The sequence below is a fragment of the Kribbella sp. NPDC058693 genome (assembly GCF_042715335.1).
GTDB classification, from domain to species: Bacteria; Actinomycetota; Actinomycetes; order Propionibacteriales; family Kribbellaceae; genus Kribbella; species Kribbella jiaozuonensis.
This window is the reverse complement of sequence record NZ_JBHXSQ010000001.1, coordinates 1,308,224-1,361,786: the sequence shown is the minus strand read 5'-3', so window position 1 is coordinate 1,361,786 and position 53,563 is coordinate 1,308,224. Positions and strand designations below refer to the sequence as shown.

The window sequence follows — 53,563 nt, the reverse complement described above, 5'->3', positions numbered from 1 at the left end:
GGCTGAACCAGAGGTCCTCGACCGAGGCGAGGTGTTTGACGATGCCGCCGACGGTCAGTTCCGTCGCCGGGAGCACCCGGGTCGCCGCCTCGGCGTCGGTTACCTCGTCGAGGGTTCGCAGTACGCCGGTGCGGTGGAAGTCGAGGAACTGCTCGAGGGACTGGCGTTCACCGGCGGTGACGTCCGGATAGGCGTTCATGTTCCACAGTCTGACTGTTCATGCGACTAGGTTGCATCTAGGGGGCGAGCGGCGTTTACTGGCGGATCGTGAGGCGGATGGATGTCAGTCGGCGCGAGTGGGGTGCGGTCGGGGGGATGGCGGCGTTCGTGCTGCTGTTGCATCTGGTCGGTTGGGGTGTGCTGGCGCTGATCGTGGCGCCGCGGCATTACCTGCTCGGATCGGCCGGGGTGTTCGGGGTCGGGCTCGGGGTGACGGCGTACACGCTCGGGATGCGGCATGCGTTCGACGCGGACCATATCGCCGCGATCGACAACACGACCCGGAAGCTGATGGCGGACGGGCGGCGGCCGTTGTCGGTCGGGTTCTGGTTCTCGCTCGGGCACTCGACCGTGGTGTTCGTGCTGTGCTTCCTGCTCGGGATCGGCGTCCGTACGCTCGCCGGACAGGTCGCTGACGACTCGTCCCGCCTCCAACAGATCACCGGCGTCGTCGGTACGGCGGTCTCCGGCGTCTTCCTGTACCTGATCGCCGCGCTCAACCTGGCCGTACTGGTCGCCGTCGTCAAGGTGTTCCGCCGGATGCGCACCGGCGAGTACGACGAGGCCTCGCTCGAGCAGCACCTCGACAAGCGCGGCCTGATGAACCGGATCCTGGCCGGCGTCACCAAGGCCGTCACCCGCCCGTGGCAGATGTACCCGATCGGCTTCCTGTTCGGCCTCGGCTTCGACACCGCGACCGAGGTCAGCCTGCTGGTGCTCGCCGGCGGCGCGGCCGCGTTCAGTCTGCCGTGGTACGCCGTACTGACGCTGCCGATCCTCTTCGCGGCCGGGATGAGCCTGCTCGACACCATCGACGGCTGCCTGATGAACTTCGCCTACGGCTGGGCCTTCGCGAAACCGGTCCGCAAGGTCTACTACAACATCACGATCACCGGCCTGTCGGTCGCCGTCGCGCTGGTGATCGGCAGCATCGAGCTGATCTCGATCCTCACCGACAAGCTGCACATCGACCACGGTCCGCTGGCCGCGATCGCCGGCGTCGACCTGAACTACGTCGGCTACGCCATCGTCGGCCTGTTCGTCCTCACCTGGATCACCGCCCAGGCGATCTGGAAGTACGCCCGGATCGAAGAGAAGTGGTCGACCAACTGAAGGTCGCTCCACCCAACCGTTGACAGCCGGTGGGGGTTCGGTGTGTGATCTGCGAAAGCGCTTTCGCCTACTCGTGTAGATCGAAATGAGGCCGCCCAATGCTCGGTTCGTTTCGGAGGCTGACCGCAGTTCTGGCCGCCGGGTTGCTCGCCGCCACTCAACTCGTTGCCCCCGCGCAAGCCGCGGGTGATCCCGGGATCGTCTTCAGCAGTCCGGTCGCCGCCGACGGCATCACCGCCTGGCCCGGCGACGCGGACAAGACGCCGGAGCACGCCGCGTCGTCCCGTCTCGGGGTGCCGTGCTGGCAGACCAGCAACGACCCCAAGGACCAGTACATCTACCTGAACCTCGACGCCGCCCGGATCCCGGCCGGCGCGACCGACGCCGTACTCACGGTCAACTACTTCGACACCCCGGGCCAGCAGTTGACCGCGCAGTACGACAGCGTCAGCGCCGCGTTCACTCCGCTGCCGTGGTTCACGTTCCCCGGCAGCGGCGCGTGGGCGAGCATGCAGTTCCGGATGTCCAACGTCAACTTCCAGAACCGCGCGAACGGCGCCGACATCCGGCTGATGGCGAATGCGCCTGGTGGCGTCATCAGCTCGGTCTGCATCAGCTCGGTGAGCGTCTCGTTCGCGGACACCACGGGCATCACGGTCACCAACCAGAGCCTGGTCTTCCAGCAGGGGACTGGCAGCGTCACGCTCAGCTCGACCGCGCCGTCTGTTGCCTGGAGCATCACCGACGACCAGTACCTACCCGTTGCCTCGGGCAACACCAGCACAGGTTCTATCAGCACAGCATCTCTCGGCGCCGGTTTCTACAACCTCCGTCTGACCGCAGGGGACACCGTGGTCGGTACGACGCTCGCGGTTATCCCACCGCTCCCAGCCGGAACCCAATCCCCACAAGGCAAGTGGGGCGTCAACACCCACATGAACCACTACTACAACCTCAGCAGCGCCCTGATCCGCACCCTCGCTCTCACCGGCTTCTCGCACATCCGGGAGAGCCTCGAGTGGCCGCGGATCGAGTCCGGATCACCGGGCAACTACGCGGTCGATCCGCAGGAGGACGCGGTGATCGCAGACGCCAAGGCGAACGGTCTCACTCCGCTGCTGGGCACCGGCTACCGCAACCCGCTCTACGACGGCGGTCACACGCCGAGCACTCCGGAGGGTCTCGCAGCATACGGCCGCTACCAGAGTTGGTGGCTGAAGCATTTCGCGGGTACGACCAACGATATCGGGACGTACAACGAGTATTACCAGCCCGGCTTCAACGACAGCGCCTGCGGTGTCACCGGCGCGTGCTTCGTCCAGCTGATGAAGGCGGCGTACGAACAGACGCACGCGGACAACCCGAACGCGAACGTCCTCGCCGACGTCGGGCCGAACAAGGGTGACACGTCGTTCCGGGACCAGATCCTGTCGCTGGGCGGGCTGGCCTACGTCGACACGATCGACGCGCACATCTACACGTTCGCCGGCCCGGAAGGCGATCTGGACACCCAGATCCAGAGTCTGCGCACCGCGGCCGACGCGCACGGCGGCGCCGGTAAGCCGATCTGGATCAGCGAGGAGGGCTACCCGACCGCCCCGAGCTTCGGCGGCTCGATGCTCGACCAGGCCCGCAAGTCGATCCGCAACGACGCGATCATGATCGCGAACAACGTCGGCCAGTTCTACTGGTACGACGCCCTCAACGACGGCACGAACCTGGACGACAAGGAGAGCACGTTCGGCCTCCTGCAGGCTCCCGCCGGACCGATCGCCGGCATGGCGCCGAAGCCGGGCCTGGTTGCGAAGGCGACCACGATCCGCGCGCTCACCGGCCTCGCCTACAGCGGCCGCGACACCTTGGCCGCGCCGCTGTACTCGTACCGCTTCGGCTCCGGTACGGCGACCACCCGCGTGCTGTGGTCGACCGGAACCGGCACGTCCTCCGTGCAGCTGAACACCACCAGCCCGCTCGAGGTCACCGATATGTACGGCCACAAGACCACCCTCACGCCGACCGCCGGCGTGGTCACGATGACCGTCGACCAGGACCCGGTCTTCGTGAAGGGCGCGGCCACGAGCGTCGCCGTCACCGCCACACCCCAGGCAACAATCGCCGCCGCCGACCCCTCGAACTCTCAGGAGCCGACCGCGGTCACCGTGACCATCAAGGGTTCCGTGCACAACGCCGGTCCCGCAGCCGTGACGGTCGCGGGCCAGACCAAGCACGCGCTCGTGCTGCCAGGGAAGAAGACCACCGTCACGATCCCGGTCCCGGCGAGCGACACCCTCGGTCTGCGGCACGTTGTCGCGACCGTCTCGCGACTCGGCAAGACCACCGCCCGCCTGGTCGCGTGGACCAGCGTCGAACCGGCAACGAAGATCCGCGTCGTCCCACAGCTCACCGCAACCGCCCCGACCGGTCTGGGCGTCGAGCTGACCAACACGAGAGCAAGCTCGGCCGCCACGATCCAGGACCTCAGCTGGACCATCGCCGGCCAGCACGGTACGGCGGGCGCCGGGCAGTCGATCGCACCGGGGCAGAAGGCAACGATTAGCATCCCGGTCACCGGCCTGGCGCCGTGGAAGGCCTACGCCTACACCGTCGACCTGACCACGTCCGACGGCAACAAGGTCTCCGCCAAAGGCACCACGGCGTTCGACCCGATCGTGCCCTCGGCAACGACTCCGGCAACCTCGATGAATCTCGCCACCGACGCCAGCTGGATCGCCTTCACGCGACCGTGGGGCGGCGCCGCCGACCTGTCCGGTTCGGCCGATTTCCAGTACGACACGACTGGTCTGACCATCAACGCGGCCGTCACCGACGACGTCTTCGCGCAGACCGAAACGGCGCCGAACCTGTGGCGCGGCGACAGCCTGCAGTTCGCGATCAGCAACGGACTGCCCGGCGAGAACGCGACCGCCACCGAGCTCGGCGCCGCGCTGCTGCCGACCGGCCCGACCGTCTACACCTTCGGTACGTCGGACGGCAGCCCGACCGGGACGACACCCGGCGCGACCGCCGCGATCACGCGCGCCGACGGCGTCACGTCGTACCGGGTGAAGGTGCCGTGGGCGGCACTCGGATTCACGAGCCAGCCGGCCGGACCGGTTGCGATCTCCCTCGCCCTGAACGAGAACGACGGGACCGGGCGGGCCGGGGCGATGCAGTGGGCGAGTGGCATCGTCACCGGGAAGACCACGACCTTGTTCCTGCCGGCGACGTTCACCGGCTAGTTGCGGGGCTGAGGGGAGGCCCTTAGAGTTGATATATGAAGAGTTCTGCAGATGTGCAGGGTATCGACGACTGTCGGGTCAGGCTGGTGAATCCTGAGCGCGTGGCCAGCGTCAACGCCAGGATGCCCGGCGAGGACGACATCGTCGACACCGCTGACGTCTTCGGGCTCCTCGGCGACCCGCGGCGGCTGAAGCTGTTGGTCGCCCTGCTCGACGGGGAGCTGTGCGTCTGCGACCTCGCCGCGATCACCGGGCTGAGCGAGTCCGCGACCTCGCATGCCCTCCGCCTGCTCCGCGCGCACCGGGTGGTCTCCGTACGGCGTGACGGCCGGAACGCGTTCTACCGCCTCGACGACGCGCACGTCCGGATGCTCGTCGACCTGGCCGTCGCCCACACCGAGCACACTGACGCGATCCATCCGGAGAGGTCCGAGTCATGAGCGCGGACCACGGGCACGGCCACGGTCACACGGTCAGCGTTCGGGCGGATCGCAAGCTGCTGAGCGGGGCGCTCGCGCTGATCGTCGGCTTCATGATCGCCGAAGTCATCGTCGGGTTCGCGGCCGGTTCGCTGGCCCTGGTCACCGACGCGGCGCACATGCTGACCGACGCCATCGCCCTCGCCCTCGCGCTGCTCGCCATCCGGCTGGCCGCGAAGCCGCCGGCGGGCGGGTTCACGTACGGCTTCAAGCGGGTCGAGATCCTCTCCGCGCAGGCCAACGGCATCACGCTGCTGCTACTCGCGGCGTACTTCGTCTTCGAGGCCGTCAACCGGATGATCCATCCGCCCGAGGTCAAGGGTGCGCTGGTCCTGATCGCCGGCGTGGTCGGCATCGTGGTGAACCTGTTCGCCACCTGGCTGATCAGCAAGGCGAACCGCACCAGCCTGAACGTCGAGGGCGCGTTCCAGCACATCCTCAACGACCTGTTCGCGTTCATCGCGACCGCGATCGCCGGCCTCGTCGTACTGCTGACCGGGTTCGCCCGGGCGGACGCGATCGCCGCGCTCGTGGTCGCCGTACTGATGCTGAAGGCCGGCATATCCCTGGTCCGCGCCTCCGGCCGGATCTTCCTCGAGGCCGCGCCGAGCGCGATCGACCCGCAGGCGCTCGGCGCCGAGCTGTGCGCGATCGAGGGCGTCGTCGAGGTCCACGACCTGCATGTCTGGGAGATCACCTCGGGCGAGCCGGCCGCGTCCGCGCACATCCTGGTTGCCGAGGGCCTCGACTGTCACCAGATCCGGATCCAGATCGAGCAGGTCCTGGCCGAGCGCCACCACCTGACGCATTCCACGCTCCAGGTCGATCACGCCACCGGCGGGACGCATTGCAGCGATGCGCACGGCGCCGTACACCGCTCGTCGATCACAGACGCTGGACGAGCACCTGACCCGGCCAGTCCGGCTCATTGACCCGCGGTACGGCGAACTCCACGTCCCGCGTGAACCCCTGCGCCTCGTAGTACCGGACGAGGGCGCCGTCCCCGCCGGCGAAGCAGTCGACGCGCATGACGTGGGCACCGGCGTCGAGGGCCAGCTTGCGGGCGTGGTCGAGCAGTTCGCCGCCGATGTTCTGCCCGGCGGAGGCACGGTCGGTCACGAGTAGGCGGACGTACAGCTCGGGTTCGGTTGCCGCAGGCACGTACTCCATCGCCGCTCCGACCGCGAGCGCGCCGACGATGCGGCCCTCGGCCTCGCTGACCCACAGCTCGCCGTCGTCCGCGAACCCGGCGATCTGCGCGACCCGGCGCGGGCTCGTCGAGTGCGGCGACGTACCCCATTGCTCGGTCTGCCCCCGCGCGACCAGCCATTCGGTGGCCCCGTCGAGCAGGCCCAGCACCGCCGGTACGTCGTCCGGCCCGGCCCGGCGGATCGTCATCTGCACATTCCCAGAATAGGTTGGCCGTGGACGTCGAAAGCCCGTCCGCAGTCTCTACCCAGTGGTGTAGAGAGGAGCTCATCGTGAGCAAGAAGACCGGAAAGCTGGACAAGACCTTCACCGCGCCGCTGCTCAAGAGCGACGCCAAGGGCGGCTGGACCTACGTGCAGATGCCCGATTCGGCCGAGTACTTCGGCACCCGCGGCCTGGTCAAGGTCCGCGGAACCATGGACGGCCACCCGTTCGAGAGCTCGTTCATGGCCCTCGGCGACGGCACCCACAAACTCCCCGTCAAGGGCGACCTCCGCACCCTCCTCGGCAAGCAGCCGGGCGACGAGATCACGGTCTACCTGGAAGAACGCCTCGGCTGAGAGTGACTTTCATTTGATCTGAGATCACCGTCACAGCCGGTCATGTTCTGAGTAAGGACTCTGTGAAGAATCAGTCCTGACCGGCTGCTCGGGTGGGGATCATCGCGGGCCTGACCGTAAGTTCGATTCTTGGGTGGTCCGTCGAAGTCAGGAGTGATCGAAGTGCTACGGGGCTCACGGGGTGTGCCGTCGGCATGCCCACAACAAGTGGATCCGGTCTGACCGTGATCACGCTGAACAAGATTCTCGGTGCGGCCGGGGTGGTGCTGCTGCTCGTCGGCGGCCTGCTCGGGTTCCGCTCGGTCTCGGCCAGCGGCACCCGCTGCGGCTCGGCGTTCCAGCCCGCCGGCGGGATCACGCCGATGGCCTGCGACAACGCGCTGAACGGCGCGAGCACGCTGGTCACGATCGTGATGAGCGCCGGTGTGCTGTGCCTGATCGCCGCCGTGGCGGTCAAGGTGGTCCGCGACCGTACGCACGCGAAGGTCGCCGCCTGATCGCGGCCGTTCTGTGTGGCAGGGTGCCGGAGTGACGATCGAACCGTTCCGGCTGGATGTGCCGGACAGCGAGCTGGACGACCTGCGCCGGCGCCTCGACCTGGTGCGCTGGCCCGCCGAGCTGCCCGGCGTCGGATGGTCCCGCGGTGTTCCGTTGCCGTACCTCCAAGAGTTGGTTGCCTACTGGCGGTCCTCATACGACTGGCGAGCTGCCGAAGCGCGGTTGAACGAGTGGCCGCAGTACACGACTGTGATCGACGGTGCGCGGGTCCATTTCGCCCATGTTCCGTCGTCGGATCCATCGGCGATCCCGCTGGTCCTCACCCACGGTTGGCCGGGGTCGGTCGTCGAGTTCACCGAGGTCACGAAGCTGCTGAGGGACTTCCATCTGGTGATCCCGACCATTCCGGGGTTCACGCTGTCCGGCCCGGTGAACGAGCCCGGCTGGGAGTTCAAGCGGGTCGCCCGCGCGTGGACCGAGCTGATGACCCGGCTCGGCTACCAGCGGTACGGCGTACAAGGTGGCGACTGGGGTGCGGCGATCTCACGCGAGGTCGGGCGGATCGATCCCGAGCGCGTGATCGGCGTACATCTCAATCTCATCCCCGGTGCGGGTGCGACGTCCGAGCCGACGCCGGAGGAGCTTGCGCCGCTCGATCCGGCCGAGCAGGAACGCACGTGGGCGTCCTGGCGTCGGCAGCAGGAGTTCGCTTCGGAGCAGCAGGGGTACGCCGATCTGCAGTCGACGCGGCCGCAGACGTTGGCGTACGCGCTGACCGACTCACCGGTCGGGCAGCTGGCGTGGATCGCGGAGAAGTTCGCCACCTGGTCGGATCCGGCGTCGCCGATCGATCGCGACGTACTGCTGACCAACGTGATGCTCTACTGGCTCACCCGTACTGCGGGCTCGGCCGGCGCGATCTACTACGAGCGCGCGCATGCGTCGTACTGGGGCCAGCCGGCCGAGCCGTCGCGGACGCCGACGGCGCTGCTAGACCTGGCGCACGAGAACTTCATCCCGCTGCGGCACAAGGTCGCTCGGACGGACAATGTCGTCCGGTGGACCAGTCATCCGCGCGGCGGGCACTTCGCCGCGTTGGAGCAGCCGACCGTGCTGGCCGAGGACATCCGCGCGTTCTTCAGGGCTTGAGAATCAGCTTGCCGGTGGTCCGTCGGGCGAGGAGGTCCTCGTGTGAGCGCCGGGCTTCTTCGAGCGGGTACTCCGCACCGACAAGCGGGCTGAGCTTCTTCGCTGCGGTGAGGGCGAGGAGCTCGGTCAGCGGTTCGACGTACCCGCCGGGGAGGTCCATCGCCGGGACCAGCCAGAAGCCGGCCACCGAAAGGTTGCGTTGGGCAAGTGCGCTCGGATCGAGGGACGGCCGTCCTTCACGGCCGGCGTTGCCGTAGTTGACCAGGCGGCCGAATCCCTTCAGACACCCGAATCCGGCCAGCATCGTTGGTCCGCCCGTCGAATCGAGCACCACGTCGACGCCATCGGTTGCTTCAAGCACCCTCTCGACGTACCCGTCCGGGTTGTTGTCCACAGCAACATCTGCGCCGAGCTCGATGGCCAGCTCCCGCTTGGCCTCGGTCGAGGCGGTCGCGATGACCTGTCCGGCTCCGAAGTACTTCGCGAGCTGAACCGCGAGAGATCCGACCCCGCCTGCCGCCGCGTTGACCAGGACGGTCTCGCCGGGGCTCAGCCGGGCGCTGTTCTTCAGCACATGCCAGGCGGTCAGTCCTTGGATGAGTAGCGCGAGCGCCTGCCCGTCGCTGACCTCGTCCGGTACGTCGACCGCGCGGTGCGCCGGCGCGACGGCGTACTCGGCGTACCCGCCGCCGGTCTCGAAGATGGGGGAGAGGATCCGGCGACCGTTCGTCCGGCCGACGATCTCGACGCCGGGGACGAACGGGAGCTTGACGCCGCCGCGGTACGAACCGTCCGTGCGATGCGTGTCGGCGAAGTTCACCCCGGCCGCACTCACCTCGACCAGGAGCTGGTCCGGTCCGGCGACGGGCGGGTCGAGCTCGGTCGGGACGAGAACCTCGGGACCGCCGAACTGGGTGACCTGGATCGCACGCATGGGGATGTCTGTCCGTTCTGTCGGGCGAACTATCGTTGCCGCATGAGTTTTACCGGGTTTCCGGCTGCGGCGCTGGATTTCTACGACGATCTCGAAATGGACAACACCAAGTCGTTCTGGACGGCGCACAAGGAGGTCTACGAGGAGTCGGTCCGTGTGCCGATGACCGCGCTCCTCGCGGAGCTCGAGGAGGAGTTCGGCACGGCGAAACTGTTCCGCCCGTACCGCGACGTCCGCTTCGCGAAGGACAAGACGCCGTACAAGACCCACCAGGGCGCCTTCATCGACCTGGCTCCGGCGCTGGGCTGGTACGTGCAGGTCTCGGCCCCCGGAGTACGAGTAGCGGCCGGCTTCTACGACGCATCCTCCGACCGCCTGGCCAGGGTCCGCACCGCCATCGCCGAGGACCGCCGCGGCAAACAACTGGAAAAACTCCTCGCCAAGCTGACCCAAGCCGGCTGGTCGATCGGCGGCGACAAACTCAAAACCAGCCCAAGAGGCTACGACGCGGACCACCCCCGCATCGACCTCCTCCGCCACAAGTCCCTGACAGTCTCCAAGTCCTACGGCTTCGAGCCCATCATCCACACCCCCGAACTGGCCACCGCCATCCGCTCCGACTGGCAATCCACCAAACCCCTCCTAACCTGGCTAACCGACAACAGCTGACGCAGCGTCAGGGTGCTTGTACCGTGCGAATCCAACCGGCGATAATGGCGGCGATCTTGAATCCATGAGGTCGGAAACGCGAGGTTGTGGAAAATGCCGAGACCAGCCGGCCCGCCGACCGTCCGGCTGCGCCGCCTCGCGGCCGAGCTGAAAACTCTCCGCGCCGAGGCTCAACTGACCCGCGAACAGGTCCAGGACCAGACCGGCGTCAACCAAGGCACCCTCTGGCGCATCGAGAAGGGCCAGGCCAAACCCCACACCGGCACCCTCGAAACCCTCTTCGACCTCTACGCCGTCCCCGAAGGACGGCGGGCTGAGCTCCTCGAAATGATCCGCGGAGCGCGGCAGCCCGGGTGGCTGCGCCAGTTCAAGGACGTGATTCCTCAGGACTACGCGGCCTACATCAACTTCGAGTCCGAGGCGAAGGTCGCACACAACTACGAGTCGTCGTACATCCCGGGCCTCCTGCAGACCGAGGAGTACGCCCGGGCAACGGTGGCTGACTTCTTGCCGCTGGAGCCCGACGTGATCGAGCGGAACGTGCAGACGCGGATGGAGCGTCAGGTCATCCTGAGCAGGAAGCGGGACGGGCGAGCGCCGCTTGAATTCTGGGCAGTGATCGACGAGGCCGCGCTCCGGCGTGAGGTCGGCGGCCGCGCGGTCATGCGGGCTCAACTCGGCCGGCTGCTCGAGATGAGCGAACGATCGAACGTCACGCTCCAAGTGATCCCCTTCGACCGGGGAGCTCATCCCGGAATGACCGGTGCGTTCGTCCGGCTCGCCTTCGGGTCCGTGGCACCTGACCTCGTGTACGTCGAGAGCCTCGCCGGTGACATCTTCCTGGAAGCCGAGGCTGAAATCGACCGCTACGGCCTGGTGTTCGACCACCTCCGGGCAATGGCGCTCAGTCCGCGTGACTCGACGGCCATGATCGCCACACTGATTGCGCAGTAGTTATCCACAACCTCGCGTTCTGACCGCGTTCAGGTACGACGACTCGCTCGAACGGTGTCGGCCCCGCTCCCAGTAGCCACCATGCCGACCGTTCTCGCGGCCTCGATTCGTATGGTGCCGGTCCTCGCCCGATCCGTACGGTCGTTGCATGGCGATCGCGGAGACGAGTCTGGAGTTCTGGCCCGACAGTTCACCGGGTCCGCGTTCGGGTACTCAGCGCATCCTGTTCTGCTACGCCCACGAGCGCCTCGCCCGGCGACTACGCGATCTGGTCGAGCTTCAGACAGCCGCGTTCCAGGCTGCAGAGCAGCGCGGCTATCGCCTCGGGCCGCTCTACGTCGAAGAAGATGATTCCGGCCAAGCTATGCAGGCGCTCATCGACGCCGCAATGGCCCATGCCGGCGCGGTCGCTGTGGCGGTGCCCCATCGCGGCCATCTGATTCCACTCGGCGCACCGCGCGAGTGGCAGCAGTTCCTGGAGGAACTCGTCGGACATCCACTCGTCTTCACCGGCCACACCTCATGAGCAGCGGGGCGGGCATGCCGGATCCCTGTCGCCCGTGCCCGTCCGCTTTCCAACCTCGCACGATGAAAGGACCGACCATGCCCACGTCGACAGCGCGCCCGTGGGGTTTGACCCGGGCAACTGTGTTCGAGGAGGAGACGGTCGAGACACCGCCGGCCTCGATGTCGATCGATCCGCACACCCAGTTGACGACGTACCGCGATATCGCCGGCCGAGTCCTGCACGCCGGCCCGCCCAAACACGGCACGTCCCGGCAGACCGTGACCAGCCAACCCACCAGCGGCGGCGACGGTCAACACAAGAACTCACCGGATGACGCGCGGGTCGTCACCTATGTGCCGGACTGATGACTATGTCTGATCCCGTTCTTGTTCTTACATGCATCGACGATCCAACCTCGGACGCAGTCATCGAGGAACTGAACTCGCGCGAGGTTCCGGTCGTGCGGTGTGATCCAGCCGATGTGTTGACAGGCCGACTCAACGTCGCAGCCCAGTACGGCTCCGGGCCGAGCACCTTGCGTACGACGAGTCGTGACCTCGACCTGCACACGATCCGTTCGGTCTACTACCGACGCCCTTCGCCGTACCGGGCTCCGGCCGGCCTGACCGATCATGACGGGCGTTTCGCGGCGGATCAGGCCCGCCATGGGATGGGCGGTGTCCTCGCGGGGATCCGCGCCCGTTGGGTCAACCACATCTGGCGTTCCCTGGAAGCCGACTTCAAGCCGGCCCAGCTTGCGGTCGCACACGAGCTCGGCTTCGTCGTACCTCCGACCCTGGTGACCAATGTCCCCGGCGAAGCCCGCACGTTCGCCGATGCGCACGACCAGGTCCTCTACAAGCCGCTCCATGCCAGCGAGCTACACGGCGAGGACGGCTCCTTGTCGGTCATCTGGGTCGATGAGGTCAGCCCTCACGACCTCGACGACAGCATCGGGACCACGTTGCACATGTTCCAGCAACGAGTCGACAAGGTCGCCGACGTACGGACGACGGTGATCGGTGCGAATGTGTTCAGTGTGCGCATCGATTCACCTCATCTCGATTGGCGCCGGGACTACGGGGCGGTCACCTACAGCGTGATCGATACGCCTGATGACGTTGCGAAAGCCTGCCGGCGCTACCTCGAGCGGTTCGGCCTGTTGTTCGGTGCCTTCGACTTCGGCCTCGGAGCGGATGGTCAGTGGAGTTGGTACGAGTGCAACAGCGGAGGCCAATGGCATTGGCTGGAGCTCGAGACGGGCTTACCCATGACCGCGGCCCTTGCTGATCTCCTGGAGCACGTCGATGACTGAAGAGGACACCACCGGTGAGTGGACCTCGCTTGCAAACGCGATGGTGGAGTCGATCAAGCACGCGGGCTACTTGCACAGCACGTCGCTCGAGCTTGCCTTCCGCGAGACTCCGAGGCATTTGTTCGTCCCGGAGTTCTTCCGGCTGAAGAAGGATGAAGAGGGCTTCACAACAGTGGACGGTGTCGTCGACGAGGCCGACCCGGCTTGGCTTCCGACGATCTACACCAACGAGGTCCTGATCACGCAGGTGAAACCGATCGCCGGACACCCCGGGGCAACGGCGTTCACCAGCTCGTCGTCCGCGCCGGCGCTGATGGCGGACATGATCGAGGAGCTCCGAATCGACCGCGGGATGAACGTGCTGGAGGTCGGTACCGGCACCGGCTACAACGCGGCCATCCTCTGCCATCTCCTGGGAGACCGAGCCGTGACAACGATCGAGATCGATCCGGACCTGACCGAGCAGGCACGAGAGCGCCTGGAGACACTCGGCTATCAGCCGTCGTTCGAGCCTGCCGACGATTCCTACGACCGCATTCTCGCCACGCATGCCGTCGCCGAGGTGCCGCCCGAGTGGATCCGCTGGGGCAAACCCGGGGGAGTGATCCTGACAGACCTCCGAGCGCCCGCGAACAGCAACGTCGGGGCATGGCTGAAGTTGATCATCGATCGGGACGGCACGACAGCCACCGGGACGCTCATGGATCCGCGCGGCTACTTCATGAACGCTCGCAAGGTTCCGGAGTTCGCGTACGCCGGTGAGACCGCCCCGGATCTGACCGAGGAGGAACACCGGCACCGCGCGACGCAGACCCAGCAGCGTCGTACTGCGCTTCCCACCGCCGTTCTCGACGCGCCCGATTTTGCTCTGTACCTCTGGTGCTCTGCGCCAGGCATGACATTCGCGAGGACGCTGGACGATTCAGCCTCGCTGAACGGACCTCGTGCAGAGTCCTGGGCGTATGTCGCCGATGGGTACGTGTACTACGGCGGAGCCGAGGATCTCTGGGCGGTCGTCGAGCAGGCCTACAGAGTTTGGGACTGGTGCAGTCGGCCCCCGAAGGAAGCCTGGACGCTCAAGGTGAGCTCGCAGGGGCATACGTCTGTGCATCTGCCCGGCGAGGACGACGGTGCGCTCCCGGTGTGACGGCATCACGGCTGGCCGCCGCGAGGCGGAGTCAGCGTTCGAAGTCCTTGCGGATTTCGGTGAGGATGTCGCGGGTCTTGTTCGGGGGTGGGGCGGCGACGCAGAGGGCTTCCATGGTGGCTGTGTACTGGTCGAGGTCTTCCAGCTTGTCCAGGTACAGGGCGCTGGTGAGGTGCTCGATGTAGACCATGTCCGGCAGGTCCTGCTCCGGGAAACGCAGGATGCTGTAGGCGCCGCCGGTGGCTGCGTGGCCGCCGACGCTGAAGGGCATCACCTGGAGCGTGACGTTGGGCAGCTGCGAATGATCGATCAGGTGGTTGAGCTGCTCGATCATGCTCTTGACGCCGCCGATCGGCCGGCGAAGCACCGCCTCGTCCACTACCGCCCAAACGCGCACCGGCTCCGGGCGCGTCAGCACGCCCTGCCGGTTCGTCCGAAGCGTCACGCGGCGCTCGACTTCCTCGGCCGGGATCATCCCTCGGCCCAGTTGGACGACCGCACGGATGTAGTCGGGTGTCTGCAGCAGACCGGGGATGAACTGCAGCTCATACACACGGATCAGCTGTGCCGCGGCTTCGAGGTCGAGGTACGAGTGGAACCAGCTCGGCAGCACGTCGCCGTACCGGTGCCACCAACCGGGGTTGTTCGCCTCGCGTGCGAGACGCAGCAGCCGCTCGCGCTCTTCCTCGTCGTCAAGCCCGTACAGACTGAGCAGGTCGCCGACGTCGCGTTCCTTCAGGCCGACGCGGCCCAGCTCCATCCGGCTGATCTTGGACTCCGACGACCGGATCTCCCAGCCGGCGTCCGACCGGCTGATACCGGCGGCCGCCCGCATCCGGCGAAGGTGCGCTCCGAGAATGACGCGCAGCGCGGTCGGTCCGCTTTGCGCGCCCGACTCGGTCACCCCAACCTCCCTGCGGCCCCAGCGGTCTTCATCAACAAGCAACCTCACCCGCGAGTGCACATCATCGCACGCCGGGGCGCTGATCTGCCGAAGTTCTTACAAAAGAGCGTCGAATCCGCAGCAGCGATCACGGAGCGTAAGCCTAGCCGATCGACTCCGCGTCTGATTTGTCAGTACATAGTAGCCGACCAGCGCGCCGTCGAACACCGTTCGCGGCCCTTCGATTGAGCCTGTCCCAGGCGGAATGAGGTCCGTTGTGGTCTCGAATTGGAAAACGTGCGGATGCACGTGCATCGGGCGCTTGCATTCGTCGCGTGCCGACGCCATGATTGCTTCATGCACAGAAGGTGAGCTGGATCTCGCGAAAAGTGACATCGCGTGATCCGGCAGGCCGGTCCTTACAGAGCGCCAATGGCCCCCCGTTGGCTTGACTGGTTGGGGAACCCGAGTCGATGAACGACAACGACAGTGAGGTTGTGGAGCAGACCGCTGAGCTTGCCGGCGGCCGCGCGCCCGAGGAGCTGACGGAGCGGGAGATCCAGGAACTGGTTGCGCGTTGCCCCGAGCAACAGCGCTGGGCCTTCGAGGGCTGGTTGCGCGGTGTTCGCCAACTCGACGGCGACCCGATCGTGAGCCTGGCCCCATGACCACCGACAGAGCAGTAGGAGGACGGAAGATGGTGCGGATCTGGCTGGGCGACCACCTGATCGCCGAGTACGTCGCCGAGCCGGACCGCGCGTCGCGGTACCAGCGGGTGATGACGCCGAAGTTCACCGGATTGCGAATCACCGTTGACAATGCGGCCACCGGGAAGGCATCGGAGTTGCCGAGCGAGCAGCTCTGGCCGCTCACCGTCCAGTAGTTCCGTACTCGCCCCTCAGACACGCCAGGGCCGACTCTCGCCGGAGGGTTGGCCCTGGCGTTTCCATGTGCCGAGCTGCTCGTCTCGGCCGGCGCCTCACCGGCCGTCGGCGGCCGCGGACATCGTCGCGTGGGCAAGCGCCGATCGAGCACCGGGCAGGCCCCGGACACAACGAAAGGGCCCCTTCGTCACTCGCCTGGCGAAGGGGCCCTTGCTTCGGTGTTGCCGCTGTGTGTTGTTCAGGCGAGGTAGTCGAACTCGCCGTCGTGAACGCCGCCGAGGAACGCCTCGATCTCAGCCTTCGTGAACACCAGGGCCGGGCCGTCGGTGAAGCGCGAGTTGCGCACCGCCACACCACCGTCCGCCAGCTTTGCTACCTCGACGCAGTTGCCCTGCGGGCCGCTGCGCTGGCTCTTCTTCCAGATCAGCTCACTGTTCGAGTCGCCGGGCATGCCGTTGTAGATCGCAGTCATCAGCTGCACCTTCCATACGTCCTTGGCATATGCACGTGCATTTGGCCTTGCATCTGCATCGTACACACTTTTGGGTCACGTGTCCGCTCCCTTACGTCCTGTGATGGTGTCGGGGTCAAACGCCCGTTAGACGGCGTGTCCGGTCGCGATGAGTGACTGTTTGGGGGTTTGTGCATGAGATGGAGAGAGGTGGGGTACGACTTCTCCTGCAGGCATGACCGTGGTTCAGCGAAGTGCCACGCCGTGACGAGACAGTCGCGAGGTCATACCAATGGTCACGAGCATCATGGAGCGGGTTTCCACCCGCTGCGCCACACCGGCCGATCGGGCCGCACGTGAAGCAGCTACCCGGAAGCTGATGGAACGCCGGGCTGCCAGCACCGCCGAAGGCGAACGGCAGGAACTTCTCGAACAAGTCGTCGAGCTCAACCTGGAAATGGCGCAGGGCATCGCGCGCCGGTTCCGCGGGCGCGGCGCAGAGTCGGACGACCTGGAGCAGGTCGCGTACCTAGGGTTGGTGAAAGCAGCCCATCACTACCGGCTCGAGGCGGACACCCCGTTCATCGGGTTCGCCATTCCGACCATCCGGGGCGAGGTCAAGCGGTACTTCCGCGACTGCGCCTGGACGGTCCGGATCCCGCGCCGGCTGCAGGAGATGCAGGGCACGATCGCATCCAAGCTGCCGGAGCTGGAGCAGCAACTGAACCGCGAACCGACGCCGGCCGAGATCGCCGAGCACCTCGAGGTCGAGGTGACCGAGGTCGAGCAGGCGTTGGCGGCGAAGGGCTGCTTCAACGTGCTGTCGCTGGATCGTCCGGCCGAAGCGGACGCCGAACTGACGCTGGCCGACGTCGTCGCCGACGACGATGACGCGAGCATCGACCAGCTGGAGACGGTCGAGATGCTCGAGCCGGTGCTCGCCGATCTCGGCGAACGCGACCGGCGGATCCTTCAACTGCGCTTCATCGAAGGCTGGACGCAGTCGGAGATCGGTAACGACATCGGCGTCAGCCAGATGCAGGTGTCCCGGGTGCTGCGTCGGATCCTCGACGACCTCCGCGACAAACTCGCACCCACCCAGGCCGCTGCCTAAGAGTTGCCCGCAGCAACTGTGCCTTGCTGGCAATAGAGCCGCCAGGTGCCGCCGGTCCGTCGCCACAGCGAACTGCGACGGACCGGCGCACCACCTGTACGGCGGGACACGTACGTCACCTCGCCGGAGGCCGGCGCGGACTGGTTCGCGGTTCGCACCCTCGTCATCCACAGCGTCAAAACCCTAGACTCGCGGGCCGTTGGATCTCACGGACGGTGGTGGGTGGCGGCACAATGGGGGTGGACGAGGGGATACGTAGTTGCTGTTGGCCTTGCGCATGTTCAAGACCGTGCCCATGGACGCGGTCTCGGTACTGCGCGCCTACCCGCCGATGGTGGTGTGCTTCGCGGCCGCGCTGACCGGCACCGCCGTGGTGTTCGACGTCTTCTATCTGGTCGCGAGCCCCGGTCTCACACTAGCGCTTGTATATACAGTGCCGGTGCTCGCTGGTCTGATCGCGGGACTCGTCGCCGCGGCCGACGATGTCGGGCTCGAGCGTCGGGTACTTCTTTGTACGGTCGGCCTGGCGATCGCCCTCGGCATCACCAACGCGATCGTGGTGGCGATGATCTCCGCGATGGTGCGCACCGACCCGTCGAACTGGTCATCCGGCGGCCAGTCGATCCTGTTCGCCGGCTGCACGGTACTCGCGGTCGCCGTCTCGATCGTTGCCTGCCGCAAACTGATCGATGCACTCGGCATCGAACTGCGTACCCAACTCCCGCATCGCCGCCGGCCGGTCCCGGCTCCGATCGTCTCACTCGTCGCACCGCGCCCGCGGGTGAGCAAGGAGTCGGCCGCACGCGCCCGTCCCGTCCCGCCGCCACCTCCACCGGTGGTCACGCAGGACGAGGAAGAAACCATCCCGGTCTTCGTCCCACCACCCCTCAAAGTCGTCGATCCCGACGAGGCCCGTCCAGTCACGCCAACCGGGGGCGTCACCCCGCACGCCTCGCGCGTGCGCCGCGCCCCCCGCCGCAGCAACAAGCCGGGCCGCCGCCCCGGCACCTAGTCGCGGGGCCGCCGTGGCGGTCCAGGGCGGCGGTCAGGCGCGCGGTGGCTTCGGGCAGCTGCGAGACTGATGCTGTGTGGGATCTGGTGATTGTGGGGGCCGGGCCGGCGGGAGCCGCGGCCGCGCTCGGTGCGTTGGGGGCGGATCCGAGTCTGTCGGTGCTGTTGGTGGACCGGCACGACTTTCCGCGGGACAAGGCATGTGGTGACGGGATCGCGCCGCACGTACTCGATCTGCTCGCCGGCGTCGGCGTCAAGGGCATCCTCGACGACTGGACCCCGGTACGGCGCTTCGTGCTGAATCGCGGGACCGCCGGCGTGGATCGCGAGATGGAGCGCCCGACCTGGGTCGTACCGCGGATGGTGTTCGACCAGCGGCTCGTCGAGGCCGCCCAGGCGGCCGGGGCACACCTGGTACGGCGACGCGTCCGAAGCCTGGCAATCCAGCCGCAGTCCGTCACCATCGACGGCGACCTGCACGGCCGGTTCGTGGTCGGCGCAGACGGCGCCCATTCCGTCGTACGGCAGGAGCTCGGGACGAAGCCTGGCCCGGTCGCGCTCGCGATCCGCGGTTATGCGCCGACGCCGCCCGCGCGGGCGGCGAGCCAGGTGATCGCGTACGGTCCCGGCCGGCAACCGTCGTACGCGTGGTCCTTCGACCGCGGCGACGGCTGGTCGAACGTCGGGTACGGCGAACTCCTCGCCGGCACCCGCCCCACGCGAGCCGACCTGCTCAAGAACCTCGAGACCCTGCTACCGGGCGCGACCGATGGCGGCGAGTCGTGGTGGGGCCATCACCTGCCGCTCGCCGGCTGGTCCTGGCGACCGCGGAGCGGCCCGGTGCTGCTCGCCGGCGATGCGGCCGGCCTGATCAACCCGATGACCGGCGAAGGCATCTACTACGCGGTCGCAACCGGTCTGCTCGCGGGCCGCTCGATCGCAGACGCGCTCAGGGCGGGCAACTCAGACGCCGGTACGCCGTATCGCCGGCGGACGTCACGTCTGCTGTCGAGGCACCTGCGCCACACCGCTCTCGTCGCCCAACTCAGCCGGTCGGACCGGATCCTCGACGCAGGAATCCGCGCGGCCAACGCCGACCAGGGCATCTTCGACGACCTCGTTGAGCTAGGCCTCGCCGACGGCCACCTCACTCGTCGCCTGCTCCGGAAGCTGCTGCCTTGACCGCATAGTCGACCGCATCGGTCACCCGCTCGACCGGCCAATCAAGCCTCCGAGCGAGTTCGTCAGGGTCGAGCAGCCGATCGGCCTTCCAGAGGACGGCGAGAACCGAGAGACAGTCCTGGAAGCCGGCGCCGCCGGTCATGTCCTCGCTGAGTCGCTGGAAGAACTCGGCCATCTGCGTCAGCCGCTCGCCCGCCGGGGTGTCACGACCGACGAGATCAACGCCCTCAGCCGCGGTCTCGGCCCAGTTGAAGTTGGTCCGCGCGCTGATCTCCCACGCCTTCAGCCAGACGTCCTCGGCGATCACGTAGTGCTGGAGCCGCCGCTGCGGATCAGGTTCACGATGAACCATGCCCACCCGCTCGAGGTACCCGATCGCCTTCGAGATCGACGCCGGACTGACCTCCAACTCCCGGACGAGATCGGCCGCGGTGAGCGTGCGCGAGTCGGCGGTATAGAGCAGCGCGAGCACCCGCGACGCCATCCGCGGCAACCCGCCGTCCACCATCATCTCCGCGAACCGCTCGACGTACACCGCCCGCGGATCGCCCAGCCGTCCCGCGCCCCCCACGCTCCCGGCCGTAAGACGAGTTGGCCGTCGTCGAGCCCGGGAAGCAGTCGCGTAGTGGGCATGGTCGGCCCGATACCCGCCGGCGCCGCCGTTGCGCGCGACCTCCCGGCTGATCGTCGACGTCGGCCGGTCCAGCTGCCGCGCGATCTCGGCGTACCCGAATCCTTCGGCCAGCCCGGCCGCGATCTCGAGCCGGTCCTGATGGCTCAGCCTGCCTCCGGGCATCCCGATACCTCCGCGCGTTTACCGTCAGGTCATTGCAACGTATTGCGTTCTCTTCCAGTCTCATTGCACAGAATGCCAGATTTTTAAGGGTTTTGCGAGCAGTAGCCCGCCCAACGTGATTGCCGGTCCAGTGAACGCAACGTAGCTTCGCAGCCATGGTTCTGACAGTGGACAGCTTGCGGATGCGGTACGGCGATACCGAGGTCCTCCACGACGTCTCGTTCGACGCGAGTGCCGGCGAGGTGGTCGCGCTGCTCGGCCCGAACGGCGCCGGCAAGAGCACGACGATCGAGATCCTCGAAGGCTTCCGGCTCCGTTCGGCCGGCCGGGTCGAGGTGCTCGGCGTCGACCCGGCCGCAGGCGATGAACGGTGGCGGTCGCGCGTCGGCATCGTGCTGCAGTCCTGGCGCGACCATGGCAACTGGCGCGTGCGCGAACTCCTGCACCACCTCGGCTCGTACTACGAGCCGTACGCGACACCGTGGCCCGCCGACGAACTGCTCGAGAAGGTCGGTCTCGCCGCGCAGGCCAAGCAGAAGATCAAGACCCTCTCCGGCGGTCAGCGTCGGCGGCTCGACGTCGCGATCGGGATCGTTGGTCGTCCCGACGTACTGTTCCTCGACGAGCCGACGGCCGGCTTCGACCCGGAGGCGCGATACGAGTTCCACGAGCTGGTACGGCGGCTCGCGGTCGAGCACGGCACCACGATCCTGCTCACCACCCACGACCTCGACGAGGCGAGCAAGCTCGCGCATCGCATCCTCGTCCTCGCCGCGGGCCGCATCATCGCGTCCGGTACCGCCACCCAGCTGATCGCGGGCGCGAGCTCGCTCGAAGACGCCTATCTCGCCTTGGTCCGACAGGAGCGCCGATGAAATACCGACCCGGCTGGCAGCGCGGTCTGATCGAGCTGCGGCAGTCCTTCACGAACCCGGCCGAGCTGACCAGCCATTTCCTCTGGCCGGTCCTGATGCTGATCGCGCTGTTCTTCCTCAGGCATCGCGACTTCGGCTCGACCGGCCTGCTGCTCGGCGCGCTCGCACTGCCGAGCATCCTCGGCATGAACGCCGCGATGGGCATGGTCAGCATGAGTCAGCTGCTGACGGCCGACCGGGCCGACGGCACGCTGCTCCGAGCGAAGGCCATACCAAACGGTATGGTCTGCTACCTCATCGGCAAGGTCGTATCCGTCGCGGGCGGGCTGATCGTCGACCTGGCGATCCTGTTGATCCCCGGCCTGATCATCGTCGACGGGATCGCGCTCGGATCGGCGCACTGGTTCACGCTGATGTGGGTACTGCTGCTGGGGCTGGTCGCGACGCTGCCGATCGGCGCGGTCCTCGGCTCACTGTTGACCACCGCACGTTCCCAGGGCCTGATCCAGTTGCCGATGCTCGCACTGATCGCGATCTCCGGCATCTTCTATCCGATCACCGCGCTGCCCGGCTGGCTGCAGTTCATCGGCCAGCTCACCCCGATCTACTGGATGGGCCTCGGCATGCGCTCGGCGCTCCTGCCGTCCGAGGCGGTTGTGGTCGAGGTCGGCGAGTCCTGGCGGCATCTCGAGACCGCGGCGGTCCTCGGCGTCTGGGCGGTCGCCGGTCTCCTGCTGGCCCCCGTCGTACTGCGGCGGATGGCTCGGCGCGAGTCCGGCTCGAAGGTCGCCGAACGCCGCGAGCAAGCCCTCCGCCGCGTCGCGTAAGAGCAGATGATGGACAGATGATGCAGGCGTGGGCAGTCGAACATCCGGGTCCGATCGACACCGGTCCGCTCCGCAAGGTACGCCGGCCCGTGCCGGAAGCCGGGCCAGGTGAGGTCCTCGTCAAGGTCGAGGCGTGCGGGATGTGCCGTACCGACCTGCACCTCAGCGAAGGCGATCTCCCACCGAAACACCCGGGCATCATCCCGGGCCATCAGGCCGTCGGCACCGTGGTCGACCAAGGAACCGGCGACCGGTTCACGACCGGCGATCGCGTCGGGATCGCCTGGCTCCGGGGGACCTGCGGCGTCTGCGAGTTCTGCCGCGCGGGCAACGAGAACCTCTGCCCACGCTCGACGTACACCGGCTGGGACGCCGACGGGGGATTCGCGGAGTACGCCGTGGTGCCGCAGGACTACGCGTACGCCCTGCCGAAGGACCGCCCCGCAGAGGAGCTCGCGCCGTTCCTGTGCGCCGGCATCATCGGCTACCGCTCCCTGCTCCGCGCGAACCTGCCACCCGGCGGCAGGCTCGGCCTCTACGGGTTCGGATCCAGCGCGCACCTCACCGCGCAGCTCGCGACCGCCCAGGGCGCCGAGTTGTTCGTGGTGACCCGTGGCGAGAAGAACCGCGCTCTTGCCCGCGAGCTGGGTGCGGCCTATGTAGGCGACCGGCCGCCGGTGCCGCTGGACTCGGCGATCGTGTTCGCCCCGGCCGGAGACGTCGTCCCGCACGCGCTCGAGGCGCTCAAGCCCGGCGGGACCGTCGCGGTCGCCGGGATCTACCTCTCCGACGTACCGGTGCTGAATTACGAGCGGCATCTCTTCCACGAGCGGGACCTTCGCAGCGTCACTTCGAACACCCGCCGCGACGGCGAGGAGCTGTTCCGCCTGGTCGCCCGTCTGCCGGTCAGAGCGCACACGACAGTGGTCCCGTTCGACAAGGTCGCCGAAGCCCTCGCAGACGTCGCCCACGGCCGTGCGAGCGGGTCTTTGGTTGCTGTCCTCGACGGTTGAACCAGACGGCCTCGCGACACGTTCCAACCTGGTAGGGGAGCGTTAGAACTGGGTGAAGATTCCATCAGCCGGCCGTGCTGAGCTTCAAGGCTGACTGCTAGCTGCGTTAGATTTGATCAAATCTTGCGAGTCAGTCGAAGGCTGTCAGGGAGCGTGAGCGTGGGTATGAGGGATCTGACCAGGCAACAACGGTCGGTCCTTGCTGCTGCGCCGCGAGAGGGTGGCCGGTGCTGAGCAAGGTCCTCGGCGCGGTGGGAGTGCTTCTCCTGGTCGTCGGGGCGGTGTTCGCTGTTCGGCCGGTGCACGCCGGCGGTGACGGCTGCGGCTCGGTCTTCCAGCCCGACAAGGGCATCACGCCGATGCAGTGCGACTCCCGGCTGAGCAGCCGCGGCAACCTGGTCACCGGCTTCGGCGCCGGTGGCGCAGCCCTGGTCGTGGGCGCCGTAGCAGTCGCCGCGATCCGCGAGCGCCGTACCCGCGTCACGTCGTCCTGATCGGAACGTACGCTCGGGCTTGACCTTGACACTGTGTCAAGCCGGAAGGTCGTGGCATGTTCACCATCGGAGACTTCGCCGCGTTCGGGCAAGTATCGGCGCGGATGCTGCGGCACTACGACGCGCTCGGGCTGCTGCGCCCGGCCGTCGTCGACCAGGTGACCGGGTACCGGTTCTACTCGGCCGACCAGTTCCGCCGGCTGAACCGGATCGTCGCGCTCAAGGACCTCGGGTTCACGCTGCAGCAGGTCGGCGAGATCGTCGACGCGAAGCTGTCGGCCGAGGAACTGCGCGGCATGCTGCGGTTGCGGCAGGCCCAGCTCGAGGACGAGCTGGCCCGCAGTACCGCCCGGTTGACCAGCGTCGAGGCGAGGCTCCGACTCATCGAGAGGGAAGGTCACATGCCTACCGACGACGTCGTCCTCAAACACATCGCCCCGACGCGGGTCGCCGAGCTGTCCGCGATCTCACCGAGCTACGACGGTGAGGACATCGGTCCCGTACTGCAACCGCTGTTCGGCCAGCTCTTCGAACGCCTGGGGATGGCCGGCCTCAATCCGTGCGGCTCACCGGTCGCGTACTACGAGAACGCCGACGGCGAGACGGTCCGTGTCCACGCCGCCGTACCCGTCGACACCGGCACCGCCGCGGACGTCGACGTACTCGAGCTGCCCGAGATCCCGCAGGCGGCCACCATCGTCCACAAGGGGGACATGATGGAGGCCGACCGCAGCATGCAGACGCTGGCGCGGTGGATCGAGGACAACGGCTACCGCAGCCAGGGGTACGCGCGTGAGGTCACGCTCCAGTTCGACCCGGACAACCCGGCGAACTGGGTGCACGAGTTCCAGATCGCCGTCACAAAGCCGAATTGACCGTCGCGAACGAATGCGGCGGCAGCGTCACCCGTAGACCGCGGGGCTCCGGTTCCACTCCGAGCGGAGCCGGAGCCACCGCTTCCGGATCACCGACCGTGTTGTACGACTGCGGTTTCGATGCCGTCAGCAACCGCCCGACCGACTCCCGTACCTGAGCACCGCGAAGATCGAGGACGACGTCCACCGGCGCGGTCGGATCGAGATTGCTCACCGACACCAACGCCCGCCCGTCCTTCACCGACGCGGACGCCGACACCAGCTCCATCGATTCGTACGTCGGCTGCTCGACCACATGCACCGGTACGGCGGTCGCGTCGTGATGCCCCTTGTTCATCTCGAACACGTGGTACGTCGGCGTACGCACCAGCCCGCCCTCGTCGTCGGTCAGCAGCATCGCCTGCAACACGTTGACGGTCTGCGCGATGTTCGCCATCACCAACCGCTCCGCGTGCTTGTGGAACACGTCGAAATGCAGGCTCGCCACCAGCGCGTCCCGCATGGCGTTCTGCTGGTACAGGAAGCCCGGGTTCGTCCCCGGCTCGACGTCCCACCACGTGCCCCACTCGTCCAGCACCAGACCGAGCTTGCGCTCCGGGTCGTACGCGTCCATCAGCGCGGAGTGCCCGCGGATGACCCGGTCGACGTCCTGGGCCTTGCGGATCGTCTCGTAGTACTCGTCGAGGCCGAACTCGGTCGCGCTGCCCTTGTGGTCCCACGTCCCGACGAACGTGTAGTAGTGGAACGAGATCGCCTGGAACAGGTTCTTCGGACCGCGCTCGCAACCAAGGCAGCTGACCGCCTTGAGCAACGCCTCGGTCCAGGCCAGGTCGTCGTCGGCAGCGCCGGCGGCGATCCGGTACAGCTTGTTGTCGCCGTGATCCTTCAGGAACGTCGCGTACTGGCGGGCCAGATCGGCGTACGCGTCGGCCCGCATGTTGCCGCCACAGCCCCAGGTCTCGTTGCCGATACCCCAGAACGGCACCTTCCACGGCTCGTCCCGCCCGTTCGCCTTACGCTCCCGGACCATCGGGCTGTCGCCGTTGCGGGTCAGGTACTCGACCCACTCGCTCATCTCCCGCACGGTCCCACTGCCGACATTCCCGTTCACGTACGGCGCCGCGCCGAGCAGCTCGCACAACGCCATGAACTCGTGGGTGCCGAAATGGTTGTTCTCCTCGACGTTGCCCCAATGCGTGTTCACCATCGACGGCCGTTCCGCCTTCGGCCCGATCCCGTCCTTCCAGTGGTACTCGTCCGCGAAGCACCCGCCCGGCCACCGCAGGTTCGGAATCTCCAACGCCCGCAGCGCTTCGACCACGTCGAGCCGGATCCCACCCTCGTTCGGGATCGAGGAGTCCTCGCCGACGTAGAACCCGCCATAGATACATCGCCCGAGATGCTCGGCGAAGTGCCCGTACAGATGCCGGCTGATGGTCGCTCCCGGTACGTCGAGATCGATCACGACCCGAGCGGTTGATGCCTCTGACAACATCTTCTCCTTCATGATTTGACGCTTCCGGCCAGCAGACCGCTGACGATGTGGCGTTGGGTGAGGACGAAGAACACGACCATCGGGATCAGCACCAGCACGCTCATCGTCATGAAGGCCGGCCAATCGGTGGAGAACTCGCCGACCGAGCGATAGACCTGCAGTACCAGCGTGGACTTCTCCGGCGAGCTGAGGAAGACGTTCGGGGTGATGAAGTCGTTCCAGATCCCCATCGTCTGGAAGATCCCGACCGTGACCAGGATCGGCCGGATCAGCGGCAGCACGATCCGCCAGTAGATCTGGAACGGCCCGGCGCCGTCGATCCGGGCCGCCTCGATGATCTCGAACGGCAGCCGGCTGATGTACGCCTGGATCAGGTAGTAGCAGAAGATCGCGCCACCGGAGTAGATGATCACCAGCCCGCGCAAGGTGTCGACCAGTTCGGCACCGACGAGCAACCGGTACAGCGGGATCAGCGTCGACTGCCCCGGCACGATGAACCCGAGCAGCAGCAACGCACCGAAGGTCCGGTTGAACCGGCTCGCCCGCATCGCCATCGCGTACGCCGCCGTCGACCCGACGAACAGTTGCACCAGCAGCGCCGCGATCGTCACGATCAGCGTGTTCAGGAAGCTCCGCCCGAGCGGCACCGTCTCGAAGATCCGCTGGTAGTTGTCCAGGAACAAGCTCGTTGGCATCGCCAACGGCGACCGCGCCATCTCCTCCTGCGTCTTCAGCGTGTTGACGACGATGTAGTACAGCGGTACGCCGACCAGACACGCGAGCGCGATCATCACCACGCTCGTGATCGGGGAACGTCGTTGCTTCACAGCACCCTCCGTTCGATCCGGCGCGAGGCCCACAGCTGCGCGACCGCCACCAGCGCGACCGCGAACGTGAACAGCACGGCCAATGCCGAGGCCAGGCCGTACCGACCCTGCGCGACACCGCTGGTGATGATCGACTGCGTGATCGTGTACGTCGAGTACCCCGGCCCGCCCTTGGTCAGCGTGAACGGGAGATCGAACACCTTGAGACCGCCGGTCATCAGCAAGAAGTTGCTGATGACAATGGCCGGGGTCAGCAACGGCAGCGTCAGATGGAAGAACTGTTGCCGCGCCGACGCACCGTCGATGGTTGCCACCTCGTAGTAATCCGCCGGAATCGACTGCAGGTAGGCGAGGTACAGCATCGCGTGCCATCCGGCGCCGCCCCAGACCGCGACCACGATCACCGACAGCCGCGCGAGCGTGTCATCCGACAACCACGGGTACGGCCCGGCGTGGAACAGACTCTGCAGAACCGAGTTCAGTACGCCGGAGCCCAGCGGCGACAGGATGTAGCCCCAGACCAGCCCCAGGATCGCGATACTCGGGATGGCCGGGAAGAAGAACACGGACCGGACGAAGTTCCGGCCGAAGAACTTCTTGTTCAGTACGACGGCCAGCGGGATCGCGCAGGCCGTGATCAGCACCGCCGTACCGATCGTGTACGCCAGCGTGAACCCGAGACCCGCCAGCATCGACGGGTCCGTGACCACCTTCCGATAGTTGGCCAGGCCGACGAACTTCACGTCCGCGGAGTAGCCGGTGAAGTCGGTGAAACTCCAGTAGAACGTCTGCGTCAGCGGGATCACCAGCAGTACGACGAACACCAGCGCAACCGGCACGAGGAACAGCTGGTTCGCGGACGCCTCGCGGGCCTGCGCCCAGGTCGACCGTTCAGCCCGGACCGGGGCCGGGGAGGCGGCCTCGGTCCGAGCGAGCAGGCGAGTGCTCACGACGTACTCGCAAGCTTGGTGTCGAGGGCGTTTGCGACCTGTTCAGGGGTTGCTTTGCCCTGGACCAGCAGCTGCAGTTGCGCGGTCGCCTCGACGTTCAGAATGTCTTCCGCCCGTTTCCAGGCGATCTGCGGCAGGTAGATGTTGCCGGCCCGGACGTCCTTCACGATCGGCTGCAGCGCCGGATCGAGCGCGGGCTGGAAGTCGGTCGTCACGGTGATCGCGCCGGTAGCCTTCTGGTACAGGGCCATCGCCTCGGGCGTGTCCAGGAACGCGAGGAACTTCTCCGCGGCCGCCGGGTTCTTCGCCTTCGAGTTGATCGCGTAGCCCGGGCTGGCCGCACCCGCCAGGTACGCCGGACGACCGGCGATCCCGGGGATCGGCGCCATCTCGATCTTCAGCTTCGGCGCGGCCTTGCGAACCCCGGGGATGTCCCACGGGCCGGCGATCATCATCGCGACCTTGCCGTTGGCGAACTCGGTCCGGACCTGGTCACCGGTCAGACCGACGACCGCCGGTGTCACCAGGCCTTCGGTCCACAGCCGGGACCACTGCGTCAGCGGCTCGACCCAGTAGTCCTTGAACTTGGCCGACCCGTCGAAGATCTTGCTGTCCATCGAGTTGCCGTCCGCCGCGCTCTCCGCGCCGAGGAAGGCCGCGAGCGGCGTCGACATCGCCTGCACGGATTCGAGGTACGGCGTGACGCCGGCGTTCTTCAGTTTGTGGCACAGGGCAAGGAACTCGTCCCAGGTCTGCGGGATCGCGGTCGCACCGGCCTTGGCCAGCAGGTCCTTGTTGTACAGGATTCCCGCGCCCCACGACGCGACCGACAATCCGTAGACAGCGCCGTCCTGACCGCCGTACGTGGTCTGGTTGAACTTCGGCACGTTCTTCAGGAACGGCTTGTCCTTCAGATCGACGACATGCTTGCCGTTGATCAGGTTGGTCTTGTTCTCGGCCGCGATCGCGAACACATCGGCCGCTGTACCGGACAGGATCCGGGACTGCAGTGTGGAGATGTACTCCGCGACCGGCGGGGCGTTGGAGAACTCGATCTTGATGTCCGGGTTCTCCTGCTGGAACTTGTCGATCACCGGTTTCATCGTGTCTTCGCCGTCCCAGGAGAAGAACGTCAGTTTCCCGCTGCTGCTACCGCTGCTCCCGGAGGATCCGCCACAGGCGGCCACGGGGAGGACGAACGCGACGGCCGCGAGAGCGGCTACTGTACGACGCAGTCTCATCGCAGACTCCTTACGTAAGGTGGGTGACATGAAGAAGGGCACGACCGTGGTGACGATGGCCGATGTCGCGCGGTCCGCGGGGGTGTCCACGATGACCGTTTCGAACGTGATCAACGGGCGGCCGCGGGTCGGTGCCGCGACGCGCGAACGGGTTCTGGCCGCGATCAGCGACCTCGGGTACCAGGTCAATCTGGCCGCCCGGCACCTGCGCGCCGGCCGGACCGGAGTGGTCGGTCTCGCTGTCCCGGAGCTCGAGCGTCCGTACTTCGCCCAGCTGGCCGGCCGTCTCGCCGACCGGTTCGAGGCACACGGGCTGCGGATCGTGATGGAGCGCACCGGTGCCAGCCGCGAGGGGGAGGCCGACGCGGTCGTGTTCTCCCGGCTGCGGATGTACGACGGACTGGTGCTGAGCGTGGTCGACAGCGACCCGGCCGAGCTGACCCAGCTCCGCAACGACTCGCCCGTGGTGATGATCGGTGAGCGCGCGCTGCCGTCGAAGTACGACCACGTGATGATGGACAACGTCGACGGCGCCCGGCAGGCGACCGCGCACCTGCTCGCCACCGGTGCCCGGCGCGTCGCGATGCTCGGCGGCAACCCCGACTGGACCGCGAACATGCCGGCCCTGCGCGCGCAGGGATACGGGCTCGCGCACACCGATGCCGGCGTACCGATCGATCCGGAGCTGACGGTCCGCTGCCACTTCACGATGCAGGACGGGTACGACGCGATCCGGTCGCTGATCGATCGTGGAATCGCCTTCGACGCGGTCTTCGCCCTGACCGATGTGGTTGCCCTGGGCGCGCTTCGGTCGCTGGCCGATGCGAATCTGCGCGTCCCTGAACACGTTCAGGTGATCGGCTTCGACGACATCGACGAGGCGCCGTACCTGGTGCCGGCGCTGTCCAGCATCAACCCCGGGCACGAGGAGATGGCGGACTCCATCGTCGCGCTGCTGATGGCGCAGATCAACGGCGGTCCGGGCGGCGAGCCGCAGGAACTGATCGCGCCGGCGCGGCTGATCCAGCGCGGCACCACCAAGCCTGTCGTCTGACACCACGGTCCACCTCGTCACGCAGTGGGAAGTTGTTGCGCAGAGGTATATCGATAAACCTAGCCCGTGACAAGACCTCGGCCCGGAACCGTCGCTGAGCGGTTCCGGGCCGGGGGTGGGGGTGACTAGTCCGCGATCAGGGCTGCGATCTCGGTCAGCTGCTCGGCTTTCAGCGGTCCGTAGGCCATCGCGCCGGCGTTCTCCTCGGCCTGCGCCACGGTCCGGAAGCCCGGGATCGGCACGGTCTTCTCGCTCCGCGCCCACAGCCACGCGAGCGCTCCCTGCGCCAGCGTCCGGCCGTCACTCTGCAGGAGCTCGCGGATCGCGGAGACCTTCGCCCACCACTCGGGAGCAGGTACGCCGCCTTCCGCGAAGTACCGCAGCCAGGACGGCGGCAGCGTACGGATGTCCGCGCCGGTCGCCGGACTGCTCGCGTCCCGACGGCCGAGGATCCCCATCCCGAGCGGGGTCCGGTTGATGCTCGCCAGGTCCTCGCGCTCGCACAGCGCGAAGAACTCCGGCGCGTCGTGCAGAACGCTCGCCTCGTGCTGTACGGCGGCGCAGTGCTTGCCCTGGGCAAACAACTCCGCACTGTGCAGCGTGTCGGTGCTCCACGCGTAGCTGCGGATCAGCCCTTCGCGCACAAGCTCCTCGCACGCCTCGCGCAGCGGCAACGCGATCTCGTCGGTGGTGTCGAAATGCAGCTGGTAGAGATCCAGGTAGTCGGTGCCGAGCCGGTCGAGCGAGGCTCGGACGGCCTTGTGTACATATTCAGGCGTCGAGTCCTGGTGGTGCATGATCTTGGTCGACTCGTCGAACGTGTTGCCCCACTTGGTGGCGATCACCACCTGGTCGCGCATCCCGGCGAGGGCCTTCCCGAGTACGCGCTCGCTGTGGCCCGCGCCGTACACGTCAGCGGTGTCGAAGAATGTCACGCCGAGCTCGACTGCCCGCCGGATCGCCCGCACCGACTCGTCGTCGTCGACCTCGCCCCAGCCCAGCGGTTCGCCGGCCGGGTTACTGAACGGACCGCCGATCGCCCAGCACCCGAAACCAACCGGGCTGACCTCGATCCCTGCTCGTCCTAATCCGCGCATGTCCATAGCGTCGACTCAACCAGTCGGGCCATTCATCCGTCCAATGAATCTTCTGCCACTAGTTGATGCGTGCGCTGCATGAAGGCACTACTGGGCACTGGCTCGCGCGGCGAGCTCACGGTTCATGGCCTCGAACTGGGGCTTGATCGTGTTCTTCAGCATCGACTGCGTGAACGGGATTGCCGCGCCGGTGAACTTCTCCTCCTGGACCAGGTGCGTGCGGCCGCCCGGGAGCGCGGTCAGGCGGTACGAATGCTCGCCGGTGAACAGCGCACCCGGCGGCACCTTGCCCACCCAACGGAGCTCCTCGTTGGGGACGACAGCCAGCAGCGTCGGAGTGAACTTCGTTTCGCTGCCCTTGGTGTCACGGAGGACGTTGGTGATCTTGTCCCCGACCTTCAGGTCGCCGGTCGAGGAGATGATGAACGGATTCCACTCCGGGTAGGCCCGGCGATCCGTGAGTACCTTCCAGACCTGCTCGGGTGACGCGTCGATGTCGAGCTCGGTGTGCAGGGTGAATGGCCGGACGACGGTGTAGACGGTGTAGCCGGCCAGCAGGACGAGAACGCTGCCGAGGGCAACGAGGAACTTCTTCATGACTTGTTCTCCGGTCCGAGAGTGCTGTGCACCAGCGCCCTCACGTAGGCGGGATCGATCGGCTCGCCCGTGATGAGGAGCCGGTAGTACAGCGGTCCGACGAGCTGGTCGACGACGACGCCGGGATCGGCGTGCGCGAGCAGGAGCCCTTCGGACTGGGCTTGGGCGATGACTGCGGTGACGGCCGCGTGGCGCTCGGCCCAGAGGGCGCGGACACTGTCGCCGACGCGCGGTTCGCGGGCGGCTGCGGCGGTGAGGTCGGCGACCAGTGTGGTCGGGATGACCTCGAGGGTGGCGGCGATACCGGTGACGAGCTCGGTCAGGTCGCGCCGCGCGTCCCCGCTCGGCTCGAACGGTACGGCGCTGCGCAGGCCGGCGATCATCGCGACCACCAGCTCGGCCTTGCTCGGCCAGCGCCGGTAGATCGTGGTCTTCGCGACCCCGGCCCGCTCGGCGACGCGGTCGACCGACATGCCGTCGTACCCGCGGGCACGCATCTCGGTCATCGCGGCCTCGAGTACCCGCCCCTCGACGCCGGCGTCGCGCGGTCGCCCTCGTCCAACCATCGCCATCCTCTTTTCGCTACTGCGGTGTCGAAAAGAACGATAGCTCGGCTCAGACGATTTACGCAACTGGCGTAGTCTAAAAGAATCACTGCCAGAGATTGTCAGGGTTTGCTGACACCGTTGGGCAGGTGACTTCGAGAACCCGCCTGCTGCTGCCCGCAGCGTTCATCACGTCCCTCGGCAACAACATCCAGCTCCTCGGCGCCGCGCTGCTGCTCGTCCGCGCGCACGGCTCGATGCTCGACGTCGGCTGGCTGTTCATCGCCGTCGCAGTACCGCAGGCAGTCCTCTCGCCGTACTTCGGCCGCCTGGCCGACCGCTTCGATCGCCGCCGGTTGTGGGTTCTGTGCGACGTGATCAGCGCGCTAACCGCCCTGGCCCTCCCCGTCGGCCTGGCCCTCGGTGTCGCCCAACAGCCCCTCGTCTACGCCACCAACTTCGCGCTGGCGATCATCGCCGCCCAGTTCACCCCTGCCAGCGCCGCCCTGATCCGCGAACGCGTCCCCACCGAGAACCTCCGCTCCTTCAACGCCCATTACGAGATAGCCCTTCAATCCGGCATGCTCTTGTCCGCGTCGGTCGGCGGCATAGCCCTCCAGTACTTCGGCCCCCAACCCCTCTTCACCTTCAATGCGCTGACCTTCGCGTTGTCCGCCGCTCTGGTGCTCGCGGTCGGGGAGAGGCGGCGCCCCCGCGGACACGTCGAGGAGGTGTTGCCGCAGGCAACCAAGCGCCTCCCGCAGGCGGCGTCCGCGGCGGCCGTTCTGGATCGGATCCCGCTTGTTCCGCTCGCGGTGCTGTTCGGGCAAGGGCTTGTGGTGGTGACCGTCTTCAACGCCTTGTTGCCGGTGTTGCTGATCGGGGAGTGGCAGCGAGGGCCTGCGGTGCTTGGGGTGGTTGATGCTGTGGGTGGGGCCGGGTTCTTGCTTGCTGCGGCTGTTTATCGGCGGTCCGCGGGGTGGTTGGGGGATTTGAGGCTGGCGACCGGTGGGTTCATGGTCTGTAGCGGGTTGCTGGTGCTTCAGCCGTTGTTCGGCGTGCCCGCGCTGATGGGTCTCGTGCTGCTGGGAGCCTTCCTCTTCGGTCAGGCCCGCATTGCCACTCGTTCATTGCTGATGACCTCGGTCGACGAGTCGCGCGTCGGCCACGCCTTCGGGATCGCCAACGGATACGGCCTGGCGGCAACGGTCGTCGTCATGCTGATCGCGTCGATCGTCACCGGCCACTCCGACACCCGCTACGGCTTCGCAGTCCTCGCCCTCATCAGCATCCTCTCCGCCGCCTTCGCCACCACCTGGATATCCAAAGCATCAAAAGAGCCGCGACCAGAAGTGACAGCACTTATATAAGTGCTGTTAGGATCGCCGCATGGACGATCCCACCGAGCAGAGTCAGTGGCGGCCGCTGCACGAGTTGCTGGACCGGTTGCACGCCGAGATCGGACGGATCTACACCGATCGCGAGATCAAGGGGCTCAAGCCGAGCTACGTGCGCGAGCTGATCCAGCTCCACCTCAAGGGCCCGATGACGATTACCGAGCTCGCCGACACGGTCGGCCGGACCCATTCCGCGCTCAGCCAGAAGGTCTCCGCGATGCGCACCGCCGGCCTGGTCCGCACGGTGCCCGGCGCCGATGCGCGCAGCAAGAAGGTCACGCTGACGGCCAAGTCGAAGAAGCTCGTCGAGCTCCTGACGGCCGAGTGGCAGGCGACCGAGGCGGCCATCGCCGAGCTCGAGGCCGAGCTGCCGTATCCGATGACCCAAGTGGTTCGCGACATCGAGCGAGCCCTGGCCCGCAAGAGCTTCCACGACCGCATCACCGAGAAGCTGAAGTGAAGAACGCGCTCATCGACCTCGGCCCGTTGCGGGTCACGGCGTACCGGCGTCTGTGGATCGGGCAGGTGCTGTCCGGATTCGGCGGGCAGCTGACGTTCGTCGCGGTGATGTTCCAGGTCTGGGACCAGACGTCGAGCCCGGCCTGGACCGGCGCCGTCGGGCTGGCCCAGGCGCTGCCGCTGATCGTGCTCGGTCTGTTCGCGGGCTCTCTCGTCGACCGGCTCGAACGTCGACGGATCTACCTGATCACGACCTGCGGGCAGTTGCTCACAGCAACCGTCATGGCGAGCCAGTTGGTGCTCGGGCGCGTACCCGTCGGCGTGCTCCTCGCGCTGATCGCCGTACAGGCAGCGTTCGGCGCGACCGCCGGCCCGGTCGCGCGGACGGTCCTGCCGCAGCTTCTGTCCCGCGACCAGCTGGCGGCCGGGATCGCGCTCAACCGGATCGGGTTCCAAGGCGCGATGCTGCTCGGACCGGCGCTCGGCGGCGTGATCATCGGAGCGTGGGGAGTCGGCGTCTGCTACCTGGTCGACGCGCTCAGTTTCCTCGCGGCGCTGTACGGCGTACTCGGTCTGCCTCGGATGCAGATCGAGGGGACAGCCAAGCCGGGGCTGCGTGGGGTGTGGGACGGATTGGCGTTCGTGGCGTCGACGCCGGTGATCCGCGGGGCGTTGATCACCGATCTGGCGGCGACCGTGTTGTCGATGCCGATCAGCCTGTTCCCGGTGATCAATGCGGAGCGATACGGCAACAATCCACGGACGCTCGGACTGTTCCTGACCGCGATCGCCGTCGGCGGAGTCGCCGCGTCCCTCTTCTCCGGTTCGTTCACGCGCCTGCCGCGTCATGGCGTCGTGATGCTGTGCGGTTCTGCGGCGTGGGGGATTGCCCTGCTGTTGTTCGCGTTCTCGCCGGCGCCTTGGTTGGCCTTGGCGTGGCTCGCGTTCGCCGGCGCCGCGGACACGGTCGCCGTCGTCTCGCGGAGCACGATCGTTCAGCTACACACGCCGTCCGAACTGCTCGGCCGGGTCAGCGCCGCCGAGCAGATCGTCGGTCAGGCCGGCCCCGACCTCGGCAACCTCCGCGGCGGCGTCGTCGCGCAGTTCACCTCACCCGTCGCATCCCTCGCCTCCGGTGCACTCCTGTGCGTCGCAGCGGTGGCCGCAGTCGCCGCGAGTACGCCGGGATTGCGGAAGCCCGCGGTCAGTCAGGACGCGTGAGGCTGACCGTACGGAAGCCGGCGTTCCCCATCGAGGACTCGGGCGTGTTCGACGAGCGGGCGGCGTTGCGGTAGCGGTTGCAGTACGAGTCATGGCACAGGTACGAGCCGCCGCGGATCACCCGCGCCGCGCCGAGCGACGGTCCGTGCGGGTTCTCGGTGGGAGAGAACTTGTAGTACCGCGGGCCGAACCAGTCCCCGCACCACTCCCAGATGTTCCCGACCATCTGCCACAGCCCGTACCCGTTCGGCTCGAAGGTGCGGACCGGGGCCGTCGTGAGGAATCCATCCTCCTCGGTATTCGCCCGCGGGAAGTCGCCCTGCCAGATGTTGCAGCGCCACTCGTCGTCGATCAGCTCGTCGCCCCACGGGTACCGCGCGCCGTCGAGCCCGCCGCGCGACGCGTACTCCCACTCGGCCTCGGTCGGCAACCGCCGTCCAGCCCACTTGCAGTACGCGACCGCGTCGTTCCAGCTCACATGGACGACGGGATGCTCGTCGAGCCCGTCCAGGTCGGAGCGCGAGCCGCCCGGGTGCCTCCAATCGGCCCCGCGAACGCCGGCCCACCACGGCGTACCGGATGCTGGCCCCATCAGCTCCTCCGGCTCGGCGGCGAGCGCGAGATGGAACACCGCGGAGTACCCGAAGATCTCCGCCTCGGTCCGGTATCCGGTCGCGTCGACGAACCGAGCGAAGTCCGCGTTCGTCACGCTGGTCGCATCGATGCTGTACGGCGAGAGCTCGACCGTGTGCACGGGCGTCTCGCCGTCGCCGACGTTCTCGTCACCGTTGGTGTTACCCATCGCGAACGAGCCGCCCTCGAGCACCACCTGCTCGATCCCGTGCTCACCGCGCCCCGCCGGTACCGGAGGAGGCGACGATGCCTCATCACGAGAAGGCGCGCAGCAGGAGTCGCTCATACCGACAAGCTTCTCAGCTCACGCCGAGATGAGCGCCCGAAGGTCCTGATGATTCAGGTAAACCACGATCTGCCACTCGCCGTCGACCCTCCGGAGCAGGTACGTCGACGCGAAGATCGTGCCCTCCGGGACGGTCGACGACTCGGTGCGCTCGAGCCGCCAGGTCGACCGCACCAGCGTGTGCTGCTCGTCGACAGGCGACTCGTCGAGCGAGTCCAGGGTCATCCCGCTGATCCCCAGTCCGGCGAAGAACTCCTTGCGTTTCGGCAGACTGGCCACTACTTGCTCGCGGGTCACCGGCGTCACCGACACCGGATCCAGCGTGAGCAGGGTCGGATGGAAGCCGGCCCCGTCGCTCGCAGTCGCGAACCGGTCGAAGAACTCGGCCACGTCATCGCGTACCTTCATCAAACCCCCTCGATCAGGTAGCAGTCTAGACAGTAGCTGTCGCGACAGCAATAGCGAAGGAGACCGGACATGCCGGGTCCGCGGCTCGAGCTGACCAGTTTGGTGACACAGGTGGCCCGCGGGGTCCGGACGGCGCTCGACCAGCGCTTCGCCGAGCTCGGGCTGACGTCGCAGCAGGCCGGCGTACTCCTGCACGTCTCGGGCGGTACGACGAGCCCGCGCAAACTCGCTGACCTGCTGGGCACCGATACCGCGGGCATGACCCGCCTGGTCGACCGCCTGGTCGAGAAGGACTACCTCGACCGCCAGCCCGGCTCGGCCGATCGTCGCGCGATCACGGTGGCCCTGACGCCGGCCGGGCGCAAGATCCTGCCCGCGATCAAGCCGATCTTCGACGACGTCGCCGACACCGTCACCGCCGGCATCCCGGCGGCGGCGCTCGCCGACGTACTGAAGGCCCTCGAGGCGATGCGGGCCGCGGTCAGCTGAGACTGGGCGGGCCCTGCTCGATCCGGCGCATGACCGGCTCGAGGCGGTAGAAGTCCTTACCGCGGATGAGTTGCCGCTCGTCCCACCAGGTCGCGCCGGCCTCGGCGAGCGGCTCGACCAGCGCACGGGACCGGTCCGCGTCGGCCGGGCTGATCCCGCCGACGATCACGTCGTACGGCGTACCCCGGTCCTCGCGCTGCTCGTTGATGAAGGCAACCAGTTCGCGCAGCTCGTCGACCGGCGGGGCCTCGCCGTGGTTGGCGCTCGTGAACAGCGGCACGGCGCCGTCCCAGCGCGCGGCGCGCCGCATCGGAGCCTTCTTCGGCCAGTAGCCCGCGATCCACACCGGCGGCCTCGGGCTCTGAACCGTTGCCGGCAGCAACTCCACGTCGTCGACCCGGTAGTGCTTGCCGGTGTGGTCGACCCGCTCGCCGGACCAGTACGCCGCCAGCACGTCCAGGCCCTCGTCGAGCCGCTCGGCCAGCACCTTCGCATCGGTCGTGTCGCCGAAGCTGCCGAACTCGTCCGTGATCGGCCCACCGAGCCCCGCGCCGAAGATTACCCGGCCGCCGCTCATCGAGTCCAGCGTGGCGACCTGCCGCGCGAGCTGCTCGGGCCGCCGCCGTGCGACCGGCGTGACGAGCGGACCGAGCTTGATCCGCGACGTCGCCAGCGCGGCCGCCGTCATCAGCATCCACGGATCGCCGAACGGCTGCCCGCGCCGCTGCTCTTTGCTGTGGACGACGTGGTCCCAGAAGAAGAGCCCGTCCCAGCCGGCTTCCTCGGCAGCCGCCGCCACCCGCGCGACCGTGTGTGCGTCGGCGAAGTCCCCGAAGTTCGGAATGTTGATCGAAAAGCGCATCGTCACTCGCCCAACCGTAGTTCGACAAAAGGAATCGTGTCGCCGGGCAGCAGGTACGTCTCCACTTCGACGAACCCGTGCGCCTTCGCGAACCGCACCCCGTCCTCGTTGCTCGCCAGGATGTGCGTCTCGAAGGTGTCGCCCAGTTGCTGTCCTCGTTGCAGACAGTGCTGATAGATCGCGTCACCGAATCCGCGCCGCCGGTACTCCGGGAGCACGCGGGCGATCACGGTCACAGCCGCGGTCTCGTCCGACGGCGGCCGTACGGTGGAGCAGCCGACCAGCACGTCCCCGTCGTACGCGACCTCGAGCACGTTCCGCGTCAGCCGCTCGCGGATGTCGTCGACCGACAACGGCGCCGTCGGGATGATCTCGTTGTGCACCCGCTGCCAGTCCAGCAGCGTGGCGTCGTCCTCCACCGGCACGATCCTCATCCCGCCAGCCAACAGGCCGTCCTATCAGCCGGTCAAACTGATTCCGGGGTAGCGTCCGTCCCGTGCGGATTCTCTTCGTCGGTAACAGCTTCACGTCACGGAACAACCTGCCCGGGCTGATCAAGGGACTCGCCGCGGCGCGAGGGATCAAGGTCGAGCACAAGCTGATCTCGGCCGGCGGGGCCTCGCTCCGGCAGCACCTCAACGCGGGCAAGGCGCTGGAGACCATCGCGAGCGGCGGGTTCGACACCGTCGTACTGCAGGAGCAGAGCACGCTGCCGATCAAGAGCCCGGCCCGCTTCCGCGACAGCGCCCGCGACTTCGACACCGCCATCACCGCCGCGGGTTCGCGCACGGCGCTCTACCTGACCTGGGCCCGCCGCAACGCCCCAGAAACCCAAAAGGCCCTCACCGACGCGTACGGCGGGGCCGCGGCCGAACTCGGCGCTGCGCTAATCCCGGTCGGCCTCGTCTGGGAACGCTTCCTCGCCACGCACGACGAGCCTGTCCTGCACGACCCGGACAACAGCCACCCAGCCCTGGCCGGCAGCTACCTGGCCGCCTGCGTCTTCCTGATCGCCCTCTTGCAAGAAGACCCGGTCGGCATCGACGTGCCGGTCAAAGGCCTCGACCCGGACACCGCTGCGCTCCTCCGCCAGGCTGCGTGGGACATCTGCACGGAGCTCGCGGCGGGATAGAGGAAAAGTTCGGAAACATGTTGCCTCAGGCGTGCCGTCCCGGTCAGGATGGTGCGGTGACGACGACTGATCAGGGACCGGCCGCGCCGGTTGCGGCCACCGCGCTGCGCCCGCTCGGCCTACGCGACGTACGACTCGACGGCAGCTTCCTCGGTGAACTGCAGGCGACCAACGGGACGGTCTCGATCCCGATGGGTGCCGAGCATCTCGAGGAGCAGTGGGACAACTTCCGCAATGTCGCCAAGGGGGTGACGGATGCGGAGTATCACGGCCCGAACTACGAGGACGGCGAGGCCTACAAGTGGCTCGAGGCGGTCGCCTGGGAGGCCGGCCGGAGCACGGATCCCCGGCTGATCGACTGGCTGGAGTCGCGGACCGCGCTGGTCGCGGCGGCACAGGACGAGGACGGGTACCTCGGCACGTTCGTGCAGTCGGGGCGGCGGGACGAACGGTACGGACAGCTCGATTTCGATCACGAGATCTTCAACATGGGTGCGATGATCCAGTCGGCGGTCGCGCAGTACCGGGCGACCGGGCGGACCGCGTTGCTCGACGTCGCGCGGCGGGCGGGCGATCATCTACATCGGACGTTCGGCACCGGGTCTGGACAGCGTGAGGGTTTCTGCGGCCATCCGGTGGCCGAGCTGGCGCTGGTCGAGCTGTACCGGACGACTGGCGAGCAGCGGTACCTCGACCAGGCGAAGTACTTCGTCGACGCGCACGGGCGCTCGGTCCTTGCCCCCGGCAACCCGGGACGCGCGGCGTACTTGTCCGACCGGATCCCGGTCCGCGAGACCATCGCGCCGGAGGGGCACGCCGTACGCGCGATCTACCTCGCCGCCGGTGCGACCGACGTCGCGATCGAGACCGGTGACACCGAACTGCTCGAGAAGCTCGAGACGCAATGGCAGAACATGGTGCGGACGAAGATGTACGTGAACGGCGGCCTCGGCAGCCGCTGGGACGGTGAGTCGTTCGGAAACCCGTACGAGCTTCCCAACGACGTCGCGTACGGCGAGACCTGCGCGGCAGTCGCCAGTCTGCAGTGGAGTTGGCGGTTGCTGCTGGCAACGGGTAGGGCGAAGTACGCCGATCTGTTCGAGTGGCAGCTGTACAACGCCGTCCTGCCGGGGGTTTCGCTCGATCGGTCGAAGTACTTCTATGTGAACGCGTTGCAGGTGCGCGCCGACTCCGACGACGCCGACAAGAGGGCTCCGGGCAACGGTCGTCAACCGTGGTTCGGGACGAGCTGTTGCCCGACGAACCTGATGCGCACCTTCGCGTCACTCCAGCACTACGTGGCCACAAGCAACGAGCGTGGCGTGCAGATCCATCAGTACGCCGCCGGCTCGATCACGGCGGGCGACCTGCAGTTGAGCGTCGCCACCGACTACCCGTTGTCCGGACGTGTGGTCATCACGGTCGATCAGCCTGTCGAGACGGCGATCAGCCTGCGGATCCCCGCCTGGTCGGCCGGCGCCGAGATCGCTGTCGGGGACGAGGTCCTCCCGGGCGTCGCGGGCACGTACGCAACGGTCCGCCGCGACTGGCGAGCCGGCGATCGCGTCGTTCTCAACCTGCCGATGGCGCCTCGGTTGGTGCACGGTCACCCACGGGTCGAAGGCATCCGCGGCTCGGTCGCCATCTGCCGCGGTCCGCTCCTGTACGCCGTCGAGCAGGCCGACCAGACCGCACCCGTCGACGACCTCGTCCTGACCAGCGCCACGCTCGACGAAGTGCCTGGCACCGACCGCATCACTGCCCGCGGGGCCACCTGGCAATCCTCGAGCGAGTTGTACGCCGACGTACCGGCTGGAGTGGGCAAGGCTGTTCGGATCACGGCCCTGCCCTACTACCAGTGGGCGAACCGCGACGTCGGGCCGATGAAGGTGTGGCTGCCGTATCAGCCGGCCGTCTCGTCGGTCGACGCCCGTACGACGAGCTGACACGGCACCTGCTCGAGGCCTGCATGCGGCCGTCCTTCGATTGCGTCGAGCAACCGTTGGGCGGCCACCCGGCCGACGTCGGCAAGCCGCAGATCCACGGAGGTCAGCGGCGGTCGTGCGCCCTCGGCGATCAGTTCCCAGTTGTCGGTGCCGGTGATCGCGACGTCTTCCGGGATGCGACGGCCGAGCTCTCGCAGGGCGTCAGCTCCGCCGCGGGCGAGTAGATCGCTGCCGTAGTGGATCGCGTCGATGTCCGGGTTCTCGCGGAACAGGATGTGCGTCGCCTGGCGTCCCCATGCTTCGGTCCAGCCGCCGTACATCGCCATGCCGGTCAGCTCGAGACCGGCCGCGGCGAGCGCCTCGCTGAGACCGGCGTGCCGGCTCCGTGCGGGGTCGAAACGCTCCGGCCCGGTGACGTGCGCGATCTTGGTCCGGCCGATCCGGAGCAGGTGCTCCGCGACCAGTCGCCCTGATGCGGTGTCGTCAACTACGACCGAGCAGTCGTTGTCGTCGGCCGACGGCGTCAACGCATAGACGACCGGTACGTCGCGTGTGTCCGCCAGGGGAGGCCTGCGGTTGAAGTTGCGTCCGGTCACGATGAATCCGTCGACGCGACGACCGAGCAGTACGTCGACGTAGTGCCGCTCGCGGATCGGATCGCCGCGGCTGTCGCACAGGAACACCGAGATCCGGCCGGCCCCGAGCGCATCCTCAGCGCCGAGCATCACCGGGACGCTGAACCGCTCGAAGCTGTCGGTGGTGATCATCCCGACCGTGTAGCTGCGCCGCTCGAACACGCTGCGGGCCAGTGCGTTCGGCCGGAAGTCGATCTCCTCCGCCGCCTGCCGGATCCGCTCCCGCGTCGCCTCGCTGATCTGGCCGGTGCCGTTGAGTGCCTTCGACACCGTCCCCGGTGACACCCCCGCCCGCGCCGCGACATCCCTGACCGTCGCCCGCTTCTCCTGGCTCAACCGACCTCCCAGATCCCTGTTTCCGGAAACAACCATACCTTCCGGGACGGCTGAATCGATCCTGTTACAACGTTGACCCTTGACCGATTTCTGCTCCGCTCCTATTGTCAGGAAACATGTTGCCGCCGTGTTTCGGTGGCCGTGTTCACTGCCCGAGGAGGGCTCATGTCAGCAACAACCTTCGGACGGCGCCGTGCGCTCCAGCTCGGCGGACTGGCCACACTCGCCGGGCTGGCCGGCTGCAGCGGCAAGTCGCTGGGGGACAGCGGCTCGGGCTCCGGCGGCGGGTCCAAGGAACTGCAGTTCATGTTCTGGGGCTCGACCGCGGAGCAGAAGGCCATCTCGAACATGCTCAAGGCGTTCGAGCAGGAGAAGTCCGGCGTCACGGTGAAGCCCGTCTTCACCCCGGCCGACTACGACACCAAGCTGAACGCTCTGGTCGCCAGCAACCGCCAGCCGGACCTCTGCTACATGCAGAGCCCGATGGGATATCGCCTTGCCGAGCAGGGCAAACTCGTCAACTTGTACCCCTACTTCGACAAGTACCCGGACCTCGCGAACCGTCTGCCCGGCACGTACTTCTGGTGGGACAAGGGCAAGACGTACGGCACGCAGAGCGCCAACGAGATCATGTCGCTCTGGTACAGCAAACCGGCGCTGTCGGAGGCCGGCGTGGAGACGCCGCCGGCCGAGGCGGACAAGGCGTGGAGCTGGGACACCTTCGTCCAGAACGCCTACAAACTCACGCTCGACCAGAACGGCAAGCACCCCGACGAGGACGGCTTCGACCCGAAGCGCATCCGCCAGTACGGCGTTTCCGCCGGGCTGGGGCCGACGGTGTATCAACCGCTCCTGCTCAGCCGCGGCATCAACTTCGCCGACGACACCGGCCGCAAGTCCATGCTGGACACCCCTGAGGCGATCGAGGTGTTCCAGAACCTCGCCGACCTGATGTACAAACACCGCGTCGCGCCGACACCGGCGCAACTCGGCAACAATGCGCCGAGCACGACGGTGCAGCTCAAAACGCGTCGCGTGGCGATGGTGATCGACGGGCAGTGGACGTTGCTGGATCTTGCCCAGGGCAAGCTCGAGTTCGGGATGGGCGTGCTGCCGAACTACAGCAAACCGATGACGATCACGCTCGGCGGTGCCACCGCGATCTTCTCCTCGACCAAGCACGAGCAGGAGGCGGTCGAGCTGTATCTGTTCCACGACAACCCGACGAAGGTCGACCTGTTCAGCACCGGTCTGTGGATGCCGTTGGAGAAGCGGTACTACACCGATCCGAAGGACATCGACGTCTGGACGAAGAACGACGCGCACCCGGCGGAGTACAAGACGGCCGGGGTCGACTACACGATGAACAACTCGGCGCCGTACTTCTACCAGAAGCTTCGCAACATCGAGGCGATCGACAAGGTGCTGACGCCGGCGATCCAGGTCATCCAGCAGGGCAAGACCCCGGCTGCCGACGTACTCAATCCGTTGGCGGCGAAGCTGAACGGCGGTCTCCTGCAGGGCACGTACCCCACCAACGGCAGCTGATGAGAGCAGAACGACGCTGGGGATGGTTGCTCGCGGCACCGGCGATCCTCGGCTTCCTGATCTTCACGATCGGCCCGATGATCGCGTCGCTGTTCTTCAGCCTGACCGACTGGCAGATCGGCGCCCCGGCGAAGTTCGTTGGTCTAGGCAACTATCGGCAGCTGGGGCACGATCCGCTGTTCTGGAAGTCGTTGAGTGTCACGACGTACTACACGCTCGGCGTCGTACCGCTCACCCTGGTGGTCGGGTTCGTGATCGCGATGCTGGTCAACCAGGGCATCCGCGGTCGCGGGTTCTGGCGGACGGTCTATTACCTGCCGACGCTGGTGCCGGCGGTCGCCAGTTCGGTGCTGTGGATCTGGATCTTCAACCCGGACTTCGGTCTGCTCAACAGCATGCTCCGGCAGGCCGGTTTGCCGACGTCGAGCTGGATCTACGGCGAGCAGAGCGCCGTACCGTCGCTGATCCTGATGAGCACGTGGGGATTCGGGAACGCGATGGTGATCTTCCTCGCCGGGCTGCAGGGCGTGCCGCGTCAGTTGTACGAGGCGGTCGCGATCGACGGCGGCGGGACGTGGGCGCGGTTCCGGCACGTGACGCTGCCGTTCATGACGCCGACGATCTTCTACAACCTGGTCACCGGCACGATCGGCACGTTCCAGGTCTTCAACCAGGCGTACATCATGACGCAGGGCGGGCCGAACAACGCGACCGAGTTCTACATCTACTACCTCTACACGAAGGCGTTCACCGACAGCGAGATCGGGTACGCGAGTGCACTGGCCTGGGTGTTGTTCGTGATCGTCCTGGTCATCACCGTGCTCCTGTTCCGCAACGCGCGCCGATGGGTGTACTACGAGATGGGAGCGGCCCGGTGACACGAGAAGGCTCGCTGGTTCGACGTACCGCGGTCTGGGTGTTGCTGGCCGCGGGCGGGCTGATCATGGTCACGCCGTTCGCCTGGCTCGTCCGCAGTGCGTTGATGGACGACAACCAGATCTTCGTGTCGCCGCCGCAATGGATCCCGCGGCCGTTCGCGTGGGCGAACTTCAGCGGGGCGTTGGGGTCGCAGCCGTTCGCGCGGTACTTCCTGAACACGATGATCATCGAGGTACTCGTCGTCACCGGGACCGTCCTCACCTGCGCGCTGGCGGCCTTCAGCTTCTCCAGGCTGCGCTGGCGCGGCCGGAACCTGATCTTCGGGTTGCTGTTGACGGGCGTGATGCTGCCGTACGCCGTGACGCTGATCCCGACGTTCGTGATGTGGGGCTCCGTCGGCGCGCTCGACACCTTCATCCCGCTGACGGTGCCGGCGTGGTTCGCCGGTGCGGGCGGCGGGGTGTTCAACATCTTCCTGTTCCGGCAGTTCTTCCTGACCATCCCGTACGAGCTCGACGAGGCTGCGTACATCGACGGCGCCACCCCCTGGAAGGTCTTCTGGGCCGTCATCATGCCGCTGTCGAAACCGGTCGTCGTGGTCGTGGTGATCTTCACCTTCATCGGCGTCTGGAACGACTTCCTCGGCCCGCTCCTCTACCTGACCTCCGACAGCCACTACACCCTCGCCCTCGGCCTCGCCGGCTTCCAATCCACCTACACCGCCCAATGGGGCTTCCTGATGGCCGCCTCCCTGGTAGTCATCCTCCCCATAATCCTCATCTTCTTCGTCCTCCAACGCTACTTCGTAGAAGGCGTAACCCTCACCGGCGTAAAAGGCTGAAGCGGACACCGACAAACAGACACCACCCGCGAAAGGACACCGCTTCGCGGCGGCTGTCTTGTTGGCCGCCTTCGGCGGCGTGCGCGATGTCATCTCGCCTGTCTGTGTCCGGCGCGCATCATGTGATCTGGTGACCGCGAGAGCGGACACCGCTTCGCGGCGGCTGCTCTCTTGGCCGCCTTCGGCGGCGTGTGATGTCTTCTCGCCCGCACGGATCTGGCGTCTGGCATGTGGCGCAGTGGCTGATCCACGGCGGTCACCGCTTCGCGGCGGCTGCTTTGTTGGCCGCCTTCGGCGGCGTGCAATGCGTCTCGGCTGCACGTGTCCGGCGCGTGGCACGTAGGTGGGCTGCGGGGCGGGTTGGGCTGCTGACTGTGTAGGTGTGGCGGATGAGGTGGGCGGTCGCCCGCTTCCCGGCGGCTGTTTCTGGCTGCCTGCGGCGGTAGCCGCGGAGAGATGCCTCGGCAGGACGACCTAGCGGACTGGGACTCGGGAGGCTGCAGCTAACGACAGGAGGTAGTCGGGTTTGGGGGCCGATCGGCGAGCGATTCACGCTGAGGGACGGCCCGCCGCGAGGGACACCTCCTGTCGTTAGCGGACATCCACACCGCCGAGGATCACAGAGAGTGGTACCGGCCTTTCGACGTGGGCTGCAGGGGTGGTTCTGGATTGGCTGGGTGATGTCGAATCAGGCGTGATGCGTTCGACGCTGGGGTGAATGGCCGCCCACTGGGCGCGGCCGAGGCATTCAAGGGAGACCAACATGACCGCGACCTATACCTTCGACGTCTTCTCCAGCCTTGACGGGTTCGCGTCGTACGACAACGCGGACTGGGGGCCGTACTGGGGCAAGCATGGGCCCGAGTTCCTCGAGCGGCGGATTGCGCAGTACGACGAGGAGCAGCGGATGGTGTTCGGAGCGGACACGTTCCGGCTGATGATGCAGATGATCGGCTCGAGCAAGATCGCGGCCGAGGAGCTCGACCCGGTGAACGGGCGAATGCGCCCCATGCCGACCACGGTCGTGTCGTCCACGCTCGAAGGCCCCTTCGACTGGCCTGACGCGACGGTTGTGACAGGCGACGCCGTCGAGCTGATCACCCGCCTCAAGGAGGAGTCCGACGTACCCCTGCGCTCTCACGGCAGCCTCTCCCTCAACCGCGCCCTGATGGCCGCCGGACTCGTCGACCGCGTGCAGATCACGATCTTCCCGGTCATCGCCGGCCAGACCGGCGTCGAGCCCGTCTTCCAGAACGCGGCCGACTTCGACCTCGAACTCCTGGAAACCCACACCTTCGACGGTCGCACCCAAGAACTCATTTACCACCCCACGCTGCACAGCTGAGCCGAGCTACATTGGAGCATGAGCAGGATGGCTCAAGGTACGGCTGGCGGTGACAATAAGTATCCACCGAAGGTGCCGATCGACGGCGCGGTGCCGATCGAGCTGATGCCGACGCCGCTGACCATCGCGGCCGACGCTCTGGGCGCCTGGATCGCGCAGCACCCGAACGCGGACGTCGGTGGTGTCGCGCTCCAGCGCGATGGCAACAGCATCAAGGTCTATTGGAAGGGCACACCGCCGCCGGAGTTGCAGACCCTCGCCGCCGCGCAGCCGATGCCCGTGATCTTCCACGCAACCACGTACTCAGCCGCGGAGCTCGACCCAATCGCGCGGCAACTGATGACCGATCACGGAGACACCGTCAGCTCAACCGGCCCGAGCCACGACTACTCCGGCATCAGTGTCACCCTCCGCTCCACGGCACCCGCAGCCGCCACCATGGCGAAGTTGAACGCCGAGTCGCCCGTGCCGGTCATCTTCTGGACGTTCGCCGATCCTGTCGACCTGACCACCAACACGTAGTTCGAGTACGCCGCCGAGGGCCAGCAGGCAGTCGTCGCGGAGCGGCGTCCGATCGGCTTGTCCAGCGGACCGAATGATGCTCGCCGGGTGCGTTCGGACGAGGGGGCGTTCGCGCCCGCCGGAGGCGGCCAAAAGGCAGCCGCCGCGGAGCGGCGTCCGGTCGTCGTGTCCGCCTCGCCAGGTGATGCTCGTCGGGTTCGGCTGGGTGAGGAGGCGATCGCGTACGCCGCCGGAGGCGGCCGATAGGACAGCCGCCGCGTAGCGGTGTCCGAATCCCCATGCTCACCAGGCCAGATGAGTTCGCCGGCTGCGGTCGGGTGAGGAGGCGATCGCGCACGCCGCCGGAGGCGGCCAATAAGGCAGCCTCCGCGCAGCGGTGTCCTTTTTACTTCGCGTCGTGGAAGACGAGGCCGAGGGTGTGGCGGTGGCCGGATTTGATGGGGGAGACGCCGTGGCGGACGGGGGAGGCGGACCAGCCTCGGGTTGATTTGACTGGACGGTCTCGGGTGGTGAAGAGGAGGCCGTGGCCTTGGGGGATGAGGGTTGCGGTGCCGCGGGACTGGGCTCGCGGGCGTTGTTCGACGAGGAGGAATTCGCCGCCGGTGTGGTCGACCCCGGGGTCGTTCAGGTTGATCACGACCTGCAACGGAAACACCTTGTCGCCGTACAGATCCCGATGCAGTGCGTTCCAGTCGCCGGCGCCGTACCGAAGCAGGATCGGCGTCGGGCGGGTCTGGCCGGCTGAGTGGCAGATGGCGAGCCATTCGTCGAGCGTGTCCGGCCACTCCGGTTCGCGGCCGAGTTTGGTATACCAATCGCGCGCAATCGGCAGCAGCCGCGGATACAGCGCCTGCCGCAACGCCTCTACCTCAGCAGGGAACGGCCGATCGAAATACCGGTACTGCCCCTCACCGAAACGGTGCCGCGCCATGTCGACGGTCGCGCGGAAGCGCGCCACATCGTCGTACAGCGTGGCGATCCGCTCAGCCTCACCAGGCGTCAGCAGTTCGGGGAGCAGCGCGCAGCCGAGGTCGTTCACCTCGGCTGTCACCGCGGCCCAGTCGGCGCTGGCCACTCGTCGCTCGTACTTGTTCATACCTATGGAACGCCGTAGCCCCAGAAGGTGTGAGACCTACGAGGGGTAGTACACGCCACCCTCACCCCACACCGACGGCAACAGGAGCAGGCTGCCGTAGTGGTGCATCGCGATCCCGGCGAAGGCGGGCGTGCCTCCGAGAGCGGCGTACACCTTGTCCAGCTCCGCCTCCATGTACGTCCGGCCTTCTTCGTAGAACGTGACCGTCTCGGGATCGCTGGTCCCGGACAGATCCTTGCTCTCGACACCGATCACCACCGACTGCGGTTTACCGATCGCCGCGGCATAAGCGATCTCGTGTTCGGCACGCGAGATGATCCCGGTCGCGGTCTCGGTGTAGTCCATCAGCGCGACGTAGTCGGTGAGGTCCTGCACGTGATCGCTCAGCGGCGCGGTTTTGCCGTGCCAGGTGATCGCCGTACAGCAGTCCGAACTGTCGAACCAGAACGGGATCGCAGGCCCGACCAGCAGCCTCTGCCCGGACACGTCCCGCAGGTGGATGAACTTCGCCAGTAGGTCGAGCCAGATCGTCGGCAGCGTCGTACCCGGCTCCTTCCACTCCGGCAGCAGGTACGGCTCGATGTCCACGTTGACCCCATCGAACCGAGCGTTCGCCGGCGCGGTGCGGTTGTAGTCGAGCACCTTCGTGAACTCACCGATCGCCAGATGCTGGTACTGCGGAAGCACCCCCAGGTACGGCGGATTCGTACCGCCCGCGATCACCGCCTGCACGTGGTACCCGCGCCCCCGAGCCCATCGCACGAACGACGCCACCTGATGCCGCGAGTCCCGCAACATGTCCCGACCGTTGTACGCCGCAACGCCGACGTACAACGTCTTCACCGGATCCGACCCGAACGTCGTCGTGTCGTCCATCATCCGCCCGAGCTTGTCCCGCGCCGCCCGGTCGAACACGGCCGGGTACGAGTCCTGCTCCCACAGCCACATGGCCCGATCCTGGTTGTACCTCGCCACCGGCCGGCCAGTGCTGGCCGACGCCGGCACACCAGGAACGACCGCGAACAACAGGACCAGAGCCGCGATCAGCCGCTTCACAACTGCTCGAGCACGGTGATCGGAGCCAGCATGGTCGCGTCGTCGAGAGGACGTTGCCCCGTCTCGAGCATCTGCAAGAAGACCTTCAGCCCAGGTACGACGTAGTCCTCGTCCAGCTGAATCGCCTGGCTGGCAAGACCGGTACGCCCAACGACGGCAGCGTGGAAAGGCACGCGGCCCTCGTCCGTCGGCTTCACAAACTGCAGCGTGACCAGGACCCCGTTGCTGCGGTACCGCGCAACGATCGTCGAGCCGACACGCTCGACCTCGACCGGACCGGGTTCGCCCGGCGCCAACCGCTGCGCAAGGTCTGCGATATGAATCCCGTAAAAGAAGATCCCGCTGTACTCACTGTCCGGATCGGCCGGCCCCGTGACCGTCACCGTCTGCACCTCGCCGACGTCCGCCGCCGCGATCGCATCAGCGTCAGCAACCCACCGAACGGCCGAATACGAAGTCACCAGCGGCCCAGCCTCGAGAATCGCCCGCGCATCCGCAGTACTAGCGGCAAGCGGCTTGTCGACCCAGACCGGGATGCCTGCTTCCAGGAAAGGTACGGCGTGCTCGCGGTGCAGCGCCCCGTCGCGATTGGTGATGATCAACGCGTCGATCGAGCCGATCAGCTCGCCGGACGTGGGGACGACCTCAGTGATTCCGCCGGCAGCCGCGAGCTTGCGGGTCTTCTCGTCGTCGCCGACCAGGGCCGCGATGCGTGCGTCGGCGATCCGGTCAACGTTCAACAGGCGGACGATGTGGTCCGCGTGGCTGTTCTCCGTCCCGACCAGGGCGATGCGCATCAGTTCTCCTCCAACTCGACGGGACGCCCCAGCCGGGCAGACTCATAGACAGCGAGCACCGTCGCCAACGACCGTCGCCCCGCCTCCAACGACACGGCCGGCGCACGTCCGGAACGGACAGCGGCGATGAAATCGCGGTACTGCGCGAGATGCGCAAGCTCCACCGGACCCCAATCAGCCGGTCCCTCCAGCACTGACGCCTCAGGCGCAGGACCCGACGCGGAGGCGAAGTACGCGAGCTCGTCGTCGTCGAGCACCGCCGTACCTTGATCGCCGTGGATCGTCAGCCGCACCGGACGACCCGGGTACGCCGCAGTGCTGGCGAGCAGCAGCCCGATCGCCCCGCTCTCGAACAGGATCGTCGCGCCGGCCAGATCCTCGACCTCGATGCCGGAATGGGCGAGCATCCCGGTCTGGGCGCTGACCTGGACCGGGCGGCCGAGCATCCACACCAGCAGATCGAGCGCGTGGATGCCTTGGTTCATCAGCGCGCCGCCGCCGTCGATCGCGAGCGTGCCGCGCCAGTCGTCGCCGTCGTAGTACGACTGCGGCCGGAAGAACGCCGACTCGGAGATCCCCGACGTCACCCGGCCGAGCGCGCCGGAGTCGATCGCCGCGCGGATCTGCGCGACCGGCGGCTGGAAACGGCGCTGGCTGATCACGGAGACGGTGAGCCCGGTCGATCGCGCAGCCTCGATCAGGCGGTCGGCGGCGGCGAGCGTGATGTCCACCGGCTTCTCGACGATCACGTGCTTACCGGCCTGCAACGCCTCGATGGCAAGGTCCGCGTGCAGCGCGCTCGGCAGGCAAATGGACACGGCATCGACCGAAGCAGCCGCGAAAGCATCGGCGGGCGACGAGAACGCCTGGCCGCCGTACTGCTCGACGAGTTTGCCGGCGCGGTCGAGGTCCTGGTCGACGACCGCGACCAGTTCGGCTTCGTTGCCTAGGGCTTCGATGAGGCGAGCGTGCACAGTGCCGATCGCGCCGGCACCGATCAGGGCGAAACGCATGAGACCTCTCTTCGATCAGGGATCAGGGAGTCGTCCAAGGAAGCGGTACGCCGCCGGTCTCGGCGGACTGTTGTGCGAGCAGGGCCAGGCGGGTGGCCAGCAGGCCGCGAGCGGTGGTGATGTCCGGTTCGTTGCCTGCAGCAAGTGCCTGCAGGGGCAGCTCAGCGGGGCGGTGACCGGCCGGCAGCGGTATGTCGTGTGGTGCGAGGTCGGTCGTGGTGAGGACGAGACGGTTGCGCGCCCAGAGCAGTTCGGCGGTGCCGTCCGTGCCGATGAGCTTCATCCGGTAGTCGCCGTGCACCGGTGAGCCCGCTGGATTCATCCAGTCCACGCCGGCGGTGATGAGCGCACCGGGTCCGCTCAGCGTCGCAACGCCGTACATGCCGTCCTCGATTGCACCGCTGACGGTGCCACTGGTCAGACCGGTGAAGAGCAGCCCGGCGTCGATGTCATGAACGGCGAGGTCATTGAGTACGCCGCCGTAGCGCGCCCGGTCGAAGAACCAGTCCGGGCGGGTCGGGCGGTTGAGCTTGTGCGGGCCGGAGGCGGTGACGCCGTGGATCGTGCCGAGTTGGCTGGAGATCTCCAGGGCCGCGAGCGTGACGGGGTAGTAGCGCTTCTCCAGCAGCAGCGTCACGTGGCGACCGGTGCGTTGCGCGGCTTCGGTGATCGCGTCGAGGTCCTCGATGGTCGTGCAGAGCGGCTTGTCGGCGATGACGTGGCAGCCGGCATTCAAAGCGTCGACGACGGCCTGACCGCGATCGCCGTAGACGCCGGCCACCATCACCACATCAGGCGACACCTCGCGCAGCATCTGCTGGTGATCCGTGAACACCTTCGCGTCGTACGGGCTGGCCCATCGCTCAGCTAGCTCGCGACTCGGGTCCGCCACCGCGACCAGGGAAAGGGAATCGACAGCGTCGACCTCCGCGGTCGCGTAGGCCACGTGCGGATGGGCGGCTCCGGCGATGGCGATCCGAGTCATCTCGTGATTCCAGCATGCAACCGGTTGCACGTCAACGCGTCACGCATCAGGTCAGAGCCCCTTTCGGTGCCGTGGCGGTCGTCGCCCGAGTCACCAGGTGGGTCGCGATCGTCATGCACTCTCCGGCGTCGTCGGCGTCCTCCATCAGGCGGATGAGCAGCTGGGCTGCGGCTGTGCCTGCCGTGGATGCTCCAGCGGACACGCTCGTGAGGGCGGGCGTGGTGAGTGCGGCGAGAGTGTCGTCGCAGCCGACCAGGCTGAAGTCGCCAGGCACCGAGATGCCACGCAGCTCGAGCCCAGCGAGCACACCCTGCGATACCACATCGTCGAACGCGATCGCAGCCGTCGCGCCGGACCGCACGAGCGCCGACACCGAGTCCCGCCCAGCTGCGTAGCTCGGCCGGCCCACCTCGATGACCTCCACCGTCAACCCCGACGCGGCCGACGTCAGAACCTCCCGCCGCTGCTGGTCAGACCACGAATCCCGAGGGCCGGCCAGATAAGCGATCCGCTCGTGCCCGAGCTTCTTCAGCAGCATCACCGCCTCGGTCATACCGCCTGTGGAGTCGATCAGCACGCGTGGAATGCCGTCCAGATCGCGGTTCACCAGCACAACTGGACGAGTAGCCGCCAGCTCGCGGATCAGCTCCTCCGACAACCGCGGCGAGGCCAGCACGAACCCCTCCACCTGCGGCGCGAGCCGGGCGATCAGCTTGGCCTCCCGCTCGGCGGACTCGTCCGAGTCGCCGAGGAACACCGCCAGGTCAGCCGTCTCCGCGGCTGATTGCAGACTCCGGACCAGCGGCGGGAAGAACGGGTTCGCGATATCAGGTACGACGACCGCGATGTTGCCGAACCGCCCCGTCGACAGCGCCCGCGCCGCCTGGTTCCCGACGTACCCGAGCCGGGCCGCGACCGCACGGACATGGTCGACGGTCTCCGGACTGAGCAGCTGCGGCCGGGTGAACGCCCGCGACACCGTCGACCGCGAGACCTGAGCTGCGGCAGCGATATCGCCGATCGTGACCCCCGGCGCCCGCTGCAGACGTGGCGACATGAACCCACGATAGTGCAACCGGTTGCAGACTGCGTTACCTGAGGACCTTGAACCGGAAGTTCAGTCCGTCGGCGGTCACGACCTCGAGTTTGGTGGGGTCGACGCCGGGGCTGTCGTAGAAGCGGATGCCTTCGCCGAGCAGGACCGGGGCGATGTGCAGGACGATCTCGTCGACCAGGCCGGCGTCCAGGGCCAAACGCGGTACGGCGCCACCGGTCACGACCAGGTTCTTGCCGGCAGCCGCCTCCACGCCCCGGCGTACGACGTCGCGGATGTCTCCTGACACGTAAGTGAACTCGGGGACCGGGTTCGTCGCCGGATCCTTGCGCGTGTAAACGAAGACCGGCCCGGTCCACACCCCACCGTACGGACGATTCTCGGCGACCGCCTCGATTCGCTTCCCGCCGCACAGGAAG

At 67.2% G+C, this 53,563-nt stretch carries 61 protein-coding genes (2 of these 61 cut by a window edge); 35 read left to right on the top strand and 26 right to left on the bottom strand.

Going from position 1 to position 53,563, the window contains the following annotated elements:
• A protein-coding gene (locus tag ACFWUU_RS06460) for a DinB family protein (RefSeq protein ID WP_380173257.1) crosses the window boundary here: on the bottom strand, positions 1-199 show its 5' end (the start). The gene continues 317 nt to the left of window position 1, outside the view; 199 of the gene's 516 nt are visible here — the first part of the coding sequence; the start codon lies at positions 197-199; its stop codon lies beyond the left edge, outside the window.
• A gap of 77 nt (positions 200-276) precedes the next feature.
• Between ACFWUU_RS06460 and ACFWUU_RS06455 the strand changes: the two genes are divergently transcribed.
• The 4 genes from ACFWUU_RS06455 to ACFWUU_RS06440 all read left to right on the top strand — a co-directional run bounded on the left by ACFWUU_RS06455 (position 277) and on the right by ACFWUU_RS06440 (position 5,982).
• Entirely contained in the window at positions 277-1,332 is a 1,056-nt protein-coding gene (locus ACFWUU_RS06455; protein ID WP_202877579.1) for a HoxN/HupN/NixA family nickel/cobalt transporter, read from the top strand.
• Between the two features lie 98 nt (positions 1,333-1,430).
• Positions 1,431-4,571, top strand: a complete 3,141-nt coding sequence (locus ACFWUU_RS06450) for a sugar-binding protein (protein WP_380173255.1) — start codon at positions 1,431-1,433, stop codon at positions 4,569-4,571.
• A gap of 35 nt (positions 4,572-4,606) precedes the next feature.
• Positions 4,607-5,011 (top strand): helix-turn-helix transcriptional regulator, encoded by a 405-nt coding sequence (locus ACFWUU_RS06445; protein ID WP_137253327.1) that lies wholly within the window; start codon positions 4,607-4,609, stop codon positions 5,009-5,011.
• Positions 5,008-5,982, top strand: coding sequence for a cation diffusion facilitator family transporter (locus ACFWUU_RS06440; RefSeq protein WP_380173253.1), 975 nt, complete (start codon positions 5,008-5,010; stop codon positions 5,980-5,982). The genes ACFWUU_RS06445 and ACFWUU_RS06440 overlap by 4 nt, the downstream gene beginning before the upstream one ends.
• Here the strand turns inward: ACFWUU_RS06440 and ACFWUU_RS06435 are convergent.
• Positions 5,936-6,448, bottom strand: coding sequence for a GNAT family N-acetyltransferase (locus ACFWUU_RS06435; RefSeq protein ID WP_380174278.1), 513 nt, complete (start codon positions 6,446-6,448; stop codon positions 5,936-5,938). The genes ACFWUU_RS06440 and ACFWUU_RS06435 overlap by 47 nt on opposite strands.
• Positions 6,449-6,531: 83 nt before the next feature.
• On the opposite strand from ACFWUU_RS06435, the gene ACFWUU_RS06430 reads away from it, so the two are divergent.
• The 3 genes from ACFWUU_RS06430 to ACFWUU_RS06420 all read left to right on the top strand — a co-directional run bounded on the left by ACFWUU_RS06430 (position 6,532) and on the right by ACFWUU_RS06420 (position 8,466).
• Positions 6,532-6,819, top strand: a complete 288-nt coding sequence (locus tag ACFWUU_RS06430; RefSeq protein ID WP_137253329.1) for a DUF1905 domain-containing protein — start codon at positions 6,532-6,534, stop codon at positions 6,817-6,819.
• Positions 6,820-7,013: 194 nt separating this feature from the next.
• The gene (locus ACFWUU_RS06425; RefSeq protein WP_380173251.1) at positions 7,014-7,316 is read left to right on the top strand and encodes a hypothetical protein; all 303 of its coding nucleotides are present in this window, start codon (positions 7,014-7,016) and stop codon (positions 7,314-7,316) included.
• 31 nt (positions 7,317-7,347) lie between these two features.
• Positions 7,348-8,466, top strand: coding sequence for an epoxide hydrolase family protein (locus ACFWUU_RS06420; protein WP_380173250.1), 1,119 nt, complete (start codon positions 7,348-7,350; stop codon positions 8,464-8,466).
• Here ACFWUU_RS06420 and ACFWUU_RS06415 read toward each other — a convergent pair.
• Positions 8,456-9,400 carry a zinc-binding alcohol dehydrogenase family protein gene (locus tag ACFWUU_RS06415; protein WP_380173249.1) on the bottom strand — a complete coding sequence of 315 codons (945 nt, stop codon included), beginning with the start codon at positions 9,398-9,400 and terminating at the stop codon, positions 8,456-8,458. The genes ACFWUU_RS06420 and ACFWUU_RS06415 overlap by 11 nt on opposite strands.
• Before the next feature lie 42 nt (positions 9,401-9,442).
• Here ACFWUU_RS06415 and ACFWUU_RS06410 point away from each other — a divergent pair, with 42 nt between their 5' ends.
• From ACFWUU_RS06410 to ACFWUU_RS06385, 6 genes are all read left to right on the top strand, one after another.
• Positions 9,443-10,069: a DUF2461 domain-containing protein gene (locus ACFWUU_RS06410; RefSeq protein ID WP_380173247.1), complete on the top strand. Its 627-nt coding sequence runs from the start codon at positions 9,443-9,445 to the stop codon at positions 10,067-10,069.
• Between the two features lie 93 nt (positions 10,070-10,162).
• Positions 10,163-11,023 (top strand): helix-turn-helix domain-containing protein, encoded by an 861-nt coding sequence (locus ACFWUU_RS06405; protein ID WP_380173245.1) that lies wholly within the window; start codon positions 10,163-10,165, stop codon positions 11,021-11,023.
• A 148-nt stretch (positions 11,024-11,171) separates the two neighbouring features.
• Positions 11,172-11,549 carry a hypothetical protein gene (locus tag ACFWUU_RS06400; protein ID WP_380173243.1) on the top strand — a complete coding sequence of 126 codons (378 nt, stop codon included), beginning with the start codon at positions 11,172-11,174 and terminating at the stop codon, positions 11,547-11,549.
• Between the two features lie 77 nt (positions 11,550-11,626).
• Complete coding sequence (tgmA, locus tag ACFWUU_RS06395; protein WP_380173241.1) at positions 11,627-11,896, top strand: putative ATP-grasp-modified RiPP; 270 nt, start codon at positions 11,627-11,629, stop codon at positions 11,894-11,896.
• The gene (gene tgmB, locus ACFWUU_RS06390) at positions 11,896-12,846 is read left to right on the top strand and encodes an ATP-grasp ribosomal peptide maturase (protein WP_380173239.1); all 951 of its coding nucleotides are present in this window, start codon (positions 11,896-11,898) and stop codon (positions 12,844-12,846) included. The genes tgmA and tgmB overlap by 1 nt, the downstream gene beginning before the upstream one ends.
• On the top strand, positions 12,839-13,993 hold the full coding sequence (locus ACFWUU_RS06385; RefSeq protein WP_380173237.1) for a methyltransferase domain-containing protein: 1,155 nt from the start codon (positions 12,839-12,841) through the stop codon (positions 13,991-13,993). Before tgmB ends, ACFWUU_RS06385 begins: the two co-directional genes overlap by 8 nt.
• Before the next feature lie 31 nt (positions 13,994-14,024).
• Here the strand turns inward: ACFWUU_RS06385 and ACFWUU_RS06380 are convergent, their stop codons facing one another.
• A complete protein-coding gene (locus ACFWUU_RS06380) occupies positions 14,025-14,897 on the bottom strand; it encodes a helix-turn-helix domain-containing protein (protein WP_380173235.1) in 873 nt (290 codons plus the stop codon).
• Positions 14,898-15,349: 452 nt separating this feature from the next.
• Here ACFWUU_RS06380 and ACFWUU_RS06375 point away from each other — a divergent pair, with 452 nt between their 5' ends.
• Together ACFWUU_RS06375 and ACFWUU_RS06370 are read left to right on the top strand one after the other, a co-directional pair.
• The gene (locus ACFWUU_RS06375) at positions 15,350-15,544 is read left to right on the top strand and encodes a hypothetical protein (protein WP_137253335.1); all 195 of its coding nucleotides are present in this window, start codon (positions 15,350-15,352) and stop codon (positions 15,542-15,544) included.
• The gene (locus ACFWUU_RS06370) at positions 15,541-15,759 is read left to right on the top strand and encodes a hypothetical protein (protein ID WP_233714578.1); all 219 of its coding nucleotides are present in this window, start codon (positions 15,541-15,543) and stop codon (positions 15,757-15,759) included. The genes ACFWUU_RS06375 and ACFWUU_RS06370 overlap by 4 nt, the downstream gene beginning before the upstream one ends.
• A 239-nt stretch (positions 15,760-15,998) precedes the next feature.
• On the opposite strand, the gene ACFWUU_RS06365 is transcribed toward ACFWUU_RS06370, so the two are convergent.
• Entirely contained in the window at positions 15,999-16,232 is a 234-nt protein-coding gene (locus ACFWUU_RS06365; protein ID WP_137253336.1) for a DUF397 domain-containing protein, read from the bottom strand.
• A gap of 271 nt (positions 16,233-16,503) precedes the next feature.
• On the opposite strand from ACFWUU_RS06365, the gene ACFWUU_RS06360 reads away from it, so the two are divergent.
• The gene (locus ACFWUU_RS06360) at positions 16,504-17,325 is read left to right on the top strand and encodes a SigB/SigF/SigG family RNA polymerase sigma factor (RefSeq protein WP_137253337.1); all 822 of its coding nucleotides are present in this window, start codon (positions 16,504-16,506) and stop codon (positions 17,323-17,325) included.
• Here ACFWUU_RS06360 and ACFWUU_RS06355 read toward each other — a convergent pair.
• Positions 17,322-17,492: a hypothetical protein gene (locus ACFWUU_RS06355; RefSeq protein WP_380173233.1), complete on the bottom strand. Its 171-nt coding sequence runs from the start codon at positions 17,490-17,492 to the stop codon at positions 17,322-17,324. The two genes, ACFWUU_RS06360 and ACFWUU_RS06355, sit on opposite strands and share 4 nt — an antisense overlap.
• A 110-nt stretch (positions 17,493-17,602) precedes the next feature.
• Here ACFWUU_RS06355 and ACFWUU_RS06350 point away from each other — a divergent pair, with 110 nt between their 5' ends.
• Positions 17,603-18,337, top strand: a complete 735-nt coding sequence (locus tag ACFWUU_RS06350; protein WP_380173231.1) for a hypothetical protein — start codon at positions 17,603-17,605, stop codon at positions 18,335-18,337.
• 74 nt (positions 18,338-18,411) lie between these two features.
• Positions 18,412-19,518 carry an NAD(P)/FAD-dependent oxidoreductase gene (locus ACFWUU_RS06345; protein WP_380173229.1) on the top strand — a complete coding sequence of 369 codons (1,107 nt, stop codon included), beginning with the start codon at positions 18,412-18,414 and terminating at the stop codon, positions 19,516-19,518.
• Here ACFWUU_RS06345 and ACFWUU_RS06340 read toward each other — a convergent pair.
• Positions 19,484-20,314 carry a MarR family transcriptional regulator gene (locus ACFWUU_RS06340; protein WP_380173227.1) on the bottom strand — a complete coding sequence of 277 codons (831 nt, stop codon included), beginning with the start codon at positions 20,312-20,314 and terminating at the stop codon, positions 19,484-19,486. The two genes, ACFWUU_RS06345 and ACFWUU_RS06340, sit on opposite strands and share 35 nt — an antisense overlap.
• 155 nt (positions 20,315-20,469) lie before the next feature.
• On the opposite strand from ACFWUU_RS06340, the gene ACFWUU_RS06335 reads away from it, so the two are divergent.
• From ACFWUU_RS06335 to ACFWUU_RS06315, 5 genes are all read left to right on the top strand, one after another.
• Positions 20,470-21,189, top strand: a complete 720-nt coding sequence (locus ACFWUU_RS06335; protein WP_380173225.1) for an ABC transporter ATP-binding protein — start codon at positions 20,470-20,472, stop codon at positions 21,187-21,189.
• On the top strand, positions 21,186-22,016 hold the full coding sequence (locus tag ACFWUU_RS06330; RefSeq protein ID WP_380173223.1) for an ABC transporter permease: 831 nt from the start codon (positions 21,186-21,188) through the stop codon (positions 22,014-22,016). Before ACFWUU_RS06335 ends, ACFWUU_RS06330 begins: the two co-directional genes overlap by 4 nt.
• Positions 22,017-22,033: 17 nt before the next feature.
• Positions 22,034-23,029 carry a zinc-dependent alcohol dehydrogenase family protein gene (locus tag ACFWUU_RS06325; protein ID WP_380173221.1) on the top strand — a complete coding sequence of 332 codons (996 nt, stop codon included), beginning with the start codon at positions 22,034-22,036 and terminating at the stop codon, positions 23,027-23,029.
• Between the two features lie 227 nt (positions 23,030-23,256).
• A complete protein-coding gene (locus ACFWUU_RS06320) occupies positions 23,257-23,523 on the top strand; it encodes a hypothetical protein (RefSeq protein WP_137253342.1) in 267 nt (88 codons plus the stop codon).
• A gap of 56 nt (positions 23,524-23,579) precedes the next feature.
• Positions 23,580-24,398, top strand: coding sequence for a MerR family transcriptional regulator (locus tag ACFWUU_RS06315; protein WP_380173220.1), 819 nt, complete (start codon positions 23,580-23,582; stop codon positions 24,396-24,398).
• On the opposite strand, the gene ACFWUU_RS06310 is transcribed toward ACFWUU_RS06315, so the two are convergent.
• From ACFWUU_RS06310 to ACFWUU_RS06295, 4 genes are read right to left on the bottom strand one after another with little or no spacing between them, the layout of a single operon-like run.
• Positions 24,382-25,905, bottom strand: coding sequence for an alpha-N-arabinofuranosidase (locus ACFWUU_RS06310; RefSeq protein ID WP_380173218.1), 1,524 nt, complete (start codon positions 25,903-25,905; stop codon positions 24,382-24,384). The genes ACFWUU_RS06315 and ACFWUU_RS06310 overlap by 17 nt on opposite strands.
• Positions 25,902-26,720 carry a carbohydrate ABC transporter permease gene (locus ACFWUU_RS06305; RefSeq protein WP_380173216.1) on the bottom strand — a complete coding sequence of 273 codons (819 nt, stop codon included), beginning with the start codon at positions 26,718-26,720 and terminating at the stop codon, positions 25,902-25,904. Before ACFWUU_RS06305 ends, ACFWUU_RS06310 begins: the two co-directional genes overlap by 4 nt.
• Positions 26,717-27,670: a carbohydrate ABC transporter permease gene (locus ACFWUU_RS06300; protein WP_380173214.1), complete on the bottom strand. Its 954-nt coding sequence runs from the start codon at positions 27,668-27,670 to the stop codon at positions 26,717-26,719. The genes ACFWUU_RS06305 and ACFWUU_RS06300 overlap by 4 nt, the downstream gene beginning before the upstream one ends.
• The gene (locus ACFWUU_RS06295) at positions 27,667-28,911 is read right to left on the bottom strand and encodes an ABC transporter substrate-binding protein (RefSeq protein WP_380173212.1); all 1,245 of its coding nucleotides are present in this window, start codon (positions 28,909-28,911) and stop codon (positions 27,667-27,669) included. The genes ACFWUU_RS06300 and ACFWUU_RS06295 overlap by 4 nt, the downstream gene beginning before the upstream one ends.
• 28 nt (positions 28,912-28,939) lie before the next feature.
• On the opposite strand from ACFWUU_RS06295, the gene ACFWUU_RS06290 reads away from it, so the two are divergent.
• Positions 28,940-29,965 (top strand): LacI family DNA-binding transcriptional regulator, encoded by a 1,026-nt coding sequence (locus ACFWUU_RS06290; protein ID WP_380173210.1) that lies wholly within the window; start codon positions 28,940-28,942, stop codon positions 29,963-29,965.
• A 125-nt stretch (positions 29,966-30,090) separates the two neighbouring features.
• Here the strand turns inward: ACFWUU_RS06290 and ACFWUU_RS06285 are convergent, their stop codons facing one another.
• The 3 genes from ACFWUU_RS06285 to ACFWUU_RS06275 all read right to left on the bottom strand — a co-directional run bounded on the left by ACFWUU_RS06285 (position 30,091) and on the right by ACFWUU_RS06275 (position 32,225).
• Positions 30,091-31,062, bottom strand: coding sequence for an aldo/keto reductase (locus tag ACFWUU_RS06285; RefSeq protein ID WP_380173208.1), 972 nt, complete (start codon positions 31,060-31,062; stop codon positions 30,091-30,093).
• Between the two features lie 87 nt (positions 31,063-31,149).
• The gene (locus ACFWUU_RS06280) at positions 31,150-31,659 is read right to left on the bottom strand and encodes an SRPBCC family protein (protein WP_380173206.1); all 510 of its coding nucleotides are present in this window, start codon (positions 31,657-31,659) and stop codon (positions 31,150-31,152) included.
• Positions 31,656-32,225: a TetR/AcrR family transcriptional regulator gene (locus tag ACFWUU_RS06275; protein WP_130445062.1), complete on the bottom strand. Its 570-nt coding sequence runs from the start codon at positions 32,223-32,225 to the stop codon at positions 31,656-31,658. The genes ACFWUU_RS06280 and ACFWUU_RS06275 overlap by 4 nt, the downstream gene beginning before the upstream one ends.
• A 128-nt stretch (positions 32,226-32,353) precedes the next feature.
• On the opposite strand from ACFWUU_RS06275, the gene ACFWUU_RS06270 reads away from it, so the two are divergent.
• Genes ACFWUU_RS06270 through ACFWUU_RS06260 form a run of 3 tightly spaced genes read left to right on the top strand, consistent with a single transcriptional unit; the run spans position 32,354 to position 35,281 of the window.
• Entirely contained in the window at positions 32,354-33,574 is a 1,221-nt protein-coding gene (locus ACFWUU_RS06270; protein WP_380173204.1) for an MFS transporter, read from the top strand.
• Positions 33,575-33,593: 19 nt separating this feature from the next.
• Positions 33,594-34,061, top strand: coding sequence for a MarR family winged helix-turn-helix transcriptional regulator (locus ACFWUU_RS06265; RefSeq protein WP_380173202.1), 468 nt, complete (start codon positions 33,594-33,596; stop codon positions 34,059-34,061).
• Entirely contained in the window at positions 34,058-35,281 is a 1,224-nt protein-coding gene (locus tag ACFWUU_RS06260; protein WP_380173200.1) for an MFS transporter, read from the top strand. Before ACFWUU_RS06265 ends, ACFWUU_RS06260 begins: the two co-directional genes overlap by 4 nt.
• Here the strand turns inward: ACFWUU_RS06260 and ACFWUU_RS06255 are convergent.
• Positions 35,265-36,200 carry a formylglycine-generating enzyme family protein gene (locus ACFWUU_RS06255; RefSeq protein WP_380173198.1) on the bottom strand — a complete coding sequence of 312 codons (936 nt, stop codon included), beginning with the start codon at positions 36,198-36,200 and terminating at the stop codon, positions 35,265-35,267. The two genes, ACFWUU_RS06260 and ACFWUU_RS06255, sit on opposite strands and share 17 nt — an antisense overlap.
• Positions 36,201-36,218: 18 nt before the next feature.
• Positions 36,219-36,608 (bottom strand): hypothetical protein, encoded by a 390-nt coding sequence (locus ACFWUU_RS06250; RefSeq protein WP_380173196.1) that lies wholly within the window; start codon positions 36,606-36,608, stop codon positions 36,219-36,221.
• Between the two features lie 69 nt (positions 36,609-36,677).
• Between ACFWUU_RS06250 and ACFWUU_RS06245 the strand changes: the two genes are divergently transcribed.
• Positions 36,678-37,097, top strand: coding sequence for a MarR family winged helix-turn-helix transcriptional regulator (locus ACFWUU_RS06245; protein ID WP_380173194.1), 420 nt, complete (start codon positions 36,678-36,680; stop codon positions 37,095-37,097).
• Here ACFWUU_RS06245 and ACFWUU_RS06240 read toward each other — a convergent pair.
• Complete coding sequence (locus ACFWUU_RS06240) at positions 37,090-37,959, bottom strand: LLM class flavin-dependent oxidoreductase (protein WP_380174276.1); 870 nt, start codon at positions 37,957-37,959, stop codon at positions 37,090-37,092. The genes ACFWUU_RS06245 and ACFWUU_RS06240 overlap by 8 nt on opposite strands.
• A 2-nt stretch (positions 37,960-37,961) precedes the next feature.
• Positions 37,962-38,393 carry a GNAT family N-acetyltransferase gene (locus tag ACFWUU_RS06235; protein ID WP_137253353.1) on the bottom strand — a complete coding sequence of 144 codons (432 nt, stop codon included), beginning with the start codon at positions 38,391-38,393 and terminating at the stop codon, positions 37,962-37,964.
• A gap of 62 nt (positions 38,394-38,455) precedes the next feature.
• Between ACFWUU_RS06235 and ACFWUU_RS06230 the strand changes: the two genes are divergently transcribed.
• Together ACFWUU_RS06230 and ACFWUU_RS06225 are read left to right on the top strand one after the other, a co-directional pair.
• Positions 38,456-39,091, top strand: coding sequence for a hypothetical protein (locus ACFWUU_RS06230; protein ID WP_380173192.1), 636 nt, complete (start codon positions 38,456-38,458; stop codon positions 39,089-39,091).
• Positions 39,092-39,147: 56 nt separating this feature from the next.
• Positions 39,148-41,037, top strand: coding sequence for a glycoside hydrolase family 127 protein (locus ACFWUU_RS06225; protein WP_380173190.1), 1,890 nt, complete (start codon positions 39,148-39,150; stop codon positions 41,035-41,037).
• Here ACFWUU_RS06225 and ACFWUU_RS06220 read toward each other — a convergent pair.
• Entirely contained in the window at positions 40,995-42,008 is a 1,014-nt protein-coding gene (locus tag ACFWUU_RS06220) for a LacI family DNA-binding transcriptional regulator (protein WP_380173187.1), read from the bottom strand. The genes ACFWUU_RS06225 and ACFWUU_RS06220 overlap by 43 nt on opposite strands.
• Positions 42,009-42,173: 165 nt before the next feature.
• Here ACFWUU_RS06220 and ACFWUU_RS06215 point away from each other — a divergent pair, with 165 nt between their 5' ends.
• From ACFWUU_RS06215 to ACFWUU_RS06195, 5 genes are all read left to right on the top strand, one after another.
• Positions 42,174-43,556, top strand: a complete 1,383-nt coding sequence (locus ACFWUU_RS06215) for an extracellular solute-binding protein (protein ID WP_380173184.1) — start codon at positions 42,174-42,176, stop codon at positions 43,554-43,556.
• Positions 43,556-44,434 (top strand): carbohydrate ABC transporter permease, encoded by an 879-nt coding sequence (locus ACFWUU_RS06210; RefSeq protein ID WP_380173183.1) that lies wholly within the window; start codon positions 43,556-43,558, stop codon positions 44,432-44,434. The genes ACFWUU_RS06215 and ACFWUU_RS06210 overlap by 1 nt, the downstream gene beginning before the upstream one ends.
• The gene (locus tag ACFWUU_RS06205; protein WP_233714583.1) at positions 44,431-45,276 is read left to right on the top strand and encodes a carbohydrate ABC transporter permease; all 846 of its coding nucleotides are present in this window, start codon (positions 44,431-44,433) and stop codon (positions 45,274-45,276) included. Before ACFWUU_RS06210 ends, ACFWUU_RS06205 begins: the two co-directional genes overlap by 4 nt.
• A gap of 763 nt (positions 45,277-46,039) precedes the next feature.
• On the top strand, positions 46,040-46,621 hold the full coding sequence (locus tag ACFWUU_RS06200) for a dihydrofolate reductase family protein (protein ID WP_380173181.1): 582 nt from the start codon (positions 46,040-46,042) through the stop codon (positions 46,619-46,621).
• Positions 46,622-46,693: 72 nt separating this feature from the next.
• Positions 46,694-47,143 carry a hypothetical protein gene (locus ACFWUU_RS06195; RefSeq protein ID WP_380173179.1) on the top strand — a complete coding sequence of 150 codons (450 nt, stop codon included), beginning with the start codon at positions 46,694-46,696 and terminating at the stop codon, positions 47,141-47,143.
• Positions 47,144-47,528: 385 nt separating this feature from the next.
• Here ACFWUU_RS06195 and ACFWUU_RS06190 read toward each other — a convergent pair whose 3' ends face one another.
• The 7 genes in view from ACFWUU_RS06190 to ACFWUU_RS06160 are tightly spaced (at most 46 nt apart) and all read right to left on the bottom strand, a layout consistent with a single transcriptional unit that may run on beyond the window.
• On the bottom strand, positions 47,529-48,239 hold the full coding sequence (locus ACFWUU_RS06190) for a 2OG-Fe(II) oxygenase (RefSeq protein ID WP_380173177.1): 711 nt from the start codon (positions 48,237-48,239) through the stop codon (positions 47,529-47,531).
• A 36-nt stretch (positions 48,240-48,275) separates the two neighbouring features.
• Positions 48,276-49,295 (bottom strand): hypothetical protein, encoded by a 1,020-nt coding sequence (locus tag ACFWUU_RS06185; RefSeq protein WP_380173175.1) that lies wholly within the window; start codon positions 49,293-49,295, stop codon positions 48,276-48,278.
• Positions 49,292-50,092: a Gfo/Idh/MocA family protein gene (locus ACFWUU_RS06180; protein ID WP_380173173.1), complete on the bottom strand. Its 801-nt coding sequence runs from the start codon at positions 50,090-50,092 to the stop codon at positions 49,292-49,294. The genes ACFWUU_RS06185 and ACFWUU_RS06180 overlap by 4 nt, the downstream gene beginning before the upstream one ends.
• On the bottom strand, positions 50,092-51,105 hold the full coding sequence (locus ACFWUU_RS06175) for a Gfo/Idh/MocA family protein (protein WP_380173171.1): 1,014 nt from the start codon (positions 51,103-51,105) through the stop codon (positions 50,092-50,094). The genes ACFWUU_RS06180 and ACFWUU_RS06175 overlap by 1 nt, the downstream gene beginning before the upstream one ends.
• 22 nt (positions 51,106-51,127) lie before the next feature.
• Positions 51,128-52,090, bottom strand: a complete 963-nt coding sequence (locus ACFWUU_RS06170; protein WP_380173169.1) for a Gfo/Idh/MocA family protein — start codon at positions 52,088-52,090, stop codon at positions 51,128-51,130.
• A 46-nt stretch (positions 52,091-52,136) separates the two neighbouring features.
• Complete coding sequence (locus tag ACFWUU_RS06165) at positions 52,137-53,147, bottom strand: LacI family DNA-binding transcriptional regulator (RefSeq protein ID WP_380173167.1); 1,011 nt, start codon at positions 53,145-53,147, stop codon at positions 52,137-52,139.
• Between the two features lie 34 nt (positions 53,148-53,181).
• Positions 53,182-53,563, bottom strand: the 3' portion of a protein-coding gene (locus ACFWUU_RS06160; RefSeq protein WP_380173165.1) for a dihydrofolate reductase family protein. 134 nt of this gene lie beyond the right edge of the window; 382 of the gene's 516 nt are visible here — the last part of the coding sequence; the start codon falls outside the window, past its right edge — the gene reads right to left on this strand; its stop codon occupies positions 53,182-53,184.

Excerpts from the sequence above, each read along its gene's own strand:
- ACFWUU_RS06455 (WP_202877579.1), top strand. The coding sequence starts at position 277 with ATGGATGTCAGTCGGCGCGAGTGGGGTGCGGTCGGGGGGATGGCGGCG.
- ACFWUU_RS06450 (WP_380173255.1), top strand. The coding sequence starts at position 1,431 with ATGCTCGGTTCGTTTCGGAGGCTGACCGCAGTTCTGGCCGCCGGGTTG.
- ACFWUU_RS06445 (WP_137253327.1), top strand. The coding sequence starts at position 4,607 with ATGAAGAGTTCTGCAGATGTGCAGGGTATCGACGACTGTCGGGTCAGG.
- ACFWUU_RS06440 (WP_380173253.1), top strand. The coding sequence starts at position 5,008 with ATGAGCGCGGACCACGGGCACGGCCACGGTCACACGGTCAGCGTTCGG.
- ACFWUU_RS06435 (WP_380174278.1), bottom strand. The coding sequence starts at position 6,448 with ATGACGATCCGCCGGGCCGGGCCGGACGACGTACCGGCGGTGCTGGGC.
- ACFWUU_RS06425 (WP_380173251.1), top strand. The coding sequence starts at position 7,014 with ATGCCCACAACAAGTGGATCCGGTCTGACCGTGATCACGCTGAACAAG.
- ACFWUU_RS06415 (WP_380173249.1), bottom strand. The coding sequence starts at position 9,400 with ATGCGTGCGATCCAGGTCACCCAGTTCGGCGGTCCCGAGGTTCTCGTC.
- ACFWUU_RS06410 (WP_380173247.1), top strand. The coding sequence starts at position 9,443 with ATGAGTTTTACCGGGTTTCCGGCTGCGGCGCTGGATTTCTACGACGAT.
- ACFWUU_RS06405 (WP_380173245.1), top strand. The coding sequence starts at position 10,163 with ATGCCGAGACCAGCCGGCCCGCCGACCGTCCGGCTGCGCCGCCTCGCG.
- ACFWUU_RS06400 (WP_380173243.1), top strand. The coding sequence starts at position 11,172 with ATGGCGATCGCGGAGACGAGTCTGGAGTTCTGGCCCGACAGTTCACCG.
- tgmA (WP_380173241.1), top strand. The coding sequence starts at position 11,627 with ATGCCCACGTCGACAGCGCGCCCGTGGGGTTTGACCCGGGCAACTGTG.
- tgmB (WP_380173239.1), top strand. The coding sequence starts at position 11,896 with ATGACTATGTCTGATCCCGTTCTTGTTCTTACATGCATCGACGATCCA.
- ACFWUU_RS06385 (WP_380173237.1), top strand. The coding sequence starts at position 12,839 with ATGACTGAAGAGGACACCACCGGTGAGTGGACCTCGCTTGCAAACGCG.
- ACFWUU_RS06375 (WP_137253335.1), top strand. The coding sequence starts at position 15,350 with ATGAACGACAACGACAGTGAGGTTGTGGAGCAGACCGCTGAGCTTGCC.
- ACFWUU_RS06370 (WP_233714578.1), top strand. The coding sequence starts at position 15,541 with ATGACCACCGACAGAGCAGTAGGAGGACGGAAGATGGTGCGGATCTGG.
- ACFWUU_RS06365 (WP_137253336.1), bottom strand. The coding sequence starts at position 16,232 with ATGACTGCGATCTACAACGGCATGCCCGGCGACTCGAACAGTGAGCTG.
- ACFWUU_RS06360 (WP_137253337.1), top strand. The coding sequence starts at position 16,504 with ATGGTCACGAGCATCATGGAGCGGGTTTCCACCCGCTGCGCCACACCG.
- ACFWUU_RS06355 (WP_380173233.1), bottom strand. The coding sequence starts at position 17,492 with ATGACGAGGGTGCGAACCGCGAACCAGTCCGCGCCGGCCTCCGGCGAG.
- ACFWUU_RS06350 (WP_380173231.1), top strand. The coding sequence starts at position 17,603 with ATGTTCAAGACCGTGCCCATGGACGCGGTCTCGGTACTGCGCGCCTAC.
- ACFWUU_RS06340 (WP_380173227.1), bottom strand. The coding sequence starts at position 20,314 with ATGCCCGGAGGCAGGCTGAGCCATCAGGACCGGCTCGAGATCGCGGCC.
- ACFWUU_RS06335 (WP_380173225.1), top strand. The coding sequence starts at position 20,470 with ATGGTTCTGACAGTGGACAGCTTGCGGATGCGGTACGGCGATACCGAG.
- ACFWUU_RS06330 (WP_380173223.1), top strand. The coding sequence starts at position 21,186 with ATGAAATACCGACCCGGCTGGCAGCGCGGTCTGATCGAGCTGCGGCAG.
- ACFWUU_RS06325 (WP_380173221.1), top strand. The coding sequence starts at position 22,034 with ATGATGCAGGCGTGGGCAGTCGAACATCCGGGTCCGATCGACACCGGT.
- ACFWUU_RS06315 (WP_380173220.1), top strand. The coding sequence starts at position 23,580 with ATGTTCACCATCGGAGACTTCGCCGCGTTCGGGCAAGTATCGGCGCGG.
- ACFWUU_RS06310 (WP_380173218.1), bottom strand. The coding sequence starts at position 25,905 with ATGAAGGAGAAGATGTTGTCAGAGGCATCAACCGCTCGGGTCGTGATC.
- ACFWUU_RS06295 (WP_380173212.1), bottom strand. The coding sequence starts at position 28,911 with ATGAGACTGCGTCGTACAGTAGCCGCTCTCGCGGCCGTCGCGTTCGTC.
- ACFWUU_RS06290 (WP_380173210.1), top strand. The coding sequence starts at position 28,940 with ATGAAGAAGGGCACGACCGTGGTGACGATGGCCGATGTCGCGCGGTCC.
- ACFWUU_RS06285 (WP_380173208.1), bottom strand. The coding sequence starts at position 31,062 with ATGCGCGGATTAGGACGAGCAGGGATCGAGGTCAGCCCGGTTGGTTTC.
- ACFWUU_RS06280 (WP_380173206.1), bottom strand. The coding sequence starts at position 31,659 with ATGAAGAAGTTCCTCGTTGCCCTCGGCAGCGTTCTCGTCCTGCTGGCC.
- ACFWUU_RS06275 (WP_130445062.1), bottom strand. The coding sequence starts at position 32,225 with ATGGTTGGACGAGGGCGACCGCGCGACGCCGGCGTCGAGGGGCGGGTA.
- ACFWUU_RS06265 (WP_380173202.1), top strand. The coding sequence starts at position 33,594 with ATGGACGATCCCACCGAGCAGAGTCAGTGGCGGCCGCTGCACGAGTTG.
- ACFWUU_RS06255 (WP_380173198.1), bottom strand. The coding sequence starts at position 36,200 with ATGAGCGACTCCTGCTGCGCGCCTTCTCGTGATGAGGCATCGTCGCCT.
- ACFWUU_RS06250 (WP_380173196.1), bottom strand. The coding sequence starts at position 36,608 with ATGAAGGTACGCGATGACGTGGCCGAGTTCTTCGACCGGTTCGCGACT.
- ACFWUU_RS06245 (WP_380173194.1), top strand. The coding sequence starts at position 36,678 with ATGCCGGGTCCGCGGCTCGAGCTGACCAGTTTGGTGACACAGGTGGCC.
- ACFWUU_RS06240 (WP_380174276.1), bottom strand. The coding sequence starts at position 37,959 with ATGCGCTTTTCGATCAACATTCCGAACTTCGGGGACTTCGCCGACGCA.
- ACFWUU_RS06235 (WP_137253353.1), bottom strand. The coding sequence starts at position 38,393 with ATGAGGATCGTGCCGGTGGAGGACGACGCCACGCTGCTGGACTGGCAG.
- ACFWUU_RS06215 (WP_380173184.1), top strand. The coding sequence starts at position 42,174 with ATGTCAGCAACAACCTTCGGACGGCGCCGTGCGCTCCAGCTCGGCGGA.
- ACFWUU_RS06210 (WP_380173183.1), top strand. The coding sequence starts at position 43,556 with ATGAGAGCAGAACGACGCTGGGGATGGTTGCTCGCGGCACCGGCGATC.
- ACFWUU_RS06200 (WP_380173181.1), top strand. The coding sequence starts at position 46,040 with ATGACCGCGACCTATACCTTCGACGTCTTCTCCAGCCTTGACGGGTTC.
- ACFWUU_RS06190 (WP_380173177.1), bottom strand. The coding sequence starts at position 48,239 with ATGAACAAGTACGAGCGACGAGTGGCCAGCGCCGACTGGGCCGCGGTG.
- ACFWUU_RS06180 (WP_380173173.1), bottom strand. The coding sequence starts at position 50,092 with ATGCGCATCGCCCTGGTCGGGACGGAGAACAGCCACGCGGACCACATC.
- ACFWUU_RS06175 (WP_380173171.1), bottom strand. The coding sequence starts at position 51,105 with ATGCGTTTCGCCCTGATCGGTGCCGGCGCGATCGGCACTGTGCACGCT.
- ACFWUU_RS06170 (WP_380173169.1), bottom strand. The coding sequence starts at position 52,090 with ATGACTCGGATCGCCATCGCCGGAGCCGCCCATCCGCACGTGGCCTAC.
- ACFWUU_RS06165 (WP_380173167.1), bottom strand. The coding sequence starts at position 53,147 with ATGTCGCCACGTCTGCAGCGGGCGCCGGGGGTCACGATCGGCGATATC.